This window comes from Micromonospora sp. NPDC049359 (genome assembly GCF_044466585.1).
In the GTDB taxonomy this organism is placed as follows: Bacteria; Actinomycetota; Actinomycetes; order Mycobacteriales; family Micromonosporaceae; genus Micromonospora.
Window position 1 is genome coordinate 429,452 of the sequence record NZ_JBITMW010000003.1, and the last position, 56,682, is coordinate 486,133.

50 protein-coding genes and 1 pseudogene (2 of these 51 only partly in view) are annotated in these 56,682 nt (G+C 70.2%); 17 read left to right on the forward strand and 34 right to left on the reverse strand.

Annotation, left to right across the window (positions count from 1 at the left end; translation table 11 throughout):
• The 7 genes from ACIBTX_RS10515 to ACIBTX_RS10545 form a co-directional block, all read right to left on the reverse strand.
• Positions 1-441, reverse strand: partial view of an SDR family oxidoreductase gene (locus ACIBTX_RS10515; RefSeq protein ID WP_357124924.1) — the 5' portion only. It extends 267 nt beyond the left edge of the window; the window shows 441 of its 708 coding nt (coding positions 1-441); the start codon lies at positions 439-441; its stop codon lies off the left edge, out of view.
• 216 nt (positions 442-657) lie between these two features.
• Positions 658-1,851 carry an MFS transporter gene (locus ACIBTX_RS10520; protein WP_357124927.1) on the reverse strand — a complete coding sequence of 398 codons (1,194 nt, stop codon included), beginning with the start codon at positions 1,849-1,851 and terminating at the stop codon, positions 658-660.
• Positions 1,852-2,052: 201 nt separating this feature from the next.
• A complete protein-coding gene (locus tag ACIBTX_RS10525) occupies positions 2,053-3,306 on the reverse strand; it encodes an MFS transporter (RefSeq protein WP_396832352.1) in 1,254 nt (417 codons plus the stop codon).
• Positions 3,307-3,579: 273 nt separating this feature from the next.
• The gene (locus tag ACIBTX_RS10530; protein ID WP_357392458.1) at positions 3,580-4,068 is read right to left on the reverse strand and encodes a hypothetical protein; all 489 of its coding nucleotides are present in this window, start codon (positions 4,066-4,068) and stop codon (positions 3,580-3,582) included.
• 126 nt (positions 4,069-4,194) lie between these two features.
• Positions 4,195-4,707 (reverse strand): hypothetical protein, encoded by a 513-nt coding sequence (locus tag ACIBTX_RS10535; protein ID WP_357124936.1) that lies wholly within the window; start codon positions 4,705-4,707, stop codon positions 4,195-4,197.
• Positions 4,697-6,496, reverse strand: coding sequence for a RyR domain-containing protein (locus tag ACIBTX_RS10540; protein ID WP_357392460.1), 1,800 nt, complete (start codon positions 6,494-6,496; stop codon positions 4,697-4,699). The genes ACIBTX_RS10535 and ACIBTX_RS10540 overlap by 11 nt, the downstream gene beginning before the upstream one ends.
• Before the next feature lie 78 nt (positions 6,497-6,574).
• Positions 6,575-10,789, reverse strand: coding sequence for a HEAT repeat domain-containing protein (locus ACIBTX_RS10545; protein ID WP_396832353.1), 4,215 nt, complete (start codon positions 10,787-10,789; stop codon positions 6,575-6,577).
• A 296-nt stretch (positions 10,790-11,085) separates the two neighbouring features.
• Between ACIBTX_RS10545 and ACIBTX_RS10550 the strand changes: the two genes are divergently transcribed.
• Positions 11,086-12,042 (forward strand): SCO2521 family protein, encoded by a 957-nt coding sequence (locus tag ACIBTX_RS10550; RefSeq protein ID WP_355047830.1) that lies wholly within the window; start codon positions 11,086-11,088, stop codon positions 12,040-12,042.
• 6 nt (positions 12,043-12,048) lie between these two features.
• On the opposite strand, the gene ACIBTX_RS10555 is transcribed toward ACIBTX_RS10550, so the two are convergent.
• The 5 genes from ACIBTX_RS10555 to ACIBTX_RS10575 form a co-directional block, all read right to left on the reverse strand.
• The gene (locus tag ACIBTX_RS10555; protein WP_355047831.1) at positions 12,049-13,026 is read right to left on the reverse strand and encodes an SCO2522 family protein; all 978 of its coding nucleotides are present in this window, start codon (positions 13,024-13,026) and stop codon (positions 12,049-12,051) included.
• Positions 13,011-13,940 carry an SCO2523 family variant P-loop protein gene (locus tag ACIBTX_RS10560; protein ID WP_355047832.1) on the reverse strand — a complete coding sequence of 310 codons (930 nt, stop codon included), beginning with the start codon at positions 13,938-13,940 and terminating at the stop codon, positions 13,011-13,013. Before ACIBTX_RS10560 ends, ACIBTX_RS10555 begins: the two co-directional genes overlap by 16 nt.
• The gene (locus ACIBTX_RS10565) at positions 13,941-15,776 is read right to left on the reverse strand and encodes an SCO2524 family protein (protein WP_396832354.1); all 1,836 of its coding nucleotides are present in this window, start codon (positions 15,774-15,776) and stop codon (positions 13,941-13,943) included.
• Between the two features lie 234 nt (positions 15,777-16,010).
• Positions 16,011-16,802 (reverse strand): SCO2525 family SAM-dependent methyltransferase, encoded by a 792-nt coding sequence (locus ACIBTX_RS10570; protein WP_396832355.1) that lies wholly within the window; start codon positions 16,800-16,802, stop codon positions 16,011-16,013.
• Between the two features lie 202 nt (positions 16,803-17,004).
• Entirely contained in the window at positions 17,005-17,319 is a 315-nt protein-coding gene (locus ACIBTX_RS10575; protein ID WP_396832356.1) for a DUF4253 domain-containing protein, read from the reverse strand.
• 46 nt (positions 17,320-17,365) lie between these two features.
• Between ACIBTX_RS10575 and ACIBTX_RS10580 the strand changes: the two genes are divergently transcribed.
• A complete protein-coding gene (locus tag ACIBTX_RS10580) occupies positions 17,366-18,646 on the forward strand; it encodes an FUSC family protein (protein WP_396832357.1) in 1,281 nt (426 codons plus the stop codon).
• Between the two features lie 204 nt (positions 18,647-18,850).
• Here ACIBTX_RS10580 and ACIBTX_RS10585 read toward each other — a convergent pair whose 3' ends face one another.
• From ACIBTX_RS10585 to ACIBTX_RS10600, 4 genes are all read right to left on the reverse strand, one after another.
• Positions 18,851-19,480: a TMEM175 family protein gene (locus ACIBTX_RS10585; RefSeq protein WP_363660545.1), complete on the reverse strand. Its 630-nt coding sequence runs from the start codon at positions 19,478-19,480 to the stop codon at positions 18,851-18,853.
• Positions 19,481-19,630: 150 nt separating this feature from the next.
• Positions 19,631-20,806 (reverse strand): zinc-dependent alcohol dehydrogenase, encoded by a 1,176-nt coding sequence (locus ACIBTX_RS10590; RefSeq protein WP_396832358.1) that lies wholly within the window; start codon positions 20,804-20,806, stop codon positions 19,631-19,633.
• Positions 20,803-21,723: an SRPBCC family protein gene (locus ACIBTX_RS10595; protein ID WP_396832359.1), complete on the reverse strand. Its 921-nt coding sequence runs from the start codon at positions 21,721-21,723 to the stop codon at positions 20,803-20,805. The genes ACIBTX_RS10590 and ACIBTX_RS10595 overlap by 4 nt, the downstream gene beginning before the upstream one ends.
• Positions 21,724-22,131: 408 nt before the next feature.
• Positions 22,132-22,713: a type 1 glutamine amidotransferase domain-containing protein gene (locus tag ACIBTX_RS10600; protein ID WP_363660542.1), complete on the reverse strand. Its 582-nt coding sequence runs from the start codon at positions 22,711-22,713 to the stop codon at positions 22,132-22,134.
• Positions 22,714-22,938: 225 nt separating this feature from the next.
• Here ACIBTX_RS10600 and ACIBTX_RS10605 point away from each other — a divergent pair, with 225 nt between their 5' ends.
• Positions 22,939-23,781, forward strand: a complete 843-nt coding sequence (locus ACIBTX_RS10605) for an aldo/keto reductase (protein ID WP_396832360.1) — start codon at positions 22,939-22,941, stop codon at positions 23,779-23,781.
• A gap of 28 nt (positions 23,782-23,809) precedes the next feature.
• On the opposite strand, the gene ACIBTX_RS10610 is transcribed toward ACIBTX_RS10605, so the two are convergent.
• The 3 genes from ACIBTX_RS10610 to ACIBTX_RS10620 all read right to left on the reverse strand — a co-directional run bounded on the left by ACIBTX_RS10610 (position 23,810) and on the right by ACIBTX_RS10620 (position 26,966).
• The gene (locus tag ACIBTX_RS10610; RefSeq protein WP_357392470.1) at positions 23,810-24,940 is read right to left on the reverse strand and encodes a hypothetical protein; all 1,131 of its coding nucleotides are present in this window, start codon (positions 24,938-24,940) and stop codon (positions 23,810-23,812) included.
• Positions 24,941-25,215: 275 nt separating this feature from the next.
• On the reverse strand, positions 25,216-25,878 hold the full coding sequence (locus ACIBTX_RS10615) for a response regulator transcription factor (RefSeq protein WP_357392471.1): 663 nt from the start codon (positions 25,876-25,878) through the stop codon (positions 25,216-25,218).
• Positions 25,866-26,966 (reverse strand): sensor histidine kinase, encoded by a 1,101-nt coding sequence (locus tag ACIBTX_RS10620; protein ID WP_396832361.1) that lies wholly within the window; start codon positions 26,964-26,966, stop codon positions 25,866-25,868. The genes ACIBTX_RS10615 and ACIBTX_RS10620 overlap by 13 nt, the downstream gene beginning before the upstream one ends.
• Positions 26,967-27,157: 191 nt before the next feature.
• Here ACIBTX_RS10620 and ACIBTX_RS10625 point away from each other — a divergent pair, with 191 nt between their 5' ends.
• From ACIBTX_RS10625 to ACIBTX_RS10640, 4 genes are all read left to right on the forward strand, one after another.
• Complete coding sequence (locus ACIBTX_RS10625; protein WP_357124968.1) at positions 27,158-27,559, forward strand: DUF6069 family protein; 402 nt, start codon at positions 27,158-27,160, stop codon at positions 27,557-27,559.
• Positions 27,556-28,020 carry a hypothetical protein gene (locus tag ACIBTX_RS10630; protein ID WP_396832362.1) on the forward strand — a complete coding sequence of 155 codons (465 nt, stop codon included), beginning with the start codon at positions 27,556-27,558 and terminating at the stop codon, positions 28,018-28,020. The genes ACIBTX_RS10625 and ACIBTX_RS10630 overlap by 4 nt, the downstream gene beginning before the upstream one ends.
• Positions 28,021-28,168: 148 nt before the next feature.
• Positions 28,169-29,722: a chitinase gene (locus ACIBTX_RS10635; protein WP_396832363.1), complete on the forward strand. Its 1,554-nt coding sequence runs from the start codon at positions 28,169-28,171 to the stop codon at positions 29,720-29,722.
• A gap of 182 nt (positions 29,723-29,904) precedes the next feature.
• Entirely contained in the window at positions 29,905-30,927 is a 1,023-nt protein-coding gene (locus ACIBTX_RS10640; RefSeq protein ID WP_396832364.1) for a hypothetical protein, read from the forward strand.
• Between the two features lie 71 nt (positions 30,928-30,998).
• Here the strand turns inward: ACIBTX_RS10640 and ACIBTX_RS10645 are convergent, their stop codons facing one another.
• The 10 genes from ACIBTX_RS10645 to ACIBTX_RS10690 form a co-directional block, all read right to left on the reverse strand.
• Entirely contained in the window at positions 30,999-31,574 is a 576-nt protein-coding gene (locus ACIBTX_RS10645) for a hypothetical protein (RefSeq protein WP_396832365.1), read from the reverse strand.
• Positions 31,575-31,657: 83 nt separating this feature from the next.
• Positions 31,658-32,581, reverse strand: a complete 924-nt coding sequence (locus ACIBTX_RS10650; protein ID WP_396832366.1) for an AEC family transporter — start codon at positions 32,579-32,581, stop codon at positions 31,658-31,660.
• Positions 32,582-32,588: 7 nt separating this feature from the next.
• Entirely contained in the window at positions 32,589-35,660 is a 3,072-nt protein-coding gene (locus ACIBTX_RS10655; protein WP_396832367.1) for a hypothetical protein, read from the reverse strand.
• A gap of 69 nt (positions 35,661-35,729) precedes the next feature.
• Complete coding sequence (locus tag ACIBTX_RS10660) at positions 35,730-36,980, reverse strand: iron-containing alcohol dehydrogenase (RefSeq protein ID WP_357124989.1); 1,251 nt, start codon at positions 36,978-36,980, stop codon at positions 35,730-35,732.
• A 63-nt stretch (positions 36,981-37,043) separates the two neighbouring features.
• Positions 37,044-38,504, reverse strand: coding sequence for an NAD-dependent succinate-semialdehyde dehydrogenase (locus ACIBTX_RS10665; RefSeq protein WP_396832368.1), 1,461 nt, complete (start codon positions 38,502-38,504; stop codon positions 37,044-37,046).
• A gap of 128 nt (positions 38,505-38,632) precedes the next feature.
• Positions 38,633-39,709 (reverse strand): ABC transporter ATP-binding protein, encoded by a 1,077-nt coding sequence (locus ACIBTX_RS10670; protein ID WP_357124995.1) that lies wholly within the window; start codon positions 39,707-39,709, stop codon positions 38,633-38,635.
• Positions 39,709-40,776 carry an ABC transporter ATP-binding protein gene (locus ACIBTX_RS10675; RefSeq protein WP_357124998.1) on the reverse strand — a complete coding sequence of 356 codons (1,068 nt, stop codon included), beginning with the start codon at positions 40,774-40,776 and terminating at the stop codon, positions 39,709-39,711. Before ACIBTX_RS10675 ends, ACIBTX_RS10670 begins: the two co-directional genes overlap by 1 nt.
• A complete protein-coding gene (locus ACIBTX_RS10680; protein ID WP_396832369.1) occupies positions 40,776-41,687 on the reverse strand; it encodes a carbohydrate ABC transporter permease in 912 nt (303 codons plus the stop codon). Before ACIBTX_RS10680 ends, ACIBTX_RS10675 begins: the two co-directional genes overlap by 1 nt.
• The gene (locus ACIBTX_RS10685) at positions 41,687-42,634 is read right to left on the reverse strand and encodes a sugar ABC transporter permease (RefSeq protein WP_357125004.1); all 948 of its coding nucleotides are present in this window, start codon (positions 42,632-42,634) and stop codon (positions 41,687-41,689) included. Before ACIBTX_RS10685 ends, ACIBTX_RS10680 begins: the two co-directional genes overlap by 1 nt.
• On the reverse strand, positions 42,631-44,037 hold the full coding sequence (locus ACIBTX_RS10690) for an extracellular solute-binding protein (RefSeq protein WP_357173909.1): 1,407 nt from the start codon (positions 44,035-44,037) through the stop codon (positions 42,631-42,633). The genes ACIBTX_RS10685 and ACIBTX_RS10690 overlap by 4 nt, the downstream gene beginning before the upstream one ends.
• A gap of 321 nt (positions 44,038-44,358) precedes the next feature.
• On the opposite strand from ACIBTX_RS10690, the gene ACIBTX_RS10695 reads away from it, so the two are divergent.
• The 6 genes from ACIBTX_RS10695 (at position 44,359) to ACIBTX_RS10720 (ending at position 48,944) form a co-directional block, all read left to right on the forward strand.
• Positions 44,359-45,051: a GntR family transcriptional regulator gene (locus ACIBTX_RS10695; RefSeq protein ID WP_357174254.1), complete on the forward strand. Its 693-nt coding sequence runs from the start codon at positions 44,359-44,361 to the stop codon at positions 45,049-45,051.
• Positions 45,052-45,139: 88 nt separating this feature from the next.
• The gene (locus ACIBTX_RS10700) at positions 45,140-45,709 is read left to right on the forward strand and encodes a DJ-1/PfpI family protein (RefSeq protein ID WP_355047859.1); all 570 of its coding nucleotides are present in this window, start codon (positions 45,140-45,142) and stop codon (positions 45,707-45,709) included.
• A 19-nt stretch (positions 45,710-45,728) separates the two neighbouring features.
• Positions 45,729-46,550 carry an alpha/beta fold hydrolase gene (locus ACIBTX_RS10705; protein ID WP_396832370.1) on the forward strand — a complete coding sequence of 274 codons (822 nt, stop codon included), beginning with the start codon at positions 45,729-45,731 and terminating at the stop codon, positions 46,548-46,550.
• A 264-nt stretch (positions 46,551-46,814) separates the two neighbouring features.
• Complete coding sequence (locus ACIBTX_RS10710; RefSeq protein WP_357125014.1) at positions 46,815-48,044, forward strand: cytochrome P450; 1,230 nt, start codon at positions 46,815-46,817, stop codon at positions 48,042-48,044.
• Positions 48,038-48,268, forward strand: a complete 231-nt coding sequence (locus tag ACIBTX_RS10715; RefSeq protein ID WP_363660529.1) for a ferredoxin — start codon at positions 48,038-48,040, stop codon at positions 48,266-48,268. Before ACIBTX_RS10710 ends, ACIBTX_RS10715 begins: the two co-directional genes overlap by 7 nt.
• A gap of 346 nt (positions 48,269-48,614) precedes the next feature.
• Entirely contained in the window at positions 48,615-48,944 is a 330-nt protein-coding gene (locus ACIBTX_RS10720; protein ID WP_355047864.1) for a TraR/DksA C4-type zinc finger protein, read from the forward strand.
• A gap of 49 nt (positions 48,945-48,993) precedes the next feature.
• On the opposite strand, the gene ACIBTX_RS10725 is transcribed toward ACIBTX_RS10720, so the two are convergent.
• Both ACIBTX_RS10725 and ACIBTX_RS10730 read right to left on the reverse strand, forming a co-directional pair.
• Positions 48,994-49,347 carry a hypothetical protein gene (locus tag ACIBTX_RS10725; RefSeq protein ID WP_357392478.1) on the reverse strand — a complete coding sequence of 118 codons (354 nt, stop codon included), beginning with the start codon at positions 49,345-49,347 and terminating at the stop codon, positions 48,994-48,996.
• Positions 49,348-49,396: 49 nt separating this feature from the next.
• Complete coding sequence (locus tag ACIBTX_RS10730; protein ID WP_396832371.1) at positions 49,397-49,606, reverse strand: hypothetical protein; 210 nt, start codon at positions 49,604-49,606, stop codon at positions 49,397-49,399.
• A gap of 206 nt (positions 49,607-49,812) precedes the next feature.
• On the opposite strand from ACIBTX_RS10730, the pseudogene ACIBTX_RS10735 reads away from it, so the two are divergent.
• A pseudogene (locus ACIBTX_RS10735) lies at positions 49,813-49,884 on the forward strand (nucleotidyltransferase); the annotation flags it as partial.
• Between the two features lie 148 nt (positions 49,885-50,032).
• Here ACIBTX_RS10735 and ACIBTX_RS10740 read toward each other — a convergent pair.
• A complete protein-coding gene (locus tag ACIBTX_RS10740; RefSeq protein ID WP_396832372.1) occupies positions 50,033-51,277 on the reverse strand; it encodes a PQQ-dependent sugar dehydrogenase in 1,245 nt (414 codons plus the stop codon).
• A 398-nt stretch (positions 51,278-51,675) separates the two neighbouring features.
• Here ACIBTX_RS10740 and ACIBTX_RS10745 point away from each other — a divergent pair, with 398 nt between their 5' ends.
• The gene (locus ACIBTX_RS10745) at positions 51,676-53,163 is read left to right on the forward strand and encodes an endo-1,4-beta-xylanase (protein WP_357392480.1); all 1,488 of its coding nucleotides are present in this window, start codon (positions 51,676-51,678) and stop codon (positions 53,161-53,163) included.
• Positions 53,164-53,314: 151 nt separating this feature from the next.
• Positions 53,315-54,088 (forward strand): hypothetical protein, encoded by a 774-nt coding sequence (locus ACIBTX_RS10750; protein ID WP_357173894.1) that lies wholly within the window; start codon positions 53,315-53,317, stop codon positions 54,086-54,088.
• Between the two features lie 51 nt (positions 54,089-54,139).
• Here ACIBTX_RS10750 and ACIBTX_RS10755 read toward each other — a convergent pair whose 3' ends face one another.
• Positions 54,140-54,541 carry a cupin domain-containing protein gene (locus ACIBTX_RS10755; RefSeq protein ID WP_357392481.1) on the reverse strand — a complete coding sequence of 134 codons (402 nt, stop codon included), beginning with the start codon at positions 54,539-54,541 and terminating at the stop codon, positions 54,140-54,142.
• Positions 54,542-54,897: 356 nt separating this feature from the next.
• Here ACIBTX_RS10755 and ACIBTX_RS10760 point away from each other — a divergent pair, with 356 nt between their 5' ends.
• Positions 54,898-55,764 (forward strand): alpha/beta hydrolase, encoded by an 867-nt coding sequence (locus ACIBTX_RS10760; protein WP_357173888.1) that lies wholly within the window; start codon positions 54,898-54,900, stop codon positions 55,762-55,764.
• A 111-nt stretch (positions 55,765-55,875) separates the two neighbouring features.
• Here the strand turns inward: ACIBTX_RS10760 and ACIBTX_RS10765 are convergent, their stop codons facing one another.
• A protein-coding gene (locus ACIBTX_RS10765; protein ID WP_357125051.1) for an alpha/beta hydrolase crosses the window boundary here: on the reverse strand, positions 55,876-56,682 show its 3' portion. It continues 42 nt past the right edge of the window; only the last 807 of its 849 coding nucleotides appear in the window; the start codon falls outside the window, past its right edge; its stop codon occupies positions 55,876-55,878.

The window sequence follows — 56,682 nt, forward strand, 5'->3', positions numbered from 1 at the left end:
CCACTCCGCGGCCTTCGAGGCGGCGTAGCCGTTGCTGCCGGGGGAGAAGGTGTACCAGCTCAACGCGGAGATGACGTTGAGAATGGCGCCACCGGCCAGCCTCGGCGCGAACGCGCGGGTGACGTTGAGGGTTCCCCAGAAGTTGGTGTCGAAGTCTTTGCGGATGTTCTCCGTCGAGGGCCCGAGCAGCGGGGCGTCCGTGGAGGTGCCGGCGTTGTTGATGAGGATGTCGAGGTCGCCCACCTGGGCCGCCGCGGCCTCGATGGACGCCGGATCCGTGATGTCCATCTGGAGGGCGATGGCACCGGGAATGTCGATGCTTTCCACACGCCGGGCGGTCGCATAGACGGTGGCGCCGCGGGCGAGGAGTGCCTCGGCGAACGCCTTGCCGAGGCCGCGGTTGGCGCCGGTCACGAGAGCTGTTGAGCCGTTGATTTCCATACCAACACGCTAGAACCTCACGTTGACGTTAGAGGCAAATGCTGCGAGGTTAATCACGGCCGCCCGTGTCCGCAGGAGCATCGCCCGGCTCAGGGCGACCCGCACAGCGACTGATGAAGCCCGACGGGTCGCCGCGCTCCACCCGTACCGTCCATCTCCCCACGGCCAGGACGTGGTTGCCTCCGCCGGGTCCGGATAGCCTGGCCGGCTTCCTCCTCACCGCGGTGCGTGCGGGCTGGTGGCGTACCGACGCGGCCCCTCGGTGGCCTGCTGCCGATGAACGTCGCGGGCGATCAGCGGCTCGACCAGTGCGAGCAGCAGAGCAGCGGCGGCGACCAGCCCACCCACCAGTGCGGTGTCGGCGATGCCGGGTCCGGACAGCAGGGCTCCGCCGAGGAGCGCCCCGCCGGCGATACCGACGTTGAAGGCAGCGGAGTTCCCGGCCGACGCCAGGTCTGAACTGCCGGGAGCCACCTCCAGCACCCGGTTCTGTAGGGCCGGGGTCAGCGCGCCGAGCGCGAAGCCGGACAGGGCGAGCATCACGGCTACAGCCGGTTGCCAGCCGGAGAACAGGTACAGGCCGACCAGCGAGACCACGAGAACGAGGAGCGAGCCCACCATGGTCCCCCGTTCACTGCGGTCGACCACGGCACCGGCGACCGCGATGCCACCAAAGTTGACCAGGCCGCGCAGCAGCAGCAGGGGGCCGATCGCCGCTGCGGGAAAGCCACTCACTTCGGTGAGGAACGGGGCGGTGTAGGTGAACGCGGTGAACAGTCCGGTGATGGACAGGGCGGTGGTCGCGACCAGGATCCAGTAGCGCGGGACGCTCGGCGCGGTGCCGGTCGCGGCGTGTGCGGCTCCGACCGGTGTCGTTGGCATCAGGACGGCGACCAGCCCGAGCGCGAGCAGGCCGAAGCCGGCCAGTGCCACGAAGGTCCAGCGCCAGCCCGCCTGCTGGCCCAGCCAGGTCCCTGCCGGCACGCCGAGCATCGGTGCGAGAGCCGAGCCGCCGAAGACCGTCGACATGGCCCGGCCACGTACCCGCTGCGGAAAGAGGCTGGCCGCCGCCGGCCCGACCACCGCCCAGAACACCGATTGACTGAGCGCCACGACGACCCGCGCCGCCAGCAACATCACATAGTCCACCGCCACCGCCGACAGCAGGGTCGCCACCACGAAGACACCCAGTAGCACGGATATCAGCAGCCGTCGCGGTACGCGGCGAGTGACGTACGCCAGCGGCACGGAGACGATCGCGACGGTCAACCCGTAGCCGGTCACCAGCATCCCGGCGTCGGCGAGCGACACCCCGAACTCCTCCGAGATCAAGGGGAGGAGGCCGACGGGCATCGTCTCCATCGCGACGTAGCAGAACGCCCCCACGGCGAGCGCAACGAGTGCCGCCACCGCCGTCCGCCGGTCTGTCGAGGGGTCGGCCTCGGTCGTCGGTTGACTGATGTGATCACTCCTTCGCCAGATGCGCCGCGTCCATGTCGAGCAGGCGACGTCGCGGATGCGTCGGTCGGGCTCGTCCAGCACCGTCGTTGACGAGCGCCTCGAAAGACCAGTGGGCGACCACCGGCTGCTCCCACCGATGCCGGCGTTCCGTCACTGGTTCTCCGGGTCCGTCGGGCGTCGACGCGGCGCGCGGAGTACCGCGGCGCCCAGGAGCCCGCCGAGCGCGTGGCAAAGGCTCACCCCGCCCAGCAGGACAGCCACGCCGGCACCGGCCGCCCCGCCGGCCAACGCGGATCCGATGGCGCCGGACGCGCTCTTCAGGCCAGCGCCGACGGTGAACACCTGGGTGTGCAGCTCGGGTGGCGCCTCCCGGCCACGCACCACCAGCAGGGAACAGAACATCAGGCCGTTGATCAGGCCGCTGATCGCGAAGGCAGGCAGGTAGACGGCAGGGGTGGTGTGGAACGCGGCGGCTGCGGCGAACGGGACGGCAGTCGCGAGGAGACAGACGAGGATGACGTTCTCGGGCAGCCACGAGCGCAGTGGGAAGTACACATACAGCAGTGATCCGGCCAGCGCGCCCAGCGCGATGAGGGACAGGATGACACCGGTCAGCGAGGTGCTGTGGACGCGCTGCGCCATCAGCGCGGCGGTCACCGGTAGCGCGCCGGCGCCCAGCTGCCCGAGGCAGCTGCCCAGCGTGACCGAGCCGAGGGCCGGCCGCCTGATGATGACCTTGGCGGCGGCGAGGAAGTCGGCCCCGCGCAGGTGATACCTCTCCGAGCGCTCGCGTCGCGCCAACGGCAGCGACCACAGCAGCAACGAGGCGGCGGCGGCCGAGCCGGCGAGGCAGAATACCGCGATCCGGCCGCCGAACGCGCCGGCCAACACCGCCGCCGCCGACGGTCCGACGATGCCCGCAAGGCCGTACAGGGTCGAATCGATGCCGTACGCGCTGCGCAGGCGCCCGGGGACGAGCTCGTTGAGCAGGCTGGTGAGCCCGCCGCTGAGCAACGGGCCGACGCAACCGGCAGCCAGTGCGGCGGCGACGGCCACCCATCGGGGAGACGAGCCGGTGGCCACCGCGGTCAGTGCGAGCGCTGTGGCGTACACCAGAAGCGCACCGCTGTAGAACACCTTGCGCCGGGAGATGGCGTCGGCCACCGCGCCGACCAGCGGCGCCGCGACCACGTGCGGGACCACGAGCGCAGCGACCAGCAGGCCGCCGAACCCGGCGCTCCGCGTGGTCTCGACGGCGAGCAGGACGAGCCCCACGCGGGCACCCTCGTCGGCCAGCCGGGCGAGTGAGGCGAGCAGCGAATATCGGACCAGATTGCTCCGCTCGCCGCCGGTATCGCGCTGGTCCGCGCCGGCATCGGTGAGCGTCATCCCCTCTCGGGCCACCGTCGCTGCTCCTCCCGCTACGCCATCTGCTGGGACTTACCCCCCCAGCCGCCGTTCCGACCCACGGTCCCACCGCACCGTTGAGGGGCATCTCGAACGCCCTTCGGAAACAGGCCATAGCACTGCGCCGGCAGTTGGTTAGGCCCGCCGTTCGTCGCGTGGGCCTCCGTGGGTTGTTCAGCGGCCGCTGATGCGGGTGCCGGAGGTCGCATCACATGCGAATCGGCGGTGACCGTCCGAGTGGGGGTCACCGCCGATCGGTAGTCGAACCGGTCAGGCGGCGGAGCAGGCGGAGTCCAACTCCTTGAGGGCTGCTTCCAGAGCCTTCTTGCTGGGCTTGGCGTCGGCGGACTTGTTGTACGCGTCGCTCAGGGCCATCATCTCGTTCTGGATCTTCTCGGAGGCGGTGGTGACCACGTCGTTGGCGCCTATCGTGTGCGCCAGGATCGCGACCGAGCCGGCGACCCACTGGGCGCTGACCGCGAAGTGCCCGGCCGGCGGGCCGATCTTCTCGGCCTTGGCGATCTTGGTGGCGTTGTCCTTGATGTCCTTGTTGATGTCGGCGCAGGCCTGCACCGTGGCCGCGTCGTTGGCCGCACTGCTGGCTGCGGTGGTGGCCGGACCGCCGGTCGGGGCGGCGCTCGAGGCCGCCGGAGATGGCGCGGTCGCGGTGCTCTCGGATTCGGGCTGCGGATCGCAGCCGGACATCGCGAACGCCGCCCCGACGGCCAGGCCAGTCAGGACGAGTCGAGTTCGGTTCATCGATGTTTCCCCCGTGATCTTCATGATCGGCGCACGCTACCAGCCGCAGTCGATCGGGTGGGACCAGTTATCGGGCCAACGGCGGCTCTAGCCGGTGCGTCGTCGATCGACAGCAGGACCGGCTCGTCAACCCTCGATGGGCGTTCGACGGGCGCCGACGGGCCAGAGAACCGTGGTCGGGACGCCGTGGCGCCGCGCCCACTCGATGGTCCGGTCCGTCGACGCGGGGTGCAGGCCAGGTCTGCCGTCCCACACCGCCACGAGTCGCTGCACCCGTCGGACCAGTTCCCGGTTGGCGACCACGTACGCTGCGGTGTCCGAGCGGTCGTGTCCGGTGTGGACGACCGCGACCGCCCGGTCGAGCAGCTCGTCGAAGACCAGCCGATTCTCCGGCCTGATGACCGCGAGCCGGTAGTCGAGGGCCGGAAGGATCACCTCGTAGGTGCCGCCCAGGTCGAGGATCGTGCGCGCGAAGACCTGGTCCGCGCCGGCCGCCAAGCAGGTCACGCCGTGTACCGGCCGGTCGCTGATCCGGCCCAGCTCGACGCGGAGCGCGGCGGCGACGAGCAGTTCGGTGTCGCGGGTCAGGTTGATGTGCCCGGTCACGCCGACGCGGACCGGGTCGAGGTCAGGCGGCATCCGTCGGGCCTGTCCGCTGAGTGGGCACCGGGGGTGCCAACCGGATCAGCTCGAACCCGCTGTCGGACAGCACGTCAGGCAGTGCCCGGACCCCCTCGCGATTCTGCTCCCGTACGTGGGACGGCAGCTCGTCCCACGGCCGCAGGGCGGGGTGCCGTCGCTGGGCGTCGTCGCGCGGGTCGCCGTACGTCCAACCGTCCCCGCGCCGTTCCCGGCACCACCGCTCGTGCTCCAGGCGGGCGAGTTCCTCGATCCCGTCGTCGATGGCCTGCCCGGCGGCCGAGGCGTCAACGGTGCCGCCGTGCCGGGGCGCCACGACGCAACCGAGATCCAACAGCTTGGCGGCGATGTCCTGGACGTAGGCCCGGTTGGCCCGCCGCAACGACTCGGGTAGTCGTGACCAGTCCACCATCGCCGAGGCGTCGCCGAGTCGTACCCCGGCGCGCTGCTGGGCCTGGACGTACCGTTCGTGGATCAGCCGGGCCAACCGCTCGGTGAGATCTTCGGCGATCAGCCGGGCGTCGCAGGCGTGGGCGAGCACCGGATAGAGGCGGAGCTTGCCGTGCACCTCGTCGAGCAGGTCGTGCCGGGAGTCGCCGTGAAAAGCCGCGGCGAGCGCCGCCTGCCGGTAGACGGGCACGAACACGGCACTCTCGGCGCCCTGCCACAGGGCCGGCGTGTCCAGCACGAACTGCAGGCCGTTGATCTCGTCCGGCGCGCACACGTAGATGCGGTCGTAGCGGTCGCGGCCGAGACCGACGACGCCGTCGAGATCCAGGTCGTACGCGGTCATCTGGCAGACGGTGGCCAGGAACGGGTAACGCGAGGACGCCAGCGCGATCTCGGAACCGGCATCCGGTGCCACGACGTCCACCCGCAGGGGTGGCGCGGCGTGGCCCCCGGGGGTGTCGGCGCGGAACGCACGCCAGTGCCGGGCGGTCTCCACCAGGAGCGCCCGGCGGAAGGTGCCGGTGCCCGCGATCAGGATCCTCGTTGGTCGGACTCCCGCGCCGGGCAGCGGGTGGTGTCGGTGCAGCGCGCGTGCGGCGACGTCGTCGACGTGGAAGTAGTCCAGCCGCAGCCGGCTGGAACCGGCGGCGCCGAGCCGTCGGGCCTGCAGGGACAGACACATCTCCGCGTCGTGAACCAGAATGTAGACCCGCGGTGGTTGTCGTCGTTCCTGGATGAGCCGGTTGGCGGTGTTGGCGATCGCGTGGTTGCGGTCGTCGTCCTCGCTGCAGGCGTAGATGGTGTGGGCTCGGGGTAGTCCGGCGCCGCGCAGCACCTCGGGGCTGGTCGGGTCGCCGACCACGCCGAGGTACCGGCGCCGCCGGTACTCCAGCGGCCCGAACGGCTCGGAGCGCACCACCACCACACGTTCACCGTCGGCGAAGAGCCGGTCGGCGAGCATGTGGGCGAACTGGGAGTCGCCGCAGACCAGGACGTGACCACGTGCCCGCCGGGCGCGCAGGCGGCGACTCTCGGCGGCCAACAGCAGCCGGCTGGCCTCGGCCACGGCGAGGAGCGTGAACAGCGGGGCGGCGAACCGGGCGACCTGCAGCTGCCACGGGTAGGGGCCGGCGTTCTGGAAGGGTTCGGCGCCGAAGACGAAGAGTTGCAGGTCGTAGTAGAGCACGTCGTACGGATCGTGGGCGACGTCCGGACGGGCTTGGAGCAGGCGCTCGAAGCCGACATAGCCGAGGACGAGGGCAGCCAGCCCGATCAAGCCGAAGAGGACTCGCAGACTCCAGCCGGTCGGGCGGGACGAGCCGGCGACCGGATCCGTCATGAGTCCATGGTATTTGACGAGGTCGATCGGGCTGTCGCTCGACGCGCACGCGGGTGTGCACCGACGGCCCCGGTTCGGCTACGGAAAGTCGTCGGGTCGGGTGTCGGGCAGCGTGGCCAGCAGTTGCCCGGCCAGCCGCCGCACGGCGCCGTCGTCCTCCTGATGCGCGAGCCGTACGAGCACCTCCCGGGTCCGGGTGTCCCCGTCGTAGTGCCGGGTCAACGCGAGCAGCGCGGTCCGGCGGATCTCCCAGTCATCGTCGTCGGCCAGCCGCAGCAACAGGTCCCGTACCCCCGTGCGACCGGCGAGACTGGCACCCAGCTGCTCCACGGCCCGGCGGCGAACCTCCAGCGCCGGATCGTCGCGGACCAGCCCGACCAGCAGCACCTGCACCTCCGGGTCGGTGCCGAAGTGCTCGCCGAGGGCGGCGGCGATGCGGGCGCGGATCGCCGGGTCCTGGTCCGACAGGCGGCGCATGAGCCGCAGCGTCACCGCCATGGATGCCGAACCCTGCTGGGTCAGACAGCGTACGGCCGCGTCGAACACGGTCGGGTCGGTGTCGGACTCGACGCATTCCAGCAGCACGTCGGTCACCAGTTCCGGGCTTCCGTACGCACAGAGGGTTTGTACGGCGGCCAACCGGATGCCGACGTAGCTGTCTCGGCGGGCCCGCCGGCACAGGGTCTCGATGAGGCCCGGGGCGTTGCCGTGGCGGGCGAGCGCCTGGGCGGCGGCGCACAGCACGTTCGGGTCGGGGTCCCGACTGACCTGCTCGGCAAGGCACTCCCGCACCTCAAGGTCCGGCGGGTCGGCGAGGCGGGCCAGGCTACGGGTGACCCGGAGCCGGACGATCGGGTCCCGCTCCTGGGAGGCGCGGCTGATGAGCAGATCCCGGGTCGCGTGGCCGAACAGCGGTCGCCCGGTGAGCAGTTCGACCGCGGCGAGCCGGACGCTCGCGGTCGGATCGCGTCGGGCGCTCTCCAGCAGCAGTTCCCCGGTGCGGTGGTCGGGGTAGGCCTCGGCCAGCGCGCGCACCGCGGCGAGGCGTACCGTCGCGTCCTCGTCGACGTGAGCCGAGCGGGCCACCACGGTCCACCCGGTGTCGTCGGCGCGGTCCCGGTCGATCAGGGCGGTGACCGCGGCGGCTCGTACGGAGGAATCCTCGTCCTGCTCGATCTGGTCGATCAGCCGGGCCCGGCAGCGCCCCTCGAGGTCGGGTACGAGCGCCAACCGCTGTACGGCGACCGCGCGCACCCGGGCGGACGTGTCCGAGCAGGCCAGCTTGAGCAACAGCTCGGTGTCCTCCGGACCGGGTCGCTCCGGCAGCAGCCCGGTCAGCAGGCAGCGGCGGACCTCGTCCGGGGCGTCGCCGGTGATCCGCCGCAACGCCGTGGTTCGTGCGGTCTCGGCGTACTCCGGCAGAGCCAGCAGACGCTTCAGCACGCACTGCACCACGCCGGGATCGGTGTCGGTGGCCAGCAGGCGCTGCATCGTCTCGGGTGCGTCCGGCAGGTCGGCGTAGCGCGTGCTGAGCACTCCTGCGGCGGCTCGCCGCACCGCGACGGCGGTGTCCCCGGTGGCCCTGGCCAACACCTGACGGACGTCGTCGGAGAGTTCGGACCGGGTGCCGAGGGACTGCACGGCCAGCGCCCGCACCGCGAGATCGGGAGAGTTGGCGAGGTCGCACAGCACCTCCACGAATTCGAGGCCGGCGCCGAGGTGGGCGACCAGTGCGCGTACGGCGGCCTGCCGTACCGCGGTGGAGACCTCGGCCTGCGCCTGGGCGAGCAGGATGTCCCGGCATCGGCCACTGTTGCCGCCGGTGGCCTCGATGCGGCCGGCGGCCTCGGCCAGCCCGGCGACCAGGGTGAGACGGGCCTGCCGCTCGCGGCCCTGCCCCAGCTCCCGGACGAGCAGGTCCTCCATCTGCTCCTCGGCGGTGGACAGCACCGCCGCGATCCTGGTGGCGAAGGGAGAGCCGGATCGCCAACTGGTCCGGACCCCACGGCGGCGGTACCAGTGCAGGAAGACCTCCCGGCCGGGCCAACCCGGGCCGAGAGTCCGGATGGAGGACAGCAGCTCCTGCTCGGTGAGATCCACCAGGTTCGGGTCGTCGGCGGAGATGCCATGCTCGATGAGACGCACGACCTGGCGCAGCAGGGCGTCGCCCGCACCGGCCAGTTCGGCGGGCTGCGGCGCCTCGGCCACGCACTGCGCCGCCAGCACCAGGTTCCACGGCGGCCCGGTCAGGTTCAGCGGCGGCCACAGTTGAGTGGCCTCGGTGGCGAGCAGGGTGACCAGCTCGTTGGCGACCCGGGCGGGCAGGGCGCCGGCGACCAGTCGAAGCACCTCCCGCCACGACGGGTCGGCCCAACGCTCGCGAAACAACGAACGCAGATGATCGAGGCCCGAGGCGGACGGATCGCGCTCGTATCTGTCCACGATCTCTTCGGCACAGAAGAACTCCAGGAACGCGCGGTGCACGAACCCGAACAGTCGTAGGCCGTAACGCTCCAGGATGAAGCTTCGCTGCCGCAATTTGTCGATCATCGAGTGGGCCATGGCGAGGGCCCGCTCATTCTCGAAACCGTAGAACTCGACGAGGTTGTCCCGGAAGATGCACGCCAATTCGTCGGACTCGATGTAGTTGCCGGCGGGGCCGGACTCGCGGAACTGCATCCAGTAGGCGAGGTGACGCAGCAGCCGACGCTTCGCCTGTAGGTCGAGCGACGGCACGTCGCCGTGGCTCTCGCGCAGCTGCTTTGTCACATCCCACTCGGAGATCAGTACGTCGGTCACGTGCGCGTAGAGCCGGCGTCGGTTGCGGGGCAGCGGGTGGCCCCGCCCGACGATCGCCATGAGCATCAGCAGCAGGGGGTTGCCGGCGATCTCGCGCATCGCTCGGGAACTGCCCACCACGTCGAGGATCTGCCGCCGTTGCCGCTCCGCCTCCGCGGCCGAGGTGGGCACCACGTAGCGGTACCAGTTGTCGAGAAACCTCGCGATCTGCTCGTCGTCGAGATCCTCCAGGGTGAAGTGGTCGAAGCCCGCGTTGGCGAACGTGTGCCGCTGGTAGCCGGCGGCCCGCGACGTGACCACGGTCAGCACCCCCGGGTATTCGTTGGCGAACGTGGCGATCTGCGCGGCCACCTCTTCCCGCTGCGCCGGGTCGAACACCTCGTCCAGGCCGTCGAAGAGGAACAGCGCCTGGCCGCCCTGGCGCAGGTACGCCTCCAGCACGTCCTGGTCGATACCGGCCAGCCCCTGCTGGTGGCGGTGGCCGACGTAGTCGAGCAAACCGTCGCACCGGCCGTCGCCGTGATGGGTGGCGTAGGAGCGCAGCTCGATCAGGACGGGTAGGTACCGGTCCAGCGCACTCAGTCGAGGCTCGACGCAGACCCCGGCCAGCGTCAGCGCCAGGTACCGCGCGGCCGCGGACTTGCCGGAACCGGGGTCGCCCAGCAGCACGATCGTGCGCCGCCCCGGGTCGGACACCACGTCGAACAGCGACAGCTCGTCCTTCGCCGCGTACTCCTCCCAGAGCCGCTCCACCTCCTCCGGGTTCACCACCCCGGGCAGCCCGCCGACGTCGCCGCCCGGCGTGGACCCGGCCCAACGCCACCACGCCAGCGGCATCTCGGGTCGCGCGTCCTCGTGAACGCGGGGCTCCACGAACACGTTGGGCAGCCCGACGGTGAGGTAGCCGATGGTGGGGCGCGGTGAGACCGCGTCCACCGAGACGGCGTGGTATCGCAGCGACAACTGCTTGTAGTACTGGTTGCGCACCACCGTCGGCAGATGAGTGTCCGGGTCGGCCGGCTCGCGCGCCGGGGATCTGCCACTGCGTACGTCGGCCAGTGCGGCGGTCACCTTGGCGGTGAGGTCGTCCACGCCGGAGAAGAAGGCGCAGAGGTGGCGCTCCTTGAGCTCGCGGCGCAACGCGACGATCTGCTGCCAGTCGGCATCGCGGTCGATCATGTCGACCGGCCAGGGTGTGTCCTCCGCGAGCAGGAAGACCAGGCAGGGCTTTCCCGCCGCGAGCGCCTCCCGGTACTCCAACTCGGTGATGGAGGACTCCTGGCCCGGCGGTCGGAACCCGTACCGCCAGGCGAACAGCCCCACGTAGAGGTCGCACCGGCGCACGTCGGCGAGGCAGCGTTCCAGTGGCGGCCGGATGTCGGCGCCGTACGCCTCCATGGCCACGTCGTCGATCTCCAGACGGCGAGCCACGGCGTGCACGGCAGCGCGGTATTCCAGCAAGTCCTTTTGGGTGGCCGAAATGTAGACCTTCATGAACGGCAAACTCCAGAGGGTGGCTGGCGACCGCATCATTGAAAATATCAGTCGTTGTCACGTCCGTCCGACCCGCGAACACTCCGAACGCCCGCCGTACATGGGATTCCCGCCGAACCCGTGCCTATGATGGCCACCAACGGAAACGGATCCGGTCGGTCGAATCGCGCCCTCGTAGAGTTGTGGTTGTCCGATGCGGATCCGTGTCAGTGCCGGTCGCGAGGGGTGTACGTCAATCAGCATGAGCCGCGTACGCGGGACGAACGCGGGTCGGTGGCAGCGTCGCGGAGGAAGCCATGCTCACGGTCGGTGAGGTGCACACCAGTCTTCTGCAGCACAGTACGGCGTTGGCCCAGGAGCAGAGCGCCGACGTGCTCAGCCTGATCGAGGGCGAGGCCGTGCTGACCTCCCGGCGTCCATCGCTGTACGCGGTGTCACCCGATGTTCGCACCGGTGTCGACTGCTGGCTCCCGAGCGCCAGAAAGCGCCAGTTACGTGGGGTGGGCGCGGTTCTCACCCGGGCCATCATCACCGGCGGCCGGATCGTGCAGGCCTCCTCGGTCATCCACGTCGTCGCCGGGCAACGCCGTCGGCCGTGGTCGCACTACCTGGCCAACCCCGGCGTCCTCGAGACGGTCGGCAAGCTGGACGTCGCCGACCTGAGCGCGGGCTTCCTGCACGGCAACAACGCCGACGTGCTGAACCTGGAGGCGATCACCGGCAGGGTGCTCGACGGTGTGCAGATGTCCGACCTGCTGGACCGGCGCCCGCCCCTGCGCACCGCCCGCACACGGTTGCGCTGGACCGCGCAGACGGACGAGCGTCCCAACCGGGACGTCTCGGCGGTGGTCACCGTGGACTCACCCACCCTGCGTACGGTCGAACTCGTGCTCGCCCCGCAGGACGTGCCGGCGGCCGTGGCGGGGCTCTGCGAAGACCTCGCGTTGCACGACTGGCTGCTGACCATCCTGTCCTCGCTGGTGGAGTCCGCGGTCACCCGATCGGCCTCCGGGCAGGAGCACGTCGAGCGGCTGCGTCCGGTGCTGGAGCACCTGCTGCACCTGTGGCTGCCGGGCGCGCGGGTGCACCCGCGACTGCGGCCGATCTGGGACCAGTTGGAGCAGGTACCCGGCTTCAGCCGTCAGTGGAACTCGTCGGTCAACTGGATCCGGGACCAGATCAGCGTGAGCAACATGGCTCTGCTTCGCGACCTGGCCGGCCGGATGGCCGTCGACGAGCCGTGCGGGCGCTGAGCACACTCAGTCGCTGATGAACACGTAGCTCAGCCGGTCGACCAGCTCACTGGGTAGCTGCAGGCCCTCGCCGCCGGCCCGTTTGGCGACCTGCTGCGCGACCGTCGGCGGCACCGCCACCTGGCCGAGGATGGTCCGTACGGCCAGCTCCACCGGCAGGTACTCGGTGCCCATGAGGGTCAGCGTGCGATACGCGCAGAACGGCGCGGCCGCCGGGTTGAGCTGGACGATCGCCGGCAGCTGGTCCCAGTCCGTCGGTAGCTCGCCGACGAGCTGGCGCGGCTGGGTCATCGTCTCGCCCCGATGCCGTAGCACGCCGAGCCGGGTCATCTGCCAGACCGAGGCGAGCAGGGCGCAGGCCCACACCCGGGCGTCCGGCTCGTCGGACCAGAGCTCGATGTCGACGAAGATGGAGTGCCGGGGATCGCCGGACTGCAACGGCGGAGACCACGGACGCGGCAGGGTCATCGCCGGCGCGTCGACGTGCCCGGGGGACCGCTTACCGTTGGACAGCCAGCCCGACTCGCTCAACGGGGGGCGACTCCCGGTGGTGCCCCGAGGGGGTTCCACCACCAGTGTGTCGACCACCAACCGGGCCAGCTCGGCGCCGTCGTGCCGGGCGAAACTGGACTCCCGGGCCACGTAGTCCAAGGTCAGGCCATGCTCCGCCGCGGCGCTCTGCACCTGCGGAATCACCTCGCGGGGGGTGCCGAAGCGGTGGAAGTAGTCGTCCAACATGAAGCAGGTGCTGATCCGCGGCTCCCGGGATGCGGGCAGCCCGCGTCGGGCCAGCGCCGGGATCGCGGCCGACCAGTCCGCGATCCGCTCGAACTTGCGCCTCAGCTCCTCACACCCGTCGCCGAAGTCCTCCGCGTAGAAATGCCCCAGCTCCACGGACAGATGCGAGTACGCCACGCTCTCTGTACGACGCACCGCAGCTGCCTCCTGGAACCTGACATCCATGCCGATCACGCGGTGTCCCATGCCGTCTCGTCGAAAAGCTTCTCAGTCAGGTCAACGAAGGCGTCCACCGTCTTGACGTTGGCAATTTTGGATTGCACGTCGTGGTCGGAGATCAGCTGCTCCCGCCACTGCAGCAGAGGATCCAGCGGCACCACGCCGAGAAGTGTCGTACGTCCGACACCCCGTCGTCGGGCCAGCTCCGACAGCTCCGCGTCGCACTTGCGCAGGAAGGCCTGCTGGGCGAGGCCGAGATGGCCGACCTCGGGGCCACGTGAGTCGATCACCGCCGTCCGGATGAAGCGCAGCGACTCCCGTAGCCTCTCCGGCTCGTGGCCGTACTCCTTGCCCATGGCCACGATCCCACCCGCCTCGAAGGCCAGGTCCGCCGCCGCGGTGACGTGCTGGGGAGTCCACCGGTGGAAGACCAGCCAGCGTACGGCGACCTTGCGCAGGGTCGAGGTCGCGGTGGCGGCGAGCGCGATCTGACTGGCGTACGACCGGCCGGCGCTGAGGTCCACCAGGGTCAGGTCGAACTCCTCCTCCAGCCGGAGGAAGAGCTCGGCGCACCGCTTGGCGATGTCGTTGGTGAACCCGAACTCGCTACCGTTGCGTTGCCCCGGCAGGAGCACCAGCGGACCGGACCCGATGGGCCGCTGACGCAGGCTGGCACGCTCGGAGGTGCCCCACACGTCCAACTGCTCCGGAGACGGGATCTCCCCGCGTAGATATCGGTGCAGGCCGCCACCGTTGGGCCCGGCGCCCTCCACACCGTTGACGGCCTGCGGAATCTGGAACGTGATGCCGGCGGTCGGCGAGCCGAAGTCGTAGTCCAGGTAGCAGGTGGGGTGACCGGACAACGCGCTGCGATAGGCGATGTTCGCCGCGGTCACCGACCGGCCGGTGCCGCCCTTGTGCGACGTGACGAAGACCAGCATTCAGATCCCCTCGCTGGCCTTCTGCTGCCCGGTGGCGACGTCGTTGAGGAGCAACAGAAGCGTGTTCACCAGCGCGGCTGCTGTGCCGGGACGCTCGTCAACCAGCAACTGCGCCCGGCCGAGGCTGGCTCGGATGCTGCGCATGCTGCGCTGCATCGCCTCACCGTCGAAGGTGCCGCGCATCAACTCCCGGTCGAACAGGTATTCGGCCTCGTCGATGAGATCCTGCGCGTAGTCGGCCAGCCGGCCGGCTCGTGGGAACGGTCGCTCCCACAGCAGTTGACCGGAGGTGACCAGCGCCTGCGCCACCCGCACGGTCAAATACCAGGAGGGTGCGTCCGGCTTCGGCGCCAGGCCGGGGAAGGCGCCACTGGCGTGGTCCCACAGCCCCTGGTGCCGGCCGTCCGGGATGCGCCGCAGCAACAGGTGATCCCACACCTCGTCGGCCAGCTCGAGCAGTTCACTGCGCCGGCGGGCGTTGCTCAGCAGACCGGCGACGGCGGCCGCCCGCTGTAGCAGCACCACGGAGAACTCGTTGACGTTCCAGGTCATGATCGGCTTTGACGTGTCGTCGTTCAGGGTCACCCGCTTGCCTGGCGCGTGCACGAACAACGCCGACTCGCCGGGTGACGCCCGCCGGGTGATCCGCGCCCGCTGCGCCAGCTCCACCAGTACCGAGGCGATCCGCCCGAGCTCCTCGTCACCGCCGCGCCCGACGGCGAGCAGACCCTTCACGGCGAGCGACGTCGTCTGGAGCGTGTAGTAGTCGGTCCGGTCACCATCGGTCGTCCGCCAGGGAATGTCCTCGATGGGCCACCGTCGTCGGTTGCCGAAGGTCGCCACCGTCGCCCAGTACGTCCGGGTGAGCTCCCAGCGCAGTTGCAGCGCCCGGGACAGCCGCTGCTGCTCCTCGTTGAGCAATCCGAGCAGCCGGGTGCGTTCGGAGTTCAGGTCCTCGATGGCGTCCATCGCGATCACGGTGAAGTAGAGGTAGGGGGCGTTCTCCGCGGAGCCCTCACGCTGCCGGCCGATCGGCTCGGTGGTCGGAACCTCATCGGTCCCGGAGATGAGCCCCCACGACCAGCCGCACTCGAACAGCATCTCGCTGTTGTCCAGGTCCTCCGTCACCCGACCCGAACCGAGGACCACGCTACGCAGGCTCGCCATGGTGTCCCGCAACTGCTCGCGCAGCGCCGCCACCAGCTCGCGGCGGGGCAGCTCGTCCTGATTGACCATGTCGCACAGACGAATGCCGTACTCGTCGGTGGAGGTGAAGACGAAGGTGCTGAAGCTGCGGAGCAGGCCGACCATCGCCGCCGTGAGGCGCACGCTCGCCATGGCCTCCAGTTCGTCCAGTTGCGCCAACAGGTCACGCCGCTGGGTGGACCCCCGGTAGACCTTGACGAAACCGATCGTCGCCAACGTGAGGGTGACCGACACCGCGAAGGAGTCGACGATGTCCAGGGAGCGCTGCTCCTCGGTGAGCTCCGGACCGCCCTCCAACGGGGTGAGGTAACTGCCGCCGCCGAAGATCGGGGTACCGGCGTCGTCGGTGTACCGCCGGAAATAGTCGATCATCACGCTGACCAGCCGGCGGGGAATCTCGATCGCGCCGCCGAGCGGGCTGAGCGCCTCGATCACCTCTTCGTCGGCGCGGTCCGGGTCGTCGAGTGACAGCACGGGGACCTTGGCCGCGGGAAGCAGCAGGGTCAGTAGTTGCTCCGCGTCGCTGATCGAGTTGCTACCACTTCGGCCACCCCAGTGCCATTCACCGTTCGTCCAGCAACTGCGAACCGTAGCCCGCCAGATGTCGAGGATCTCCTGGCGCGGCTGCATCCGCATGATCCACCGCCGTCTGTTGTAGTCGTCGACTTGAAACCGCTGATATAGCCGTGCCCACGATGATCCACGGTGCCGTACAACGTCATGGTAGCGGGCCAGTCGAGTGGCACTTGAAAGGCTTCGATGGCCGCGTGTCGGCAATCCGGCCAATCGGACGCGGGGCAATGTCCCGCCGCCACGTTGCGCCGACAGCACGATGTCGGCGCATTCCACCGGCAGGCACGGGCGCTATCCGCGGGTACGGCCGGTGGCCAGCAGCATGCCCACATATCCGTCCCGCAGCGGCGGCTTGGGTCGCACCTCGTGGACGTCCAGGTCGTACGCGCCCGCCGCGATGGTGGCCACCACGTCGGCGCGCTCCAGGGCCACGGCCGGGAACCTGCGCCGACCGACGCTGTAGCCGACGGATCCGAGCATGACCGTCACGGCGAAGGGCGACCTGGGCCGCAGCGCGTCCAGAAACCGACCGATCGCGTGCTCGGCCTCGGCCTGGTCCGCCGAGATGGAGCAGGCCACGAAGAACATCGTCCCGGCGTTCCAGGCGTGCCTCGGCAGGGTGAAGACGCTGGCCCGCACCACCCGGCCCACCTGCGCCAGTCGTCGCCGCGGGTCCGCCAGTGCCGCGTACGCCGGGTGCTCCGCGCACACCTGCCAGTACGGGTCCCAGAGCTCGTCGTAACTGTCGACCTGCGTGCGCAGCCAGTTCACGTTTGCCGCCGACCATTCACACAGGTCGACGGCCTTCGCGAACGGTAGCAGCGACATCGCCGGGTAGAGATTTGCCCCCGACCCCACGTCGACGCACCGCGCGTCGGAGAGCTTCGCCTCGCCGAAGAAGTCCCGGATGCGGCACAGGATCTCCCGATCGTCAGGCCGCAGATCCGCGTAGTTGTGCCGGACATACGCCTGCGGGTCGAAGCTGTCCCACTCGACGTCGGAATTGACCGGCCTCGGCGACTGAATCGGCGAACGTGGCGTCGACTCGCCGCAACCGCCCCCAGCCGCCGGGGTCAACGCCATGGACGGGCCTCCATCGGGTCGGCGGATCACATTGGTCGTTGAAGCGGCGCTCAGTACACAGCCCATTATGTATCGATGGTGGTGCGCGCTCACAAGTGCAGGAAGCCCGCCGTCCGCCCGAAGTGACGACGACAGGACGGTGGTCCGGTGCCATGCCGGCCGCGCGATGAAGGCCGGCACGTGCGGGCAGCAGCCTTCGCCATCAGTCCCACCAGAAACTCCAGCAGTTCACGCCCATGACTGATTCGGCGTACGTGCGGAAGGTGTCGGTGTTGCTCTGCCAGATGTTGTCCGGGCAGAAGGCGAAGTGTTCGGCGGTCACCCGCCCGCCAGCACTCGGCGAGGAACGCGTCGCTGTCGTGCTGCTCGGCGGTGCTGATCTGGTCGTACTCGACGTCGACGCAGAACGGGTCGTCATCGCGGTCAGCGTCGAGTACGAGCAGAGGCCACAGTCTCGTTGGTGATCCCGCACCGAAACCCGTGGCGAACGGCATGTGGTTGGAGGGGCCCGACGCATCCTCCTAGGATGCTTTACAGGTGGTGTCTAACTCCGCACTGGGCCCGTGGCCCGTTCGGTCGACTGGAGCTGCGGTGCGGGACACGGGCGAGCCAGCTGGCACTTGTCGCTGACTTGTTTGTCGCTGCTTCGGGTAGTTACCCGCATGAGTGGTGCCCAGGAGCGTTCGCCCGATCCGCACTCCGGTGTCGACGCCGTGGCGAGCGAGGTGCGGCAGGCGGCAGAGCAGGCTCGCCAGCGTGGGCGTCGGGGGTGGCGGGTGCGGCTGCACCTGACGCACGTCATCCTGGTGATCACGGTCCAGGCGGCGTTGGCCGCAGCGTTGTCCTGGTTCATCGGACACGACCTGTTGGGTATTCCTGCGCCGGTGTTCGCTCCGTCCGCGGCGGTCGGAACGATCGTCGCGGCAATCGGCCAGCGGGTCCGACGAACCGTCCAGTCGCTGGTCGGCGTGGTACTCGGAATCCTCATCGGGGACGGTCTGCTCTATACCGTCGGTCCGCGACCGGTGCAGATCGGTTTAGCGGTGGGTATCGCGATCGCGATCGCGCTGGTGCTCTCCGGTGGCAGCGGTGCGATCGTGGCCCAGGCCGGTGCTTCCGCCGTCGTGGTCACGACCCTGTCGCCGGTGGATCCCAATCTCGAGTGGCCCAGAATCCTGGATGCCCTCATCGGTGGGGCGGTGGGGCTGCTGGTGGTCACACTGCTCTTCCCGGTCAACCCGATGCGCGTTCTCGACCGGGCGGCCACGCCGATCGTCCAGCTGACCAGCGCGGAACTACGGACCATCGCGACCGCGTTGAACGAACGTGACGCTGAGCAGGCCATCGCGTCCCTGCAGCGCCTGCGGGCCTCGGGACCGGATCTCGCGCGCTTGTCACAGGCGCTCGACGGGGCGAGGGAGGTGGTGAGTCTGGCACCGGTGAGATGGCACCGGCGAGACGACGTGGAACAGTTTGCCCACTTCGCCGAGCATGCCCAGCGGGTGATCGGCGACGCGCAGGATCTGGCGCGTACCTCGGCGACCGTCTTGCAGTACGACGAGGCGGTTCCGTCCGAGCTGACCACGACACTCAGGCAACTCGCCGACGCCAACGAGCGCCTGCGGGCCGAACGCGTGTCGGGACGTGAACCGCGGCTGGCGCGAGCGACGGCCCTGGCGGCCATGCACAGCGCCCGCCGGGCCGTCGATGGTGCCACCGGCCGGTTCAGTCAGACCCTGGTCACCCAGACGCGGGTCGTGGCGAGTGACCTGCTCCGCGCCAGCGGTCTCGATCCGGAGACAGCCAACCGGCTCACGCGGGAACGTTTCGGCGAGAGCCCCTGAGGCGGCGGAGGGCATGACGCACCTGCCTGCCCAGGTGGCCGGCCTCCTCACCTTCGCTCGTCGTACTCATCCCCGGGCTGCCGCACTCCTCGGGCTGTGACGACCGGCGGCGTTGCGGTCTTGTGGGCCCGGACACCAAGCCGCGTAGGTCCTCGGCGAGTACCCGCCGCTGTCGGGGTGAAACGGCGGCTCGTCCGTCCGCCCTCAGGTCGGTGGCCGAGGACGGCGGGTCATACCCCGGGTCAGGCGCGACTGGTACAGGCCGGCGCTGGTGATGGCGTAGAAGACGGGCAGAAGGAGAAAGACGGCCAGGCCGATCAGGGGAGCAACCAGGTAGCCGACCAGTCCCGCGAGGACGTACAGGACGACCCCGGTGAGGGCACGGACTCGCTCGACGCGAAAGAAGTCGTCCTTGACCTGATCCTTCAGCAGGTCGGGGTTCCGGGCCAGGTAGTGGTAGAACGCCAGCCACGTCGCGCACAGCAACGCGCCGATCAGCGCGTAGAAGGCGACAGCCACGCGCTGGTCGGCGTTGTTGTGTTCCTGCAGCGCATCTGACACGACGATGGTCGGGAATGGCAGCAGCGCCGTGCTGAACAGCACGAACAGGTTCACGAAGTGCAGGCCGCGATCGGCCTGTTGAATGCGGTTGAACGCCGCCTTGTGGTTGAGCCAGACAACGGCCACATAGGAGTAGGACGCCAGGTACGCGACGTACGAGGGCCACTGGTCGAGCAGGCCACGCAGGAGGCGGCCAGGGGGAACGTCCGGTACCCGAAGGTCCAGGACCAGCAACGTGATGATGATGGCGAATATGGCGTCGCTGAACGCCACCGCGCGGCTGGTGTCTGACCGGGTGCCTAGGTCTGCGTCTGGCCCACTCACCAACTGCGGCTACCCGCGGTCCTTCGGGGCAAACGGCCGGACATCCGGACGTCGCATCCGGCCACCAGGCGCGTCGCGGTGGCCGGATGCGGGTGGTCGTCAGGGTTTGAGGACGACCTTCTCGCAGTTGTCCTGCTTGTTCTTGAAAATCTCGAAGCCGCGTTCTGCCTGGTCGAGCGGCAGGGTGTGGGTGATGACCCGGGTCGGGTCGATCTCCCCCCGTTCGATGCGCTGTAGCAGCGGTTTCATGTAGCGCTGCACGTGGCATTGACCGGTACGCAGGGTCAGCGCCCGGTTCATCCACGCCCCAGCCGGGAACTTGTCGAGGAAGCCGCCGTACACGCCGATGACCGACACGATGCCGCCGCTGCGGCAGGACAGGATCGCCTGGCGCAGCGCGTGCGGGCGTTCGGTCTCCGACCGGACCGCCTGCTTAACCCGGTCGTACGCGTTCACGTGCGTGGCACCGTGGGTGGATTCCATGCCGACCGCGTCGATGCACTTGTCCGGCCCACGTCCGCCGGTCAGCTCCAACAGCCGGGACCGCACGTCCACCTCCTCGAAGTTCACCGGCGTGTGGCCTGCCCGCTCGGCCATCTGCAGCCGGTACGGCTCCTTGTCGATGGCGATGACCTTCGCGGCGCCGAGCGCACGGGCGCTGTCCATCGCGAACTGCCCGACCGGGCCGGCGCCCCACACGGCGACGACGTCGGTGGGCTGGATGTCGCACATGTCGGCGCCCATGTAGCCGGTGGGGAGGATGTCGGACAGGAACAGCACCTGTTCGTCGGTGAGGTCGGACTCGATCTTCAGGGGGCCGACGTCGGCGAACGGCACCCTCGCGTACTGCGCCTGACCGCCGGCGAACCCGCCGGTCAAATGGGAGTAGCCGAAGATCCCGGCGACCGGGTGGCCGAACATCTTCTCGGCGATCCCGGCGTTGGGGTTGGAGTTCTCGCAGCAGGAGTACAGTTCGGCGGCGCAGGCGCCGCACGCGCCGCACGCGATCGGGAACGGCACCACGACCCGATCGCCGACGCGCAGCCGGCCTGGGTCGACGCCCCGGCCGACCTCGATCACCTCGCCCATGAACTCGTGACCCATGACGTCGCCGTCCTGCATCGTGGGCACGTACCCATCGAGCAGGTGCAGGTCCGAGCCGCAGATGGCGGTGGAGGTGATCCGTACGATGGCGTCCCGGTCGTTCAGGATCTTCGGGTCTGGCACGTCACGGACCTTGACCTTGTTGCGGCCGGCCCAGGTGTTCGCCCTCACTCGCCTGCCCCCTTCGCGAACTCGGAATCCGACAGCGGCTGCGCCGGACGCTGCGGGAACTCCTTGCGGGCCCGCTTGCCCCACGGGGCACCCTCGGACCGGACCACCTGCCCGGTCTCCAGCACCTGCTTGAGCCGGCGCAGGTCGTCGTCGAGCTGCTGGTGCGGTTCCTCACCGAAGTACCTGGCGACCGCCTTGCCGACCGCGCCGCCCGGGACGTCGTACGACATGACGACGTGCACCTCGGTGCTGGAACCATCCGGGGCAGGGACGAACCGGACCGTGCCGGCGTTCGGCACGTCGGCGTTGCCGGTGGACCGCCACGCGATCTTCTCGCCGGGCGTCTCGTCGGTGATCTCCGCGTCCCACTCGACGTTCTTGCCGAAGGGAGCGCTGGCGGACCAGTGGCTCGTACGGTCGCCGGTGGCCTGGATCTTCTCGAGGTGTGCCATGAACGTCGGGAGGTTGTCCAGGTCACGCCAGAACGCGTAGACCGTGGGCGCAGGTTTGCGAATGGTTGTCGTGGCTGTCAGCTCCATGGATCCTCCTTCGCGTGAGCCTCGTACCGCTGGCGCCGAACCGGTCTTCCTGGCACGGGTGGCCTGCACTGCGGTCAGCAGGTCCACCACAGTGATCCCGACGATGGCGCCAGTGACACCGACGAGGCGACGCCGGCGGTGCCCGCTGCGGTGGGCGATGGCCACCCCGAGAGACGCCAGGTCCATCGCGTCGCCCGCGACCCGGGTCCACGCCCAGATGCCCTTGCGCCGGCTCGCCAGGAGGCCGGCCGCGTGGACCAACTCCCGCGCCCCGACAAGCGGCACCACGGTCCGGGATGTCGAGGAGTCGTCCACCCCGCTGATCCGGCGCACCGTGTCCGGTGCCGCGAGCTGTGCCACACCCAGACCGAGACTCATCCAGCCGAGCCGGCGTCCTCGCCGTCGCACGTCTTCCTGCCTGGCCTGCGCAGCCTCTCGGGTTGCTAGTTGAGTCACGGGTAGCCTCCGTATCCGGTCGCAGCCCGGCCGAGCCATTCCGGCTCATGCAAGTCCGGGACGAGACCCGTAGAGGCCCGAATACCCCTCGGAAACCACCTCAATCCGTGCATCGGTCGCGGAACGGAGGTGATCCCTGTCCCGCTGCTCAGCACGGCGTACCGGCCGCGACCGCCAGCAGCGGTACGGCCACGTCGTCGACCCCGGTCAAGCGCCCGTATCCGGATGGGGGTCCACGAGCTTCACCGCGGCGGCGCTTCGACCGGCGAAGCGCCGCCGCGGTGCGGGCTCAGGTCGGGTCCTGATCCTCCGGACTCCGAGCTCGCCGGGTCAGGCCGTCGCCATCTTGCGGACGTTCTCGCCCTGGGCGAACACCTCGACCATCTTGGCGCAGAAGGCCGGCAGGTCATTGGGGTTGCGGCTGGTGACCAGGCCGTTGTCGACCTGTACCTGTTGGTCGACCCAGTTTCCGCCCGCGTTGCGGATGTCGGTTCGCAGACTGGGGAAGGAGGTGACGGTCCGACCGTTGACCATGCCGGTCTCGACCAACGACCAGGGGCCGTGGCAGATCGCCGCCACCGGCTTCTGTTGCTGGAAGAACGCCCGGACGAAGTCCATGGCCTGCGGGTTCATCCGGAGCCGGTCGGGGTTGACCGTCCCGCCCGGCAGCAGCAGGGCGTCGTAGTCGGCCGCATTGGCCTCGTTGACGGTCCGGTCCACCCGATAGCGGTTGGCCGGGTCGATGTCCTGGTTCATCGACTGGATCTCGCCGGAGTTCAAGGAGATCAGGTGGACCTCGGCACCCGCCTGCTCGGCGGCGGCCCGGGACTGGGTGTACTCCACGTCCTCCACCCCGTCGGCGGCGAGGCAAGCGACTCGTTTGCCGGTCAGTGGCTGCTGGCTCTGCGCCATCTTGGGTGGCCTCTCCCTCGTGGCGCCGCCCCGTCGGCGGCGCATCGTTGCGCTCGCGGTCGCCTTCCCGGTGTGGGAACCGGGAAACAGCGCCGATCGCCGATCGAGGGCGGACGGGGTGACCCGCTCGCCGATCAGACAGAGCGCGGACGAAGGGCGGGACTGCTTCCTGCCGATGCGGGTAACGGACTGAACCACTGGCGCCGAGGACCCGGAAAGGCCGACATGACTCTCCCTACCGCCTCCCTCCCACTGCCGTCGGGCCAGACCATGCCCGTGCTCGGCCAGGGCACGTGGTACCTGGGTGAACGCCCGGAGCGACGCGGGGCGGAGATATCCGCACTGCGTACTGGCCTGGACCTGGGCATGACCTTGATCGACACCGCGGAGATGTACGGCGACGGTGCTTCCGAGGAGCTTGTCGGCGAGGCCGTTGTCGGACGACGCGATGACGTGTTCCTGGTCGACAAGGTGCTGCCGTCGAACGCGAGCCGGCAGGGGACCGTGCAGGCCTGCCGCCGCAGCCTGCAGCGACTCGGCGTCGACCACATCGACCTCTATCTGCTGCACTGGCGCGGCAGCCATCCACTCACCGAGACGATCGAAGCGTTCGCCGAACTCGTCGAAGCCGGCGACATCGGGCAGTGGGGCGTGAGTAACTTCGACCTCTCCAACATGACCGAGCTACTCGACGCGGGTGGGAACGATTGCGCGACCAACCAGATCCTCTACAACCTGACCCGGCGAGGTCCTGAGTACGACCTGCTGCCGTGGCTACGTGAACACCGGATCCCGGTGATGGCGTACTCCCCGATCGAGCAGGGGCGGGTACTCGGCCACGACCAGGTCACGGAGGTCGCCGCCCGGCACGGGGCGACGCCCGCCCAGGTCGCGTTGGCCTGGGTGCTGAGGCAGGAGATGGTCGCGGCCATTCCCCGATCGTCCAACTCGGAACACACCCGGGAGAATGCGGAAGCGCGCGACCTGCACCTGACCGAGGAAGACATCAGGGCACTCGACGTGGCGTTCCCGCCACCTGCTGGCCCGCAGCCGTTGGAGATGTTGTAGGGCCGGTCGGTTGATTCTGCCGGCGCGACTATCTTCCGGTGTGGGACCGCTCCCCGCCCTTCTCGTCCCGCCAGCCGCCGGGTTGGGGGTGATAGCCGTAGGCGGCAGCTCGTACCGTCTGCTCGTTCTCCAGCCCCGAGCCGATGGCGCCGCCGACAGTGGCCAGTGAGCTGGTGATCCAGGCGAGCGCCAGATAATCACCGGCATTCACCGGGCGCTGCAGAACCTGTTCCAGCACGGATGTGTCGATCAACAGCGCCCCGACGAGCACCGTACCCACGAACAGCACCACGTAGGACACCGTGGTGGCCAGAGTGAGAGTGAGGACCGTACCCAGGTTGAAGAGCCGTGCCAGCTCAACCGGCGTCTCGCGGCTCGGTCTCTCCCACAGGTCGTGCGCAACGATCAACCAGGCCACCAACGCGGTCAACCCGAGCACCATGATCACCGTGAGCCGGAGTCCGCCGAGGGCATCGCCCATCTGCCAGATGGTGTCCGTGGTGAGCGCGAACGCAGCCGTGCCGAACGCGCCGACCAGCAATTTGGACAGGCCCAGCAGTGCACGTCCAGGTCGGTTGGCTCGGACCATGCCGGTCAACAGGCGAACTCGGCCGATCAGCCCCGAGGCGAGGTAACGCCGCTCGCCGGAGTCGGCCCCGCCGATCACTCGATGGACGGCGGGAACACGCCGTTTCGTCTCTGCCGGTGCCCGCTCGGCCGGCGGTATCCGGTGGTCGGAGGCGTCGGCCAGCAGCCGGCCCACGAGATCCGGAACGGCTGCGCGGACCGAGTGCATCTGACGCAGTCCCAGCGCGGGCAGGGAGATGACCCCGATGTGACGTTGGCCGGACGTCTGCGCGACCAGGGGCGCCCGCTCGGCATGCAGTGGCAGGTCGGTCAGGCAGATGGCGACGTCCCACTGGTCGTCCGCGCGCCGCCTAGCAAGATCATCGAGCAACGCTTCGGCGCCGCCGTCGCGGCGCGGCACCACCTCCCCCCAACCCTCCCGGACGGTCCACCGCACGTCCGCGCTCACCCGCTCGGTGAGCCCTCTGGCCAGCTCCGAAGTGAGCCGCGCGGCGACCCGGGCGGGGTGATCCGGTGGGGTTGCTACCAGTCCCACGACGATCTCCGGGCCCTGTCGTTCGCTCTGGGTCACCGCTGCTCCTCACCGGTGGTCGGGCTCGGCGCCGACGGCGAGTGCCGGGGGCGTTGAGGCGTCGTCACGGCAGATCCCTTGCCGACTGACATGGTGGTGGAGCCAGGCCGCCGAGGGCGGCGCCCCGACGATTCGTACCGCGTCGACACGACGCCTGCTCGAACCGGACGGCCCGCCCACGCAGCCTAGAAGACCATGCCGAAGGGTGCAGCGGATTCGCTGGGTTGAGTCGTCCCGAAGGCCGGCCGCCACCCTGCCTCCGCCGACGAGGTGGGTCACAGGAGCCGGCCGTCGTGGGCGAGCAGGGCGATCTGGGTACGGTTGTCAAGATCCAGCTTGGTCAGGATGTGCGAGACGTGGGCCTTCACCGTCGTCACGCTCATCAGCAGCTCGCCGGCGATCTCGGCGTTGGAGCGGCCCTGCGCGATGGCCAGCACGACGTCGCGTTCCCGGGGTGTGAGCAGGGCCAATCGGTTGTTCGCCCGATCGTACGACTCGGCGTCGGAGGCGACCCGCTGCATGAGGCGGCGGGTCACGCCCGGAGACAGCATCGGGTTGCCGGCGGCCACCGCGCGTACCGCTTGGCTGATCTGCTCGGGCGGGGTGTCCTTGAGGAGGAAGCCGCTCGCGCCCGCGCGCAGGGCTCGTAGCACGTGCTCGTCGGTGTCGAACGTGGTGAGCACGATGATCTCGGGTGGTCGGTGGCGGCGGCGCAGGCGCTCGGTGGCGGTGATGCCGTTGACGCCGGGCATCCTGATGTCCATCAGCACCACGTCGGGCAGGTGCCGGTCCACCGCGGTGATCGCCGTGGCGCCGTCGGCGGCCTCGCCCACGACGGCGATCCCGTCGGCGCCGTCGAGCATCAGCGTGAGCATTCCCCGTACGAGAGGGTCGTCGTCGACGATGACGACCCGGATCGGCGGGGTCACGTCGGCCATGGCAGCCACGCGGTGAGGTGGAACCGGCCTGCGGCGTCGACGTGGTGGGCGACGCGACCGCCGGTGAGCGCGGCGCGTTCGGCGAGGCCGATCAGGCCGGTGCCGGCGCTGTCGGTGGCACCGCTGTCCGGAGTGGTCGGGTTGCTCACGGCGATGCTCAGCCCGGAGCCGGGCGCCCCACCGAGCACCAGCCGGACCGGCTGCCCGGCGGCGTGCTTGCGGGCGTTCGTCAGTGCCTCCTGCGCGATGCGGTAGGCGGTGCGGCCCACCGGCGGCGGAATCTCGGCCGGTGGGCCGAGCGGGTCGTGGACCTCGATCTGTTGCCCGGCGGCCCGCGCCTCGTCGACCAGGCGGGGCAGGTCGGCGAGGGTCTGTCCGGGTGGCGCGTCGGTCGGCGCATCGGTGTCGTCGTTGCGCAGCAGGGTGATGACCTCGCGTAGCTCGTCGAGGGCGTGGTGCGCGCTCGCTCGGATCACCCCCGCGGCGGCGCTGAGCCGCTCGGGCGGCGCGTCCGGCCGGTACTCCATCGCACCGGCGGCAGCCGCCAGCAGGGACAACCGGTGGGCCAGCACATCGTGCATCTCCCGCGCGATTCGGCTGCGCTCCGCCGCGCGTGCCTCGCCAACCCGCCGTTCCTGCTCCTGCTCGGCCCGCCGGGCCCGCTCCCGCAGCGCCGCCAGCAACGCGTGCCGGGCCTGCGCCCAGGTGCCCCAGCCGAGCAGGGCGGCGTACGCGACCGACATCAGCACCAGCCGCCAGCCGAACGGCAGGCTGGGTACCGGCCGCCAGAGCGCCTGCACCGCCTCACCCGCCACGCCGACCGCCGCCACCACCGCGGCCTGCCGAAACGGCCGGTTGCGGGCGGTGAAGAGCACCGCGAAGCTGGCCACCGGCGTGGCCACCGCAGACAGCGCGACGAGCAGACCGGCCAGCACGCCACCGACCCGCGGGTGGCGCAGGACCACCGGTACGAGGACCAGGGCGGTCACCGCCAGCGCGACGTCGAGGGCGGCCAGACCGGCCGAGCTGGATCGGGTGGCGGACCAGAGCATGGTCGCGACGAGGACGCCGACCGCCAGGGTCGTCACGCCCGCCGGGACGGAACGCCACGTCCTCGGCCGCCTGACCTCGCACGCCGCGGCATCCACATCGCGCAGGCTACTGGGCTCGCCACGCGCCGGACCACCTCCTTTGGTAGTACGCCGGGTCACCGGAGGACGTACCCGTCGTGGCGTCTGGACCGACGTGTCCGGCCCGGCCCGGTCCGCAGACTCAGGCCATGACGAACAACCCTCTCCTTCGACAAGCCGCGGTGGCGGCCGGTGCGGTCGTAGTGGCGGTGGCCGAGTTCGCGCTCCTGCGCTCGGTGGCCGGCGTAGACCTGGCGGTCCGCTCCGGTGGCTCGACCCGGCAGGTCACGATGGGCGCGGTCATCGGGGCGACCACGGTCGCGGCACTGGCGGGCTGGGCGCTGCTCGCGGCGCTGCACCGCTTCACCAACCGCGCCCACGTCTGGTGGACCTCGGTGGCGGTCGTGGTCCTGCTGCTCTCGCTCGTGGTCGGCCCACCCAGTGGTGTCGGCGGGGGAGCGAAGGCGACCCTCGCGCTGCTGCACCTGAGCGTCGGCCTCATCCTCCTCCTCGGCCTGCCCCGGCCGCGTCCGGAAGGAGCGAAGCGATGACCGCGTTGACCGTACGCAAACAGGACGGGGCCTTCGTCCTCGACTCCGGTTCGACCGGGCCGCGTGCCTCGCTGCGTACCGGCTGGACCTGGCGGTGCGGCGAGATCCGCACCGGCACCGGCCGCTGGACGGTCGAACCGACCGGCCGCCGACGCACCGGTTTCACCGCCCAGGGTCAGCACGGCGTGCCGGTGCGGCTCGACCCGGACCGGTCGCATGTGCCAGGGCCCGGCGGGGTGACCCGCTGGAAGGCCGGTCATGGCGGAGGTGAGCTGGTCCGCGACGGGAACCGCATCGTCGTGCGCCTCCCCGGCCCACTGGGCGGGCCGATCCGCGTCGACGTCACTGGCGAGTGGGCCGAGGTGGAGCTGGTGGTGCTCACCGCCTGCTTCGCACTGATGAGTCGACGGCGGAGGCGCACCCTGATCATGATGGCGGCCGCCAGTGGGGGGAGTGGGTGACGGGGCCGAGCGCCGTCACGGCTACCGGGAAGCGGACCGATGGTTTCAGTTCGCGTAGTCCGGCCACCCCTGGACATCTTCAGTTAACAAACCTAATAATTAGCCTCCCGTCGATATCCCTCGGCCGGGCACCCCTCGGGAGGACCGGATGGCGCGCAGATCACGTACACCGTTGCTGGCTGCCCTGGCAGCCCTGGTCTCCGCCGCCGCGGCGACCCTGACCTTCGCTTACCCGGCCCTGGCCGCCGGCCCGACGGCGGTCTTCAGCAAGACGTCCGACTGGGGTACCGGCTGGGAGGGTCGCTACACCATCACCAACGGCGGGTCGAGCACGATGACCGGCTGGCAGGTGGCCTTCACCCTGCCGACCGGCACCACCCTCGGCTCGTACTGGGACGCCACCGTCAGCAGCATCGGGCAGCGGCACACCTTCACCAACCGCTCGTGGAACGGCGCCCTGGCCCCCGGCGCGTCGGCGTCGTTCGGCTTCCTGGCCACCGGCTCCGGCTCGCCCGTCGACTGCACACTCAACGGTGCCGCGTGCGGTGGTGGCGCACCCCCCACCACGACACCGCCGACCACCGCACCCCCGACCACGACACCGCCGACCACCGCGCCACCCACGACACCGCCGCCGACCACCACACCGCCCACGAGCCCGCCGCCGAACACGGGGTTGCCGAAGCACGCGCTGATCGGCTACCTGCACGCCAGCTTCGCCAACGGCGCCGGATACCTGCGGATGGCCGACGTGCCCGACGACTGGGACATCGTCAACCTCGCCTTCGGCGAACCCACCTCCGTCACCTCCGGCGACATCCGCTTCCAACTCTGCCCGGTTGCCGAGTGCCCCAGTGTGGAGACCGAGGCCCAGTTCACGGCGGCGATCCGCGCCAAGCAGCAGCAGGGCAAGAAGGTGCTGCTGTCCATCGGCGGTCAGAACGGGCAGGTGCAGCTCACCACGACCGCCGCCCGTGACACGTTCGTCCGCTCGGTGTCGGCGATCATCGACCGGTACGGCCTCAACGGCCTGGACATCGACTTCGAGGGCCACTCCCTCTACCTCAACACCGGCGACACCGACTTCCGCAACCCGACCACCCCGGTCGTGGTGAACCTGATCTCGGCGATCCGCGAGCTCCAACAGCGCTACGGAAGCGGCTTCGTGCTCACGATGGCCCCGGAGACGTTCTTCGTGCAGCTCGGCTACCAGTTCTACGGCTCCGGCCCCTGGGGTGGCCAGGATCCCAGGGCCGGGTCGTACCTGCCGGTGATCTACGCGCTGCGGGACATCCTCACCGTCCTGCACGTCCAGGACTACAACTCCGGTCCCATCGTCGGGCTCGATGGTCAGTACCACACCATGGGCAGCGCCGACTTCCACATCGCGATGACCGACATGCTGCTGGCCGGCTTCCCCGTGGCCGGCAACGCCAACGCGGTCTTCCCCGCACTGCGCGAGGACCAGGTCGCGTTCGGCGCGCCCTCCTCTACCAGCGCCGGCAACGGCTACCTCGCCCCGGCGGGCGTGCAGCAGGCGGTGACCTGCCTGGTTCGAGGCCAGAACTGTGGCGCGTACACCCCGCGCAGCGGAACCAACCCCAACTTCCGAGGGCTCATGACCTGGTCGATCAACTGGGACCGGTACTACTCCTGGGAATTCCGGCTGAACCACGGCCCGTTCCTCAAGGCGCTGCCCTGACCGCGAGACGGGCGCAATCAGCCGGGATCAGGATCGCGGCCCGGTCGATCCGGACCGGGCCGCGACCTGGCACAGCAACCCCGAACCGGCCGCCTGCACAGCTGCCGGCGGAGCACTTCCGGTGGCGACGTCGGCGTGCTTTGGTGTGAGCACATCACCACCGCGCGTCGCTGGAGGCAGAGATGACCCGGGTTGTTGGTAAAGGTTTCCTGGCCGGTCTGACCGCTGGCGTCCTCATCGCAACGCTCGGCCTGCCCGGCGTCGCCACGGCCGGGCCGCGGGCGCGAACCGTGTCGGCCTGCACGCTACGACCACTGCCCCTACCAGCGGACCTGAATGGCGACGCTCGGGTGGTCGACCCGACCGGTCGATTCATCGCCGGCACCGGCTATCGGATCGATGGCGAGGATCGGCAGCCGCTGCTGCTGCTCTGGGCCACCCGGCCCGGGGTGTGGAACCAGCCCCGCCTCACCGTCGTCGACGTTCCAGCGACGCCGCAGGTCGAGAGCATCAACCGGTACGGTGTCGCCGTCGGCAGTGCCTACGTCGGCGACGTCTACCGCCCCTGGCGCTATGTGCAGGGGCGGCTGGAGTGGCTACCCGTCCCGCCAGTGGTCGCCAACGTCTCGGCGCAGAGCATCAACTCGCGCGGTGACATCGTAGGCAGCGGCGCCGTCGAGGAGACCGAGACGGCTCTGCCGCTGCTCTGGCCCGCCGACCGGCCGGGCACTGTCGAGGTGATCGACGCCCCGTCCAACTCTGGCACGACGGAGATCTTCGACGACGGCACCATCGTCGGCGGCACCCCCGTATTCGGCTGGGTACGCCATCCCGACGGGACGACCGATCGACTCACCGTGCCCGGCGCCCGGTGGGCGTGGGTCTACGCGGCCCGGGGCAACTGGGCGGTTGGCCGCTTCGGCACCGGCAGCGAGGACGAGGAGAGCACCCTGGTGCGCTGGGATCTGCGCACCGGCGTGGCCGCCGCCGTGCACCCGGCGCTGGTGTCGCCGCAGGGCGTCAACAGTCAGGGCACGGTGCTCGGCGACCGGGCCGTCGATCACGACGGCCGGCTCGTCACCCTGCCCGGCGCCATCCCGGGCGTCCAAATCATCATCGGCTGGGGAATCGCCGACGACGGCCTCGTCGTCGGGTCGGTCAACGGCGGCACCCGACTGCTCCCGGCGCGCTGGACCGACTGCTGACATGGTCGCCGCCGCGACCTGTGTACCGACCGGAGGCCGACCCTTCCCAAGAGGGCCGGCCTCCGATCGCGTCAAGCCGCGGCCACCCGGTGCCGCGCGGCGTTCGCCAGGCCGTTCAACGTGGTCAGGTCAGCCGCACCCAGGTACGAGTCCGACATCATGACCACCACCACGTAGTGGCCGACCGCGGCGGCGACATAGCCGACGTAGCGGTCGCCTTCGTCGTAGGTGCCGAGGAACAGCACCGAGTCCGGCCCGAGGTGGTCCTCGGCGACCGGGTCGAAGCCCTCCTCGTCGCCACCCACCCCGCACCGGGCGAGCTGCGCCTTCAGTTCGGTGAGGTACGCGTGTGCGCCATCGCCGCGGTACCGGGCGACGTTCTCGTAGATCCGGAAGCGGGTACCCAGATCGGCCGCCTGGGTGCGGCTCACGACGGGCCCGGGCACGGGCGTGTCCGCGCACGGCTGGGGTAGCAGCGGCCACACGAGCCCGTCCTCCACCGGCCCCGGCACGGCTCCGCCGAGATCGTCCGGCTGCAACATGACCCGGTCAGGGATTCCCCGTGGCCGCTGCTGCGCCGCCGCCGGCCCGCTCACCGAGACCAGCCCCAGGATCATGGCCGTCATCACCATCAGTGTCCTTCGCATGCGAACCATCCTGCGCATCGTCGGCGAGCGATGGATCGGCAGGCATACTCAGCCCCTCCTGGGTACACGTACCCCCCCCAGGCCTATCCGAGCAGCGTCGCCGTCGCGGCCAGCGTGCCCAGCGACAGGGTCGTGGTCACGACGACCGCCCGGTTGGCGATGGTCTCGCCGACGCCGTACTCCTGGCCGAAGATGAACGTGTTCTGCGCTGTCGGCAGGCCCGCGCACACCACCACGGCGAGCAACTGCGGCGCGGACAGGTGCAGGGCCAGCCCGGCCACGTACGCGATCACCGGCTGCGCGACGAGCTTCAGCGTGGCGAGCACGGCCAGCTCGGACAGGTCGGCCGGCTCTGCCCGCGCCCCCGCCGGGCGGTGCAGCGACGCGCCGAGCGCGACCAGGGCGGCCGGAACCGCGGCGCCCGCCAGCAGGGCGAGCGACGCGTCGGCTGCCGACGGCAGGCGCAGGTCGGCGGCCGAGCACGCCACACCGAGCAGCGACGCCAGGATCACCGGGTTGCGTACCGGTAGGGAAGCGATACGGCGGACCCGTACCCGCCCGGCCGGGTCGCTGTGCCGGTCCAGGGCGATCAGGACCACGGGCGTCACCACCAGCACCTGTAGCAGTACCACCTCCGCCAGGAACGACACGTTGCCGAGCACCTGTGTCGCGATCGGAATGCCGAGGTTCGCCGAGTTCACGTAACCGGCGGCCATGCCCCAGATCGGCCGTTCGCCGGGCATGCGACCGAACAGCCGACTCGCGCCGACCCAGCCGAACCCGACGACCGCGGCAGTGCTCATCCCGAAGGCGAGCAGCGAGCGGCCGGCGAACCCGGAGAGTGGCATTCGGGACAGGGCCAGGAACAGGGCGGACGGCATCGCGAGGTGGAACACGAACCGGCCGAGCACCGTCGCCACCGCCTCACCCAGCAGGCCCAGGCGACAGGCCCCGTAGCCGACCGCGGTGAGGATCCAGATCGGTACGAACGCCGACACCAGGCTCATCCGAGCGTTACTCGCGGCCGAGGGACAGGAGCAGACCGACGGCGACCAGGGCGATCCCGGCGGTGGCGGTGTATGCCGGAAGCTGGGCCGGGATGCCGAGGTAGACGGTGATGCCGAGGATGCGGGACAGGCCCCAGGGCAGCAGCGCGAGTTGGTCGTTCCACACCGTCAGCGCGCGTTCCAGGCCCACCGCCGAGACCAGGGCGGACAGTGCGCCCAGCGGCACGCCCACGGCGGTGAGGGTCAGTCCGACCGCGCTTGCGCGACGCAGGCCGTAGCGGTCCCGCAGAACCACCGCCGTGACCACGAACAGCCAGCAGAACGCCGCGAACGCGACGGTGACGTACGCCGCGCGCAGGCCCGGCGCGGTCCAGAAGGCGAACCAGTAGCCGCCGGGTCCGCGCAGGGCGAGCGCTGCCAGGAGAAGGACGCTGCGCAGCAGCGCGACGCCGCCGAGCGCGGCCCACAGGTGGAACGGATCCCGACGGCCGACGACGAGGCGTACGACGAGGGCGAACAGCGCCCATCCACCGAGGGTGGCCAGCAGGTGTACCGGCGCGGCGAACCAGGTCAACACGAGCCGGCTCGCCACCAGGACCACGGCCGGGACCAGCCACACCATCAGCCGGTCCGCCCGGGTGCGGGGTGTCGGCAGCGCGGCGACCCGCCACGGCCGGAGCGCGCCGAGCAGCAATCCGCGCGCGGCGGCCGCGCCGAACCCGCGCCCGCGCAGGCCGAGCAGCAGCACCAGCAGGATCGACGCGAGCAGCGCCCGGGCGGCCCAGGCCATCGCCGGGTCCCGGTCGGCACGCCGCGCCCCGAGGTCGGCGGCGGTGAAGTTGTACGCCGGCAGGTCCAGGTCGGCGCCGTAGCGCTGCCGGTGCGCGTCGCGCGCATCCTGGTACGTCGCCGCTGCCCGCCGCCAGTCGTGACGGGCGGCCGGTGCGCCCGTGTCCAGCCACTGCGCGTGCCGCAGCACCATGGTCCGGTACGCGCTCAGCGTCTCGAACAGGTCGACCTGGTAGTCGAGCGTCGCGGTGAAGCGTCCGCGCAGTTCGGCGTCCCGCCAGGTCGCCGGGTCGGTCGCGGCCACCAGGTCGCGCATGCGCCGGGCCAGCGCGACGGCCTGCGTACCCTCCTGGATCGCCTCGTCGACGCGGCCGCCGGTCACCGCGTAGATGCTGTCCAGCGACGCGGAGTCGCCGGTCGGGATGTCCCACTCGAAGATCCACATCATCGGCGGCGGTTCCAGCCCGAGCGCCCGTACCGAGCGGTCGGCGTACGGACCGATGTAGAGGCCCCTGGTGACCGCCGGGCGGGACAGCGCCATGGCCTGCCCGATCGCGGCGACGGTGCCCGGGTCGGCGGAGAACGTGCGGTACGCCCAGTCCGCCGTCACCTGCGCCGGGTCGGCCTGCGGATCCCAGGCAAGGCGGCCGACGGCGTACGTGTTGAGGTCGTAGAGCTGCCAGAACCCGGCGCGCAGGTACAGCGACATGGGCCCGGCGCGCAGCGGTCCGCCGTCCTGGGTCCAGTTCCAGACGCCCTCGACGTTTGCGTTGGCGGCGAGGAACGCGCGCAGCGCCTGGCGGTGCAGCGGGCCGAGGTCGTTGGGCAGCGAGCCGAACCCCTCGAACTCGCGCCGGGCCTGGAACTCCACGATGCGGCGGTGTGGGCCGCCCAGCAGCGTGGTGTTCAGCGGCAGGTGGCTGTAGAAGTCGCCGAGGGTGTACTTGGTGGAGACGATCAGGTGCGGGTCGTCGAGCCCGCCGAGGACCTGCGCGTACGACTCCGGGTTGGTGTGCAGGTCGCCGACCGCGCCGACGCCCACCGTCCAGGTCCGGAAGATGATCTCCTTTCCGGCCGGGCCCGCCGTGTCCAGCAGCGCCCGCAGCATCGCGCGTACGGACGCTTCCGTGGTGACCGCGAGCCGGGACGAGTAGTCCCAGCCGGTTCCGGCGTACACCTCGCCGCCCTCGCCGATGCGGACCATGAGGCCGTCGACGAACGGCATGCTCTCGAACAGTTCGGCCAGGCCGGCCTGGTAGACCGCCCACAGCCGTGGGTCGGCCACGTCGAGGCCGCCGACGGTCCGCGTCAGGTACGCCTCCACCGGGGGCGACACCGCGAGCATGTCGGTCAGCAGGAAGACCTTCATCCCCATGTCCTCGGCGTACCGGAAGACGGGCCCGAACGCCGTGACCATCGCCCGCGCCCGGTCGACGTGCGGGTCGCCGGGCGGATAGACCGCGCGTCCGTCGCCGACCGTGGCGAACGTGACGTACTCCAGGAAGCCGGGCACGACGATCCCGTTGTAGCCCTGCGCCACCGAGTGGTCGACGAGCTGGCGGAACTGCGCGTCGATGCGGGCCACCGCGGCGGCGTCCACCCACGGCGCTCGGGGCAGCACCGCCGACGCGACCACGTCGGTGTTCAGGCCGTAGTCGTCGCCGGCCGCGAAGGCGGCCGGGTCGGGCTCGCGGCCCACCGAACCGGCGTCGGTCAGCCGCAGGCCGAGCCGGGGGGTGACCACCCGGCCGGTGTCCGCCGGGGGGAGCGCCTCCACTCCGGAGCGGATCCGGTCGGCCAGCTGGTACATCCCGGCTGCCACGCCCGCGACATCACCGCCCTGGACGGCCAACTCGGTGCCACGCACGTCGAGCCGGTACGACTCGGGCGTCCCACCGAGCGCGGCCAGCACGCCCGCCCGCAGCGTGCGTACCGCGGACAGGTCGGGGGGCCCGCCGCCCGCCGTACCGGTGCCCGGCGCGGTGGTCGCGGACCCGGCCGGGGCGAGCACCGGCCGGGGCCGGCCGCGGAAGACGACCGCGTCGGCGACGGCGGTCGCGGCCTTGGTGAGCCGGGGATTGTCGGGTACGACGAGGGACGTCAACGGCGGGACCGGCGCGGGCGTCCGCGCCGGCGCCGCGACCGCCTCCTCGCCCGGCACGGCGGCGGGGGAGTGGCTCAGCCCCAGCGTGTCGCCGACCGCCCAGGCCGTGGCCGCGCCGAGCGCCACCACGATCGCCACGGCGACGAGCAGCGGGTACGGCCTGCGAGGCTGGGCAACGTGAGCCACGCTCGCATGGTAGTGGTCGCACCGGCCATCGTCCTCGACGCGCGGAAGCCGGCGGCGAGCGTCGTCGGGCTACCCGTTGCCGGCACCATCTCCGCTCGGAGTCAGGACGTGTCGGGTCCGGTCCCCGGTCCAGGCCGCTTCGAGGATCGCGGTCAGGCTGGCGGTGTCGGTCGGGCCCGGGTGGTTCTGGATGAGGCGGGTGACGCCGGTGGCCATCTCCGCGAAACGTGGCAGGTCGGCGCGGGCCACGCCGATGTCCGCCAGGGTGCGGGGGATACCGATGTCGGCGAGGAGACCGTCGAGCCAGGTGAGGAACGCGTCCGCGGCCTCGGCATCGGAGGCGTCGGCCACGTCCAGCCCGCACACCCCGGCGAGGATCGCCAACCGGTCTTCGATGGCATCCCGGGCCGCGTCCAACGCGTACGGCAGGAGCAGTCCGACGCCCAGGCCGTGCGGGGTGTGCGTGGCCGCGCCGATGGGGTACTGGAGGGCGTGCGGGGCCGCGTTGCCCGCGTGGGAGAAGGCGAGCCCGGCGAGCATCGACCCGTACGACATGTCCGCGCGCGCGTCCCGGTCGCCGCCGTTGCGGACCGCACGACGCAGGCTCCGGGCGATCCGCTCCGCGGCCAGGAGCGCGTAGTGGTCGGTGATCGGGTTACGGCCGAGGAACACCTGCTCCACCGGGTCGCGTGGTCCGTGGGCACGGGGTCGCGCGGTGTAGCTCTCCACGGCGTGGCAGAACGCGTCGATGCCGGAGTGGGCGGTGACGGTCGCCGGGCAGGAATAGGTGAGTTCGGGGTCCACGATGGCGAAGTCGGGCACGATGTGGACGCTGGAGACCCCTACCTTCAGCTCGCGGTCCGGGTCGGTCAACACCGAGACGGGGGTGAGTTCGGAACCGGTCCCGGACGTGGTCGGGACCGCGACGAGGGGGAGGGTCGGCCCCGGCACCCTCGACTCGCCGTAGAAGTCGCGCGGCGTCCCCCCGTGGCGTCGGATGACGCCGACGATCTTGGCGAGGTCGATCACCGTGCCACCCCCGATGGCGAGGATCACGTCGGCCTCCATCTCGTTGGCGACCGCGACGGCCACGGCGACGTCGGAGAGTGGCACGTCCGACGTCGCGTCCGAGAACACCTCGACGACGTCGACCCGCTCCCGCACGGCGGCCACGATCTCGGCGACGCCCGGTTGGCCCAGGAGAACCTGGTCGGTCACCACGAGGACCCGCGATCCACTCTCGGCCACCACCCGGGGGATGTTCTGCGCGACCCCTTCGCCCACGATGAGCTGGCGCGGTCCGCGGACGGTCTCAAGCATGTCGGTGCCTCTTTCGGAACGTCGGCGGCGATGTGCGGGCGCAAGCTCGGGGCGGCGGGCCGGTCACGGCAGGTCGATCGCCGCGTAGGTGAGGTCGAGGTACTCGAGGATGCCCTCGTGCGACCCCTCCTTGCCGATGCCGGACTGCTTCACGCCCCCGAACGGAGCTGACGGGTCCGAGATCAGACCACGGTTGATGCCGACCATCCCCGTCTCCAGCCCCTCGGTGAACCTCAGCGCCCGCCGCAGGTCACGGGTGAAGACGTACCCGACCAGGCCGTGCTCGGTGTCGTTGGCCTTCGCCAGCACCTCGTCGTCGGACGTGAACGAGATGATCGGCGCAACCGGACCGAAGATCTCCGCCTGCAGCATCCGCGCGTCGTCGGGCACGTCGACGACCACGGTGGGCGGGTAGAAGTGGCCCGGCCCATCCGGACGCTTGCCGCCCACCAGCACCCGGGCGCCCCGATCCACCGCGTCGCCGACGAGCTCGTCGATCGCGGTGACCGAGGCCTCGTCGATCAACGCCCCGACGTCCACGCCGTCGTCCAGACCATGACCCACCGACAGCGCGCCCATCCGCTCGACGAAGCGCGCCGTGAACTCCTCGCGCACCGGCTCCTCGACGTAGAACCGGTTGGCCGCGATGCAGGACTCCCCGATGTTGCGCATCTTGGCCACCATGGCGCCGTCGACGGCGACGTCCAGGTCGGCGTCCGCACACACGATCAGGGCCGCGTTGCCGCCAAGTTCCATCGAGGTACGCAGCACGTTGTCCGCAGCCTGCCGGAGCAGCACGCGTCCGACCTCGGTCGACCCGGTGAACGACAGCTTGCGGGTCCGGTTGTCGGCCAGCAGCGCCGAGACCACCGCGCCGGAACGCTTGGTGGTCACCACGTTGACGACGCCCGGCGGTACGCCCACCTCTTCCATGAGGCGGGCCAGGAACAGCATGGTGAGCGGCGTCTGGCCCGCGGGCTTGGTGATCGTCGTACAGCCGGCGGCCAGCGCAGGAGCGATCTTGCGGGCGCCCATGGCCAACGGGAAGTTCCAGGGCGTCACGAAGACACACGGTCCGACCGGCTTCGGCACGGTAAGGATGCGGTATCCGCCGGCGGGGGCGGCGCTGTAGCGACCCTCGACGCGGACCGCCTCCTCGGCGAACCACCGGAAGAACTCCGCGCCGTAGGACACCTCCGCCCGAGCCTCGGCGAGTGGCTTGCCCATCTCCAGCGTGATCAGCCGGGCGACCTCCTCGGACCGCTCGACCAGTGCCCGGTACGTCGCGGTCAACAACTCCGACCGTTTCCGTGGTGGGGTCGCCGCCCACCCCGGCATCGCCGTGCTCGCCGCCTCCAGGGCGGCGAGCCCGTCGACGACGTCGGCGTCCGCCACCTCGGCGATGGTCGTGCCGGTGGCCGGGTCCTCGACGGCGAAGGTGGCCCCGTTCGTGGCGTCGCGCCAGGCGTCGCCGATGCGGAGCCGCCGGTGCTCGGGGGCCAGGACGGTCATCGGGTCACTCATTGCGTCGCCTCCTGTGATCTTCGTGGTGCTGTGCGGAGTGCCCCAGCGATCGCGCCGTGCGGGTGGACGGACGGGTCACCCGCCCTCGTCGGGGCGGGGGCGAAGGTGTCTCGGTCTGTCCGGCGCGGTTACCGCCCCGCCTCGGACAGCGACAGCCCGGTGTCCGCGTCGAACAGGTGCGCACGGTCCAGGTCGACCGTGACCGACAGCCGTTCGCCCGGCGTACCGGTGATGGTGGGTCGTGCCTTGACCTTGAGGATCTCGGTTCCCACCCGGACGTCGACCACCGTGCGGTCGCCGAGCGGCTCGAGCCCGTAGAGCTCTCCCGACAACGACGCGTCCCCGCGCTGCTCGACGGACAGGTCCTCCGCGCGTACGCCCAGCAGCAGCGCACGACCTTCCTCGGCAGTGGTCCAGTGGGGCCGAGGCAACGTCCAGCCGTCCGCACCGACCAGACGATCCCCCTCGGCGCGGCAGGCGAGCAGGCTGATCGGCGGGCTCCCGACGAACCCCGCCACCCACTGGTTGGCGGGACGCTCGTACACCTCGGTCGGTGTCCCGACCTGCTGCACCTTCCCCTCCTTGAGGACCGCGACCGCATCGGCCATGGACAGGGCCTCGACCTGGTCGTTGGTCACGTAGACGAAGGTCGCGCCGAGGCTCCGGTGGATACGGGTGAGCTCGGTGCGCATCTCGACGCGGAGCTTGAGGTCGAGGTTCGTCAGCGGCTCGTCCATGAGGAAAGCCCGGGGGCTGCGGACCAGCGCCCGAGCCAGCGCGACCCGCTGCATCTCACCGCCGGACAACTGGGCGGGACGACGCTTCAGCAGACGTTCGATGTGCAGCAGCTTCGACATCTGCTCGACGGCGGCCGCGATCTCGCTCGCCGAACGGCGGCGTGCCCGCAGCGGTGAGGCGATGTTCTCGTACGCCGTGTGTCGCGGGTAGAGGGCGTAGTTCTGGAAGACCATGGCCAGGTCCCGCTCGGCCGGCGCGTCAGCGGTCGCGTCTCTCCCGTCCAGGTGCACCGAACCCGCGTCGAGCTTCTCCAGGCCGGCGATCGCCCGCAGGGTCGTCGTCTTACCCGCCCCGGAGGGCCCGAGCACGACGAAGAACGAGCCGTCCGGCACGTCGAGCGTCACCCCGTCCAGGGCCTGGACCTTGCCGAAGGACTTGCGCAGCCCGTGCGCTGCCACGGTTCCCATCAGGCCACCAGCTCTTCCGTGCGCACGTCGTAGACCGCCGGGGTTCCGCCGGTGTGCCGCAGCCCGACCTTCGCGTCGGGGGCGAAACGAATGGTCGGTGGCATCCGAACCCGTACGTCGCGCTCGCCGCCGTGGTCGACCACGTAGATGATTTCGTCGCCCAGCCACTCCGCCGAGACCACTCGGGCCGGGATCGTGCCTTCCGTCCCTGGCGCGGTGACTTCCAGCGCCTCCGGCCGGACGCCGGCCACCAGGCGACGATCGCGCGGCAGGCCTGACGGTGGTGTGAGGACCAGTCCGCCCTGACTGTGCAGCATGCCGTCGACCACCTCCACGTCGACCAGGTTCATCGGCGGGGAGCCGATGAACGCGGCGCAGAAGAGACTCGCCGGGCGGTCGTAGACCTCCAGCGGCGTGCCGATCTGCTCCACGCGGCCCTTGTTGAGGATGGCGATCCGGTGACCGAGCGACATCGCCTCGACCTGGTCGTGGGTGACGTAGACCATCGTCGCCCCCAGCTCCCCCTGCAGGTGCTTGATCTCCGTGCGCATGTCCGCCCTCAACTCGGCGTCCAGATTGGTGAGAGGTTCGTCCATGAGGAACGCGCGCGGTCGTCGCACCAGGGCGCGCGCGAGCGCGACGCGCTGCTGCTCCCCGCCGGACAGTTGGCGCGGTCGCCGGTCCAGAAGGGCACCGAGCCGCATCAGCCGGGCGGCCTCCTCGACCCGCGCGTGCACCTCCTGCTTGGGCAGTCCCTCGGCCCGCAGGGGGAACGCCAGGTTGTCGCGGGTTCGCAGATGCGGGTAGAGGGCGTAGAACTGGAACACCATGGCGATGTCGCGCTCGGCGGGCGGCAGATCATTGACCAGCGTGTCACCGATGCGGATGTCGCCGGACGTCTGCCTCTCCAGGCCGGCGATGGCCCGCAGCGTGGTCGTCTTGCCGCAGCCCGACGGGCCGAGCATCACGAACAGCTCGCCGTGGCCGATGGACAGGTCCACCTGTTCGACCGCGACCGTGCCGTCCGGGTAGCGCTTGTGCAGCGCGGTTACCTCGATACCCGCCATCAGCGTCGCACCGCCCCGAGCGTCACACCGGCGATGAGGTGCCTGCGCACCAGGTAGGCGAAGATGAGCACCGGTAGGGCGAACACCACGGAGGCGGCTGCCACGAGACCCCAGTCGGTGGTGGTGCCGCCGATCAGGCCGGCGATGGCGGGTGGGGCCGTCCGGACGCTGTCGCTGGACGTGAGGAAGATGGCGAACACGAACTCGTTCCACGAGAAGATGAGCGCGAAGACCGCCGTCGCGGCGATGCCGGGTAAGAGCTGGGGAAGTGTGTATCGCCAGAACGCCTGTAGCCGGGTGTAGCCGTCGAGCATGGCGGCGTCCTCGTACTCCGCGGGCACCTCGTCGACGAACCCCTTCATCATCCAGATCGTGAACGGCACGTTGAACGCGGCGTAGATGAGGATCAGGCCGATCTTGTTGTCGATGAGTCCGACCTGGCGGTACATGAGGAAGATCGGGATCACCACCACCACGGGCGGCATGAAGCGGGTGGACAGGATGAAGAACAGTTGGTCCTTCTTGGCCTTCACGGCGAATCGTGAGTAGGCCCAGGCCGCCGGGACTCCCAGCACGGTGGCCAGCACCGTGGAGGCGCCGGCGACCAAGAAGGAGTTGAGGAAGCTGACGGACACGGGCGTGCGGCCGTCGCCCTGGGCGACGAACACGTCCTTGTAATGCTGCAACGTGACGGCGAAGTCGAAGAACTTGGCCGGGATGGCGTAGACGTCCCGGTTCTCCTTGATCGACGTCTCGATCATCCACAGCACCGGAAAGAGCATCACGGCGGCCAGCACGGTCAGCAGCACCACCTCCACCGCGGAGCGGCCCCGGCCGCCGGGGCGGCGCGCGGGAGGTGTGTGGTCCCCGGCCGGACCGGTGGACACGGCCTCGTCGACGGAGACGGCCATCAGTCCTCCTTGAGCTTGTTCAGATAACGCAGGTAGAGCTGCGTGAGGACGATGACGACGAGGACCATGAGGATTCCGTACGCTGACGCGGTTCCGGTGTTGAAGCCCAGGAACGCGACCTTGTAGATGTGGAACGACAACGTCTCGGTGGAGACCCCCGGGCCTCCGTTGGTGAGGATGTAGACGAGGTCGAACAGCCGGAACGCCTCGATGGCCCGGAACATCACGGCGATGAGCAGCAGCGGCCACACCAGCGGCAGGGTGATGGTGCGGAACTTGAACCACTCGGACGCGCGGTCGATCGAGGCGGCCTCGTAGAGGTACTTGGGCACCGCGCTGAGGCCCGCGAGCGCGATGAGCATGATGAACGGCGTCCACTGCCAGGTGTCGACCACGATCAGCGAGATCAGGGCCGTCCGCTGCCGGGTGAGCCACTCCACCTGCCCGAGGCCGACCGAGCCGAGCATGCTGTTGACCACGCCGAACTGCGCGTCGAGCATGAAGCGCCAGAACAACCCGACCACGACCGGCGACAGCATCATCGGGACCAGGAACAGGGTGGTCAGCGCGCCGCGCCCGCGCGTGCGCCGGGAGATCAGGTAGGCGATGCCGAACCCGAGCACGGTCTGCAGGGAGACCGCGCCGATCACATAGACCAGAGTCGTCAGGGCCCTCGTGTGGACCTGGGCCGACGTCAGGATGGCGGTGTAGTTCCCGAACCCGACGAACTCGGCGGGACCCCCGCGCGTGGCCGAGTAGTCGGTGAAGGACAGGTACAACGACCACAGCAACGGGAAGACCGACATGGCGAGCAACAGCAGGAGCGAGGGGGAGATGAAGGCCACGGCGAGCCCACGGTCGCTCAACCGGCGGGACCGACCCGGCGCAGGTGGCGTCGCGGACGCCACCTGCCCGGGGTGTTCGGTCGTCAGAGGGGCGTCGCTCACAGCCCGCCGCCGCCCTTGCGGTTGCTCGAGTCGAGCACGCTCTGCTGCTCCTTGGCGATGTCGTCGAGCGCGTCCTTCGGGCTCTTCGCGCCGTTGAGGGCCGCGTTCACGTTGGTGTTCTCGATGTCGACGAGGCGCGCGTACTCGGGCACGTTCCACATGTCCCGCATGCGCGGGACCGAGTCGGCGTACACCTTGTTGAACGGCCCGGCGTTGAGGAACTCGGGTGACTGGATCGCGTCGGTACGCGATGGCACGCCACCGGCGGCGGCCCACTTCTTCTGGACGTCAGCCCGCTCGAACCACTTCATGAAGTTCAGGGCTTCCGCCTGGTTCGCCGCGCCGGAGTAGGCCGAGATGTGCATGCCCATGCCGCCGAGCGGGACGAGGTTGGTCTTCTGGGTCGGCAGGGTGGCGAAGCCCAACTTGTCGAGGATCTGCTCGCGCGTGGTGCCGAGCGTCGACTGCTTCGGGTCGAGCAGGCCGCCGCTCGCCGCGATCCAGTTGAACGCGATGCACGCCTTGCCCTGGGCGACGGCCGCGTTCGTCTCGTCGATGAACCAGTTGCCGGAGCCCTTGGCGGTCAGCGGCTTCATCTTGTTGACCAGGACGTCCATCGCCTCCTGGCCGGCCGCGTCGTTGAGGACGCCCTGGATCTTGCGTGCCTTCGGGTCCCAGAGGTTGCCGCCGTAGACGCCGTTCACGGTGTTGTAGGTGACGGCCGCGGCGTCGGAGCCGTTGGCCTGGTGGAAGGCCAGTCCGCTCACGCCGGGGTGCTCCGCCTGGCACTTCCCGGCGACCGAGATCATCTCGTCCCAGGTCTGCGGCGGCTTGTCGCCGATCAGGTCCTTGCGGTAGATCATCGTCCAGGTGTCGCCGAGCAGCGGCAGCCCGTAGAGGCTGGCGTTCTCGTCGCGTTTGCCGGTCTCCGCCTGGGGGAACTGACCGTAGGCCGCCAGGAGGTACGGGTCGTAGGCCTGCACCTCGATGTTGTTCTTGACGAAGTCCGTGAGGTCGAGGATGTTGCCGTTCGTCACGGCCTCGCCGATGTGCTGCGAGTCCAGGATCGCGATGTCGAAGTCGGTCTTGCGCGCGGCGAACTGGGTGAACATCGCGTCGTGCCAGTTCGCGTTCGGCACAGTGTTGACCTTGATGGTCGCGTTCGGCCGCTCTTTCTTGTACTCCGCGTTGGCGAAGGCTTCCAGCGCTTGGGCGGGCGGCCAGTCGAACCAGATGAAGCTGAGGGTCAGCGGGTCCTTGCTGAGCTCCGGGACGGCCGCCGGCGCCTTGGGGGCGCTCGCCTTCGCGTCGTCGTCCTTGTCGCCGCCGCACGCCGCCAGGGTCGTGGCCACCAGCAGCATGGCCGCCGTCGCCAGCCGTGCCTTGCGACCGGGAACGGGCATTCGTCCTATTCGCTTCTGAGCGCGCATGTTATGCCTGCTTTCTGGATGGGGACTTCTAGGCCTCGCTATGTGCTTCGCCGAGCGGTTGCTGGGTTTTCTGGGCGTGGCGCCGGGCCGTCGTGAGGGCCGGCGTCAGAACTGCGCCGCGAGGTGGAGAATGAAGATCATCCGCCACTTTTCCTATACGATCTGGTGGGGGCGTCAGCATGCCGCAGCGCTGTGACTGATGTCAACAGGCCGCAACGGCGCAAGAAGGGACCTCACGTCACGATGGACGACGGAGCGATGATCGCGCGGGGCCGCAAGGCCGTGACGGGAGGAATGTCGGTGGGAAGATCGGGCGGCCGGCTCGCCGACGAGGTGTACGACACGCTGCTCGGGCAGCTGATGTCGCTACGGATCGAACCCGGTTCCCGCGTCACGATCGACGTCCTGGCGCGAGAGCTGGGAGTCTCCCAGACGCCGATCCGGGACGCCCTGAACCGCATGGAGGCCGAGGGGCTGGTCGTGCGGGTGCCCCACGCCGGTTACCGCATCCCTCCCCAGATCACCCGCCACCGATTCGAGGACATGCTCGAGGTCCGCCTGCTGCTCGAGCCCGCGGCGGCGCGCCGGTCCGCCGAACGCGCCTCGGTGGAACAGGTGACCGGCCTGCGACGGATGCTGGAGGAGATGGCCGAGCTGGAGGGGGGCAAGGGGCCCGCGGCGTACGGCGCCTTCGGGCTCCGCGACGCCGCGTTTCACGACCTGGTCGCCCGCAGCGCGGAGAACCAGGTGATCCGGGAGGCGCTCGCCCGTCTGCACAGCCACGTGCACCTCTTCCGGCTGCACCACGACGCCCAGGTCACCCACCTGGCCATGGCCGAGCACGAGGACGTGGTGGCCGCGATCGCCGCGCGTGACCCCGACGCCGCCGCCTACGCGATGCGTCGGCACATCCTGCGCTCCGGCGACCGGTTCCGGCGATTGTTCGACGAGGTCACGGACGCGGAATCGATGGCGGTAGAGGCTTGACGGGTGGGCTGGGTCGAGGAATGCTATCGCCACCGGATCGGATCGGATTGGATCTCCACCACCCGCCACCAGACGCGAGGAGAAGCAGGTGCCCAGAGCGCTGCTCCTGACCGGCGACGCCGCCGAGGAACTCGACACCATGTATCCCTACTACCGCGTGCAGGAGGGCGGCTGGGACGTCGACGTCTCGTCACGGACGCTGCGTGACGTGCAGTTGGTCATCCACGAGTTCGACCCCAACTCCGACGCCTACGTGGAGAAGAACGGGCGCAAGCTGCCGGTCGACGTGCCCTGGGCCGAGGTCGACGTCGAGCGCTACGACGCCCTCATCATCCCCGGCGGACGCGCCCCCGAGTGGATCCGGGTCGACGCCGACGTCAGGCGCATCACCGAGCACTTCTTCGCGCGCAACCTCCCCATCGCTCTGGTGTGCCACGGCGCGCAGGTGCCAGCGGTGTACGGGCTCCTGAAGGGTCGGAAGACGGCGTGCTTCCCGCCCATCACGGGGGACATGGAGAACGCGGGCGCGACGGTCATCGACGCACCCGACGTCGTGGACGGCAACCTCGTCTCCTGCCGGGGATGGCCCGACATGCCGCAGTTCGGCAGGGCGATGATGGAGGTCTTCTCGAAGTCCGTCAGCTCCGCCTCGGCGTGAGCACGCCCGGCCTGCCCCGGTGACAGCACTTCGGACCGTCGCGGTCGACGGTTCACCCGTCCACGTTCTGGAGAGCGGCGCCGGGCCCGCGGTGTTGATGCTGCACGGCTCCGGACCCGGCACGACCGGGTCCGGCGCCTGGGCATCGACGGCGCAGGCGCTGGGCACGTCCTGGCACGTGGTGGCTCCTGACCAGGCGGGGTTCGGCCGTACGCCCGTGCCGGCCGGCTCCCCGAGCGGACTCCGGCTGTGGACGGAGCAGGCGGCGGGCCTGATGGATGCTCTCGGTATCGAGTCCTACGCCGTGGTGGGTCACTCCATGGGCGGCGCCGTGGCGCTGGCACTGGCGGCGGCCCGCCCTGAGCGGGTGACCCGGGTCGTGGCGGTCTCCACGATGGGCGCTCCGGGGGCGCCGCTGTCCGTCGATCTCGACGCGGTCTGGGCCGCCCCCGCCGGCCCGCTCGGGGCGCGGGACATGCTGAGCCGCCTCCTCCTCGACCAGGCTCTCGTCACCGACGCGGCCGTCGAGGCGCGGGCGGCGGCGATGCGGGATGGGGCGTCCGCGTACGCGTCGTTGTTCCCCGCACCGAGGGCACGATGGGTCGACGACCTCACCCTCACCGCGCAGCGGCTGGCAGCGATCCACGCGCCCGTGCTGCTCGTGCACGGCGCCCAGGACCGCGTCACCCCGATCGAGGCAGCCACCCGACCCCTGCTCGAACACCTGGCCGACGTGCGTCTGCACGTGTTCGGTCGATGCGGGCACGTGCCGGCGGTCGAACACCCGCGCGAGTTCCAGCAACTGCTGTCGTGCTTCCTCGGCCAGGACCGAGGTCACTGACACCCGCCCCGGTCGCCGCTACGGTCCGCAGTCCGTGCGAGAAGCTCAATCCTGCCGCGAGCGATCCGCTGGGAGCACGGCTGTCCCGTACGGGACGCGGATCGGTTTCCATGGCGATCATCGACGTCCCTCGCTACGATCCGACATTGAAACGTCACGATGCGTAGGGGTGTGTTGATCCACGCCCTGGGCGTGGGCGATCTGAAGCCGCTGTGAAGGTGGCGCCGGCCTGCGGATCACGCCGTCTCGACGAAGGGAAGCCGGATGACCGAGAGCGCGCAGAGCACCGAGAGCCGAACCGTTCCGCCCGTGCGGTCGTACCCGTTCAGTGTGCCCGACCGCCTCGTCGTCGATCCGACCTACGGCGAGCTGCGCGAGCACGAGCCGATGACCCGGGTGCAGCTCCCCTACGGGGAGGAGGCGTGGCTCGCCACCCGGTACGAGGACGTCCGTACGGTCCTCGGCGACGTGCGGTTCGGCCGCGCGCCAGCCGTCGACCGTGACGAGCCCCGGCTCACCCCGCGCCAGCAGTACAGCGGCATGCTGACCATGGATCCGCCCGATCACACCCGGCTGCGCCGGCTGGTGGCCAAGGCGTTCACGGCACGTCGAGTGGAGGCGCTGCGACCTCGCACCCAGGAGATCGCCGACACGCTGGTCGACGACATGCTCCGGCTCGGTCCCCCGGCCGACCTGGTGGAGCACGTCGCCACGCCACTGCCGATCCAGGTGATCTGTGAGCTGCTCGGCGTCCCGTACGCCGACCGCGACCGTTTCCACGTCTGGTCCGAGGCGATCGTCTCGACCACCTCACTGCCGCTGGAGACGATCCAGGAGTACCTGAACAATCTCTGGGGCTACATCGGTGGCCTGGTCGCCGAGCGTCGCCGCGACCCGGGGATCGACGACCTGCTCGGCGCGCTGGTGCGGGCCCGCGACGAGAACCAGGACCGGCTCAGCGAGACCGAACTGGTGGAGCTGGCCGCGGGGCTCCTCGCGGCCGGTCACGAGACGACGGTGACCCAGATCCCCAACTTCGTCTACGTCCTGCTGCACAATCCGGACCAGCTCGCGCGGCTGCGGTCCGATCCGTCGCTGGTGCCGGCCGCGGTCGAGGAACTTCTGCGGTACGTGCCGCTCGGCGTCGGTTCCTCCTTCGCCCGGTACGCCAAGGAGGACGTCGAGGTCGGCGGGGTGCTGGTCCGGGCCGGTGAACCGGTTCTCGGCTCACTGTCGTCGGCGAATCGGGACGGCACGGTCTTCGCCGACCCGGACCGGCTGGACTTCGATCGCGAGCAGAAACCGCACCTGGGCTTCGGACACGGCGTACACCACTGCGTCGGCGCGCAGTTGGCCCGCATGGAGTTGCAGGTAGCCGTCAGCACCTTCGTCACCCGTCTGCCCGGCCTGCGGCTCGCCGTACCGGAGGCCGAGCTGAAGTGGAAGCGCGGCATGTTGGTACGGGGCCTGCTCAGCATGCCGGTGGCGTGGTGAGCACCGCCTGGCGGGTCGGGGTGGACCCGGCTCGTTGCATCGGCACGAGCATCTGCGCCGGCACCGCGCCCGAGCATTTTCGCCTGGTCGACGGTGTGTCCGCGCCGTTGGCCGGCGTCGTCTCCCCGGCCGAGGTCGTCCTCGACGCCGCCAACTCGTGCCCGGTGGAGGCGATCATCGTCCGGGACGTCACGGACGACCGGCTGATCGCCCCGGAGGAGTGACCCGTCACCCACGCCGCGCGTGAGGCCGGCCGTTCCTCCGGCGTTGGCATCGCCGTGGTCGCCGCCTATGGTGGAGACATGTCCTCGGTTACGTTCCGCTCTCCTGCCGTCACCGGCGTGGCGGCGATCGGGGCTGCCCATGTGGCGATGGCCGCGTGCCGGACGGTCGATATGCGGGTACCGGTTGTCCGCGTGCCGCGCATCGCGCCCATCTCGTGGCTGACCAGCCCGGCGCGAACCGGCCGAGGCCCCCCAGCGGAACCGTTGCATCACGGAACGACCGCCAGGGCGAAGCTATCCAGCTTCGGCCCTTTTCTTTTTACCCTTCGGAAGCAGAGGTAGGACCATGAGCGTCGATCAACGAGCTGTCGACCAGCGTTGGCTGGCTGATCTGCGAGCCTCGCTGGCGGAAGACTTCGCCACGCAGACGGCTCGGCTGCGGGAACTCACCGAGCTCAACGCGGACACCGGCGACCCGAGCGAGGCCCACAACCGGGCCGCGCTGCTGGTGGCCACCCGGCGCAACATCGAGCAGATCACCGGTGCGCTGAGCCGCATCAGCGCCGGTACCTACGGGACCTGCGCGAAGTGCCGCCAGAACATCCCGGCCGAGCGGCTCGAAATCCTTCCGCATGCGCAGTTCTGCGTGTCCTGCCAGGCGAAGCAGAACGGCTGACCGGCGGTGTGGCTGCCGTGCCGCAGCGGTACGGCAGCCACACCGGCCGTCACGCGGGAGATGGCTCCGTCACGGTGACGATGTCGAGGATGCCCAGAAGTCCGGCAAGCGTCACGGCCTCGGAGCGCGTCAGGGTGAGCGAGCAGGTGGCGTCGGGGTCGTCGGGGGACTCGTAGACGAGATCTCGTCGCCCGCCCGGGTGGTGCGTGACCACGCCCACTCGACGACCGTCAGCGGTGGTGAACATGCGGCGTACCCCGATACCGGGCAGCGGGGTCAGTTCGACAATCATGGGGACTCCAGCGGGCAGGGCGGCGCATCCGCGTAGCGGCTCGGCGGCGCGCAGGCCGGCGAGCGTGGCCGGGCGAAGTGCGGTGGGCGTGGTGGTGGCACGGCCGGTCATGGCGGCGAACTGGACACACCATGGGTCGGCGCGAGCCGGGGCGGGTGGATCAGGCGAGGCGCAGCGCGTGGCGCGGGGGAGCGCGATCCGCTGACCAGGCGGGCACGCAACCGGGGGTCGCCCGCCGTGCGGAACGGAACACGATGCACAACCCGATCGAGCGGGTGGCTGAGAGCACCAGCAGGAGCACGGCGAGCAGCAGCAATGTCGGCTGCGGCGTCCGCTCGCCGACGCGCCGGGGGCCGCGTCTGTCGTGCATGCCCCAACCATAGCCGTCGCCCAGAGTGTGGACCATGTTCGCGTTGGGTGACCGCCTCCGGGCGATGTGGTCGGTGAACTGGATGACATCGTGGGCCTGCCGGGTCGCGCTCGTTCGGCCGCTGCTGGCGATGACGTACCACTGGTCGGGAACGACCGTCGGCCCGGTCCGCCGGGAAACGGTGGCGCGTGCGGGTCGGTGGTTGGGTAGCGTCCCGGCAGGCGTTCCTGTCGAGGCGTGTGGCCGAGACCTACGGCAACTACGCGCGGAATCAGCTCCCCGGCCGGGAACGCGTCGTCCTCCCCGGCCCGTGAGCCGGCGGCGGCCAACCAGGACCGACGACGTGGTTGGCCCCGTGCCGCGGTGGACCGCCACGGGTGCGTGGCAGTCCACCGCGGTGTCACCGGTGCCGGTTTCCGCCGAGGCTCAGCGGTTGGCCACCCCGGCGGTCGGGGTGGGCTGGACCCGCTCGAACCGGACCTTGCTCAGCCAGCCCGGGAGGTCGCTGAGCACGTATAGTTCCCCGTTCACGTCCGCGCCGAACGCCGTCGGCTGGGTGGGGAAGGTGCCGATCTCGGCGGACTCGTAGCCACCCGTGGACGTGGGACGCACGGCGAACGCGCGGGTCGAGCAGTAGTCGCTCGCGATGTAGGTCCCCCGCGCCTCCGGGGTGACGGACCCCCGGTACACCAGGCCGCCGATGATGGAGCAGTTGTCCGTCAGGTAGTGCTCGTACTCGGCGACCGGGTCGGTGAGCCGTACGCCCGGCCGGCACTGCGTCTGGTCGAAGACCGGCGTGCCCTCCTTGCAGGACCAGCCGAGGTTCGCGCCACGCTGCGACGGGCGGATGTGGTTGATCTCCTCGATCAGGCCCTGGCCGACGTCGCCGATCCAGAGCGAGTTGTCGACCGGGTCGATGGAGAACTTCCACGGGTTGCGCAGCCCGTAGACCCAGATCTCCGGCCGCGCGCCCGCCGTGCGGACGAAGGGGTTGTCCAGGGGTACGCAGTAGGGCTTGCCCCCGCAGCCGCGGTTGACGTCGATCCGTACGATCTTGCCGAGCAGGGTGCCGAGGTTCTGGCCGCTCTTGAACGGGTCGTTCGCGTTTCCGCCGTCGCCGGTGGACCAGTAGAGGTAGCCGTCGCGGCCGAAGGCCACCTGTCCGCCGTTGTGGTTGCCGAACTCGGCGTGCTCCTGGGTGAGCAGCACCTGTAGCCGGTCGGGAGCGCCGAGCGGCACCCGCGCCAGGGTCAGCGCTCCGGCCGGCAGGCTCGTGTAGGCCACGTAGAGGATCCCGGTGCGCGCGAAGTTCGGTGCGGGCGTGATGCCGAGAAGGCCGCGCTCGTTGTCGGACGTGTCGATCCGGGCGGTCAGGTCGAGCACCGGATCGGCCGCCAGGCCGGTGGCGGGGTGGTACGCGCGGACGGTGCCGTTCTTCTCCGCGATCAACATTCGACCGTCCGGCAGGCCGGTGATCGCGATCGGGCGCTGCAGTCCGAACGCCACCCGCTCGGACACCACGGTCAGCTCGGTGAGTGGCGTCGCGCGGGCGTGGGATGTGCCGGTCGCCGCGGTGCTGGCCACCGACGCGGGTGGTGACAGAAGCACGGACAGGGTCAGGATGAGCAGGCCGGCCAGCATGGTGGCCGGACGTTGTCGCCGTCGCTGCATGTTCGGCTCCTCAATCAGGTGGGTGGTGGTGGTGTGGGAGCGTTTCCACACTACATCGATCTAAGTCGATGCCAAACCGGCTGGTCCTCCGCCGTGCGCGCCACCGTTGTCGGTCGCCGGCTGTCCAGATCGAGCTGATTCGATATAGCATCGCGGCAGGGCAGTGTTACTCCGCAGGGGCGTGCGGCGCGGAGTGTTCGCCATCCACCGGGCGGGCCGGGCAGCCGGCGGTGGCCACCGATTTCGGGCGCGGCGGGGTTGACGCCGGCTCGGCGTCACCTGCGGCGTGCTGGTCCAGTGGCGAGCGCGGTGCTCCGGTCGTCGGCCGTGCGGTGCTCCTCGGTTCCGTGCCTCGAGTCGGCAACGGACCAGACGAAACACCGAGGAGAAGTGCACAGATGAACGACGTACCCGCTCGACCGAAGCGCCGAACCAGGGGGGCCGCCAGGCTGCTCCTGGGTGGGGCCTGCGCCCTGGCGATCACCGTGTCCTCGATGGCCGTGGCGACCTTCGCCCGCGCCGACCTCCCCGGATCGCCCGGGACCACCCTGAAGGCCGCCGCCGAGCGCAGCGGCCGGTACTTCGGCGCCGCCATGGGGGCGGACCGCCTCAACGACTCGGGCTTCCTGACCATCGCGAGCCGTGAGTTCGACATGATGACGGCCGTCAACGAGATGAAGCCCGACGCGACCGAGCCCAACCCCGGCCAGTTCAACTTTGATCGCGGTGACGCGATCTACAACTGGGCCACCCAGCGCGGCATGCGGTTCCGTGGTCACACCCTGGCGTGGCACGCCCAGCAGCCGAGGTTCTGGGGGAGCCTGAGCGGCACCGCCCTGCGGAACGCGATGATCAGCCACATCAACGGGGTCATGGCCCACTACAAGGGCAAGTTCGCGTACTGGGACGTGGTTAACGAGGCCTTCGCCGAGAACGGCAGTCGGCGGTCGTCGAACCTGCAGTCCACCGGCAACGACTGGATCGAGGTCGCGTTCCGGACCGCGCGCGCCGCCGACCCGAGCGTGAAGCTGTGCTACAACGACTACAACATCGAGAACTGGACGTACGCCAAGACGCAGGGCGTCTACAACATGATCAGGGACTTCAAGTCCCGGGGCGTGCCGGTCGACTGCGTGGGCCTGCAGACCCACTTCACCGGCGGCAGTTCGCTGCCCGGCAACTTCCAGCAGACCCTGTCCAGCTTCGCCGCCCTCGGGGTCGACGTGGCGTTGACCGAGGCCGACGTCACCAACGCCTCGACCAGCCAGTACCAGGGCCTCACCCAGGCCTGCATGAACGTCCCCCGCTGCGTTGGCATCACGACGTGGGGCATTCGGGACAGCGACTCGTGGCGCGGCAGCGAGAACCCGCTGCTCTTCGACCGCAACAGCAACCCGAAGGCGGCGTACACCGCCGTCCTCAACGCGCTCAACGCCGCCTCCACCACCGTGCCGGGAACGCCGCCGACGACCCCTCCGCCGACGACCCCTGCGCCGACGACCCCTCCGCCGACCACTCCTCCGCCGACGACCCCTCCGCCGACCACTCCTCCGCCGACCACTCCTCCGCCGACCACGCCGCCGCCGGGTGCCTGTAGCGCGACGTACCGGATGGTCAACAGCTGGAACGGTGGCTACCAGGGCGAGGTCACGGTGGCCAACAACGGCTCCGCCACCCTCAGCGGCTGGACCGTACGGCTGACGCTGGCCAGCGGGCAGAGCATCGCCAATGTCTGGAATGGCATCAACACCGGCACCAGCGGAACGGTCAGCGTCCGTAACGCCGACTACAACGGGTCTCTCGGCGCGAACGCCTCGACCACCTTCGGTTTCCTGGTCAACGGCAGCAGTACTACCGCACCGAGCGGTCTCTCCTGCACCAGTTGACGCGCGACGACGCGTACCGGTCCCTCCGCGTCGGGACGCTGACCGGGCCCGGAGCCACCCGCTCCGGGCCCGGGCGCCGTCGTGGTCGGACCGGTACGCGACCGAAGTGACCGTCCTCGCGTACCGCACCTCGTCGATAGGGAGAACGACCATGCGCAGACTTCTCGCGGTGTTCAGCGCCGCCCTGATCCTCGGCACCACGGTCGGCAGCGCTCCGGCCGGGGCGTCGGGCGCGTCCCGGCCCTCGTGCCCCCGTGGCCTGCTCTTCTGTGAGGACTTCGAGCGACTGCCCGCCGGCGGGGCCAGCACGGTGAACTGGGGCGTCGACACCCGCCACGGCACGCTCACCGTCGAACGTGCTCGCCGGGGCAACCAGGTGCTGCACGTCCACACGGTCGACAACGGACGTGCCTTCCTGCGCGTCGACGACTTCGCCGCGCCGGGCAACCGCTTCTACGGCCGGATGCGCCTGCGCGTCGACGCCTTCCCCACCGCCCCGGACTGGGCGCACTTCACGCTGGTCGAGGCGACCGGTAGCGGTAGCGCGGAGGTCGTGCGTCCGATCGGTGGCCAGTACGCCCCCACCGTGCCCGGCACGTTCTGGGGCATCGGGGCCGACGGCGGTCCCACCGGCGACTGGACCAACTGGCGGGAGTCCGCCCCGGTCGTCGAGGACACCTGGCAGTGTTTCGAGTGGAAGATCGACGGGGCGGACAACAGCGTCGCCGTGTGGATCGACGGCGTGGCGAACCCGGAGCTGACCGCCTCCACGAACGACCACGGCGGTAATGACGTTCCCTTCGTCCTGCCGAGCGTCGACACGGTGAAGATCGGCTGGCAGCTCTACCAGGGCGGCACGACGCCGGGTGAGTTCGACCTCTGGATCGACGACATCGCCCTGTCGACCAAGCGGCTCGGCTGCTGAGCTGACGCCCCCGCAGGTGCGCGGGGGCGTTCGACGCCGGTGGTCGTGATGTCAGTCGCGATCGACGTTCCTGCCGGGGTGCGGCTCTGCTGCCGTACCCCGGCCGAACTGGTCGGCTCGCCGATCTGGAGCGCGCGAGCCGTACGCCGGACCGAACACCACCAGCAGCGTCAGGTCCTCGGTCACCTCGTCGAAATGGTGCTCCTCGCCGGCCGGCACGAAGACCACCGAACCTGGGGCCACCTCGGCTGTGCCGTCCGGGGTCACGATCCGGGCCCGGCCGGCGGTGACCACGTAGATCTCATCCTCGGTGTGCGGGCTCTGATCGTCGAGACCTCCCGCCGGGATGCAGTACGTTCCCACCGACAGGTCCGGAACCCTCAGGTGTTCGATCCAGTCGTTGACGGCTCCGCCGGGTGTGGTCCACCGGCCCGCCCCTTCGATGATCTGCATTGCCGAAACCTAAGGGACGTCTCGCACCTCCGTGGAGGGCGTTTCCCGGCGCTGGGCCGGTGGGGGCGGTCGGCTCCGAGCACACGCGGCGACTGGGGAAGCAACCCGTTTGGCGGGTTTCCTCGGAAGATAGCAAATCTGAGCACTTCTCCTGTTTCGTCCATTATTCCGACTCATTGTGAGTACCGTGAAGTCGGGCGATCGTGCAGTCACCGAGGCGTCGGAGGCCGGCCCGTCACCGGTCGACGCACCGCTCGGCGGTGGACCCGACCGGTCGCGGCTCCGACCGGGCAGCGTTGGCGGCCACCCGCATCTGCCCGCGTTCGGCATCCACTGACCAACGAGGGGGAACAGACATGCTCAGAATCTCGCTACGTCGGCCGAAGGTGATCGCCGCAGCGCTCGCCGCCGCAACTCTGGTGACGGTGCTCGGCTCAAGCACCCCAAGCGTGTTCGCGGACGGCGGTGTGCGACCAACCCCCGACGAGGGGCACCGCAGCAGACCGACGATCGTCCTCGTGCACGGCGCCTGGGCCGACGGCTCAAGCTGGAATGGGGAGATCCGCAGACTCCAGGCGCGCGGTTTCGACGTCCAGGTCGCGCCGCAACCCGGCCGAGGGCCGTCGATCGACAGCGGCTACCTGAAGGACTTCCTGTCCACCATCGAAGGTCCCATCGTGCTCGCCGGCCACTCGTACGGTGGCTTCGTGATCAGCGACGCCGCCACCGGCAACAAGAACGTCAAGGCGCTCGTGTTCGTGGACGCCTTCGCGCCGGACAAGGGGGAGACCGTGGAGGAGCTCACCGCGGGCTCCGGCTCGATCCTCGAGCCGGCCCTGACCGACCCCACGAGCGTCTTCCGGCTCGTGCCGTTCCCCGGTGCCCCGGAGGGCGCGGCCGACGCGTACGTCCTGCCGAAGGTGTTCATCCCCGGCTTCGCCAACGGTCTGCCCCGGCGGCAGGCGGAGGTGCTCGCCGTGACCCAGACCGCCCTGGCCACCAACGCGCTGGGCGAGCCGGCCACGGAGCCGGCGTGGAAGACGATCCCCGCGTGGGCGGTGGTCGGCACCGAGGACCTGGTCATTCCGCCGGCCCGCCAGGAGGAGATGATGAAGCGGGCGGGGGCCGACATCACCCGGATCGACGCCGGTCACCTGGGCCTGATCTCGCACCCGGACCAGGTCACCAGGGTCATTCTGGAGGCGGCCCGGACGACCGCCTGACGAGGTCTCGTGACATCGGCAGCAGTGGCCGCGTGGGCTGGACCAGCCCACGCGGCCACCTCCCGACCGGCCGTGGCATCGCGCTGTGCGGTGCCACGGCCGGCCGCCGTGTCAGTTGGTCGCCTTGGCGGCGGCCTCGATCTGGTTGGTGACCGCACCCGAGTCGGTGACCATGGACAGGTGGGGTGCGTTGATCTGGACGCTGTGCGCCTTGGCCCGCTCGGACATGACGACCTGCTCGGCGGCAGGGATGACGGCGTCCTGCTTGCCGATCACCGACCACGAGGGGATCGTCTTCCACGCCGGCGCGCCGGACTCCTCGACCAGAGCGCTGAAGGCCAGCGGACGCTGCCGGGCGGCCAGCACCGCCACGTCCTTGGCGGGAATGCTCCTGCCGGCGAACGCCGTACCGAAGACCGACGGCTTCACGTACAGGTTGACGTTGCCGGTCTCACCGGGGATCGCGACCTGGTCGAAGACGGCGGACGTGTCGCCCCCGAAGACCGAGCCCGGCACGGCCGAGGTCAGCGAGAAGACGGTGTCGTGCTGGTCCGGGATGTACGCGTCGACGTACACCAGGGCCTTGACCCGCTCGTTGCCCAGGGCGGCGTTCGTGATCACCATGCCGCCGTACGAGTGCCCGACGAGGACGATCGGCCCGGTGATGGTGTCCAGGTACGCGCGGAGACTCGCGGCGTCGTTCGCCACGCCCGACAGCAGGTTCGGCGGGGTGACCACCCGGTAGCCGTCGTGCTGGAGCTTGGCGGTCACCTTGTCCCAACTCGACCCGTCCGCCCACGCGCCGTGCACGAGCACGACCGTCGGCTTGGTCGCGGCGGGGCGCGACTGCGTGACGTGAGTCGCCGAGGCCTGCGCGGTGCCGACACCGACACCGGTCAGGGTGAGGGCACCGATGGC

Bases quoted from the DNA above. Each gene is read 5' to 3' on its own strand.
- ACIBTX_RS10605 (WP_396832360.1), top strand. From the start codon at position 22,939: ATGACTCTCCCTACCGCCTCCCTCCCACTGCCGTCGGGCCAGACCATG.
- ACIBTX_RS10695 (WP_357174254.1), top strand. From the start codon at position 44,359: ATGTCGGTGGGAAGATCGGGCGGCCGGCTCGCCGACGAGGTGTACGAC.
- ACIBTX_RS10690 (WP_357173909.1), bottom strand. From the start codon at position 44,037: ATGCCCGTTCCCGGTCGCAAGGCACGGCTGGCGACGGCGGCCATGCTG.
- ACIBTX_RS10575 (WP_396832356.1), bottom strand. From the start codon at position 17,319: ATGCGTCGGGCCCCTCCAACCACATGCCGTTCGCCACGGGTTTCGGTG.
- ACIBTX_RS10665 (WP_396832368.1), bottom strand. From the start codon at position 38,504: ATGAGTGACCCGATGACCGTCCTGGCCCCCGAGCACCGGCGGCTCCGC.
- ACIBTX_RS10670 (WP_357124995.1), bottom strand. From the start codon at position 39,709: ATGGGAACCGTGGCAGCGCACGGGCTGCGCAAGTCCTTCGGCAAGGTC.
- ACIBTX_RS10725 (WP_357392478.1), bottom strand. From the start codon at position 49,347: ATGACCGGCCGTGCCACCACCACGCCCACCGCACTTCGCCCGGCCACG.
- ACIBTX_RS10650 (WP_396832366.1), bottom strand. From the start codon at position 32,581: ATGAGCCTGGTGTCGGCGTTCGTACCGATCTGGATCCTCACCGCGGTC.
- ACIBTX_RS10600 (WP_363660542.1), bottom strand. From the start codon at position 22,713: ATGGCGCAGAGCCAGCAGCCACTGACCGGCAAACGAGTCGCTTGCCTC.
- ACIBTX_RS10660 (WP_357124989.1), bottom strand. From the start codon at position 36,980: ATGCTTGAGACCGTCCGCGGACCGCGCCAGCTCATCGTGGGCGAAGGG.
- ACIBTX_RS10755 (WP_357392481.1), bottom strand. From the start codon at position 54,541: ATGCAGATCATCGAAGGGGCGGGCCGGTGGACCACACCCGGCGGAGCC.
- ACIBTX_RS10565 (WP_396832354.1), bottom strand. From the start codon at position 15,776: ATGCAGCCGCGCCAGGAGATCCTCGACATCTGGCGGGCTACGGTTCGC.
- ACIBTX_RS10615 (WP_357392471.1), bottom strand. From the start codon at position 25,878: ATGGCCGACGTGACCCCGCCGATCCGGGTCGTCATCGTCGACGACGAC.
- ACIBTX_RS10530 (WP_357392458.1), bottom strand. From the start codon at position 4,068: ATGAACCGAACTCGACTCGTCCTGACTGGCCTGGCCGTCGGGGCGGCG.
- ACIBTX_RS10740 (WP_396832372.1), bottom strand. From the start codon at position 51,277: ATGCAGCGACGGCGACAACGTCCGGCCACCATGCTGGCCGGCCTGCTC.
- ACIBTX_RS10750 (WP_357173894.1), top strand. From the start codon at position 53,315: ATGCGCAGACTTCTCGCGGTGTTCAGCGCCGCCCTGATCCTCGGCACC.
- ACIBTX_RS10640 (WP_396832364.1), top strand. From the start codon at position 29,905: ATGACCCGGGTTGTTGGTAAAGGTTTCCTGGCCGGTCTGACCGCTGGC.
- ACIBTX_RS10635 (WP_396832363.1), top strand. From the start codon at position 28,169: ATGGCGCGCAGATCACGTACACCGTTGCTGGCTGCCCTGGCAGCCCTG.
- ACIBTX_RS10710 (WP_357125014.1), top strand. From the start codon at position 46,815: ATGACCGAGAGCGCGCAGAGCACCGAGAGCCGAACCGTTCCGCCCGTG.
- ACIBTX_RS10625 (WP_357124968.1), top strand. From the start codon at position 27,158: ATGACGAACAACCCTCTCCTTCGACAAGCCGCGGTGGCGGCCGGTGCG.
- ACIBTX_RS10680 (WP_396832369.1), bottom strand. From the start codon at position 41,687: ATGGCCGTCTCCGTCGACGAGGCCGTGTCCACCGGTCCGGCCGGGGAC.
- ACIBTX_RS10645 (WP_396832365.1), bottom strand. From the start codon at position 31,574: ATGCGAAGGACACTGATGGTGATGACGGCCATGATCCTGGGGCTGGTC.
- ACIBTX_RS10550 (WP_355047830.1), top strand. From the start codon at position 11,086: ATGCTCACGGTCGGTGAGGTGCACACCAGTCTTCTGCAGCACAGTACG.
- ACIBTX_RS10595 (WP_396832359.1), bottom strand. From the start codon at position 21,723: ATGAGTCTCGGTCTGGGTGTGGCACAGCTCGCGGCACCGGACACGGTG.
- ACIBTX_RS10535 (WP_357124936.1), bottom strand. From the start codon at position 4,707: ATGCCGCCTGACCTCGACCCGGTCCGCGTCGGCGTGACCGGGCACATC.
- ACIBTX_RS10545 (WP_396832353.1), bottom strand. From the start codon at position 10,789: ATGAAGGTCTACATTTCGGCCACCCAAAAGGACTTGCTGGAATACCGC.
- ACIBTX_RS10630 (WP_396832362.1), top strand. From the start codon at position 27,556: ATGACCGCGTTGACCGTACGCAAACAGGACGGGGCCTTCGTCCTCGAC.
- ACIBTX_RS10745 (WP_357392480.1), top strand. From the start codon at position 51,676: ATGAACGACGTACCCGCTCGACCGAAGCGCCGAACCAGGGGGGCCGCC.
- ACIBTX_RS10730 (WP_396832371.1), bottom strand. From the start codon at position 49,606: ATGCACGACAGACGCGGCCCCCGGCGCGTCGGCGAGCGGACGCCGCAG.
- ACIBTX_RS10760 (WP_357173888.1), top strand. From the start codon at position 54,898: ATGCTCAGAATCTCGCTACGTCGGCCGAAGGTGATCGCCGCAGCGCTC.
- ACIBTX_RS10570 (WP_396832355.1), bottom strand. From the start codon at position 16,802: ATGGCGTTGACCCCGGCGGCTGGGGGCGGTTGCGGCGAGTCGACGCCA.
- ACIBTX_RS10720 (WP_355047864.1), top strand. From the start codon at position 48,615: ATGAGCGTCGATCAACGAGCTGTCGACCAGCGTTGGCTGGCTGATCTG.
- ACIBTX_RS10675 (WP_357124998.1), bottom strand. From the start codon at position 40,776: ATGGCGGGTATCGAGGTAACCGCGCTGCACAAGCGCTACCCGGACGGC.
- ACIBTX_RS10540 (WP_357392460.1), bottom strand. From the start codon at position 6,496: ATGACGGATCCGGTCGCCGGCTCGTCCCGCCCGACCGGCTGGAGTCTG.
- ACIBTX_RS10560 (WP_355047832.1), bottom strand. From the start codon at position 13,940: ATGCTGGTCTTCGTCACGTCGCACAAGGGCGGCACCGGCCGGTCGGTG.
- ACIBTX_RS10555 (WP_355047831.1), bottom strand. From the start codon at position 13,026: ATGGGACACCGCGTGATCGGCATGGATGTCAGGTTCCAGGAGGCAGCT.